General features: G+C 57.3%; 49 protein-coding genes and 3 tRNA genes (1 of these 52 running past the window's edge). 37 read left to right on the top strand and 15 right to left on the bottom strand.

The window, feature by feature from the left end:
- From ACQR3R_RS16710 to ACQR3R_RS16680, 7 genes are all read right to left on the bottom strand, one after another.
- Positions 1-60, bottom strand: the start of a protein-coding gene (locus ACQR3R_RS16710; RefSeq protein WP_428273373.1) for a hypothetical protein. Its footprint begins 216 nt before the window's first position; 60 of the gene's 276 nt are visible here — the first part of the coding sequence; its start codon is at positions 58-60; the stop codon falls past the left edge of the window.
- 205 nt (positions 61-265) lie between these two features.
- On the bottom strand, positions 266-547 hold the full coding sequence (locus ACQR3R_RS16705; protein ID WP_428273372.1) for a hypothetical protein: 282 nt from the start codon (positions 545-547) through the stop codon (positions 266-268).
- Between the two features lie 129 nt (positions 548-676).
- The gene (locus ACQR3R_RS16700; RefSeq protein WP_428273371.1) at positions 677-3,487 is read right to left on the bottom strand and encodes an FAD-linked oxidase C-terminal domain-containing protein; all 2,811 of its coding nucleotides are present in this window, start codon (positions 3,485-3,487) and stop codon (positions 677-679) included.
- On the bottom strand, positions 3,484-4,155 hold the full coding sequence (locus tag ACQR3R_RS16695) for an LUD domain-containing protein (protein ID WP_428273370.1): 672 nt from the start codon (positions 4,153-4,155) through the stop codon (positions 3,484-3,486). Before ACQR3R_RS16695 ends, ACQR3R_RS16700 begins: the two co-directional genes overlap by 4 nt.
- Positions 4,155-5,609, bottom strand: a complete 1,455-nt coding sequence (locus tag ACQR3R_RS16690) for a LutB/LldF family L-lactate oxidation iron-sulfur protein (protein WP_428273369.1) — start codon at positions 5,607-5,609, stop codon at positions 4,155-4,157. The genes ACQR3R_RS16695 and ACQR3R_RS16690 overlap by 1 nt, the downstream gene beginning before the upstream one ends.
- On the bottom strand, positions 5,606-6,430 hold the full coding sequence (locus tag ACQR3R_RS16685) for a heterodisulfide reductase-related iron-sulfur binding cluster (protein ID WP_428273368.1): 825 nt from the start codon (positions 6,428-6,430) through the stop codon (positions 5,606-5,608). The genes ACQR3R_RS16690 and ACQR3R_RS16685 overlap by 4 nt, the downstream gene beginning before the upstream one ends.
- 150 nt (positions 6,431-6,580) lie before the next feature.
- Complete coding sequence (locus tag ACQR3R_RS16680) at positions 6,581-8,275, bottom strand: lactate permease LctP family transporter (RefSeq protein WP_428273367.1); 1,695 nt, start codon at positions 8,273-8,275, stop codon at positions 6,581-6,583.
- A 262-nt stretch (positions 8,276-8,537) separates the two neighbouring features.
- Between ACQR3R_RS16680 and ACQR3R_RS16675 the strand changes: the two genes are divergently transcribed.
- The gene (locus ACQR3R_RS16675) at positions 8,538-9,305 is read left to right on the top strand and encodes a GntR family transcriptional regulator (protein WP_428273366.1); all 768 of its coding nucleotides are present in this window, start codon (positions 8,538-8,540) and stop codon (positions 9,303-9,305) included.
- Positions 9,306-9,356: 51 nt separating this feature from the next.
- Here ACQR3R_RS16675 and smpB read toward each other — a convergent pair whose 3' ends face one another.
- Positions 9,357-9,839, bottom strand: coding sequence for an SsrA-binding protein SmpB (gene smpB / locus ACQR3R_RS16670; protein WP_028623113.1), 483 nt, complete (start codon positions 9,837-9,839; stop codon positions 9,357-9,359).
- Between the two features lie 116 nt (positions 9,840-9,955).
- Between smpB and ACQR3R_RS16665 the strand changes: the two genes are divergently transcribed.
- The 3 genes from ACQR3R_RS16665 to ACQR3R_RS16655 are packed head-to-tail and all read left to right on the top strand — an operon-like array spanning position 9,956 to position 12,108.
- Positions 9,956-11,359 carry a sodium-dependent transporter gene (locus ACQR3R_RS16665; RefSeq protein WP_428273365.1) on the top strand — a complete coding sequence of 468 codons (1,404 nt, stop codon included), beginning with the start codon at positions 9,956-9,958 and terminating at the stop codon, positions 11,357-11,359.
- A 7-nt stretch (positions 11,360-11,366) separates the two neighbouring features.
- Complete coding sequence (locus ACQR3R_RS16660; RefSeq protein ID WP_428273364.1) at positions 11,367-11,801, top strand: SRPBCC family protein; 435 nt, start codon at positions 11,367-11,369, stop codon at positions 11,799-11,801.
- 4 nt (positions 11,802-11,805) lie between these two features.
- Positions 11,806-12,108, top strand: a complete 303-nt coding sequence (locus ACQR3R_RS16655) for an RnfH family protein (protein WP_428273363.1) — start codon at positions 11,806-11,808, stop codon at positions 12,106-12,108.
- Between the two features lie 60 nt (positions 12,109-12,168).
- Here ACQR3R_RS16655 and ACQR3R_RS16650 read toward each other — a convergent pair whose 3' ends face one another.
- A complete protein-coding gene (locus tag ACQR3R_RS16650; protein WP_428273362.1) occupies positions 12,169-12,696 on the bottom strand; it encodes an outer membrane protein assembly factor BamE domain-containing protein in 528 nt (175 codons plus the stop codon).
- Positions 12,697-12,793: 97 nt separating this feature from the next.
- Here ACQR3R_RS16650 and fur point away from each other — a divergent pair, with 97 nt between their 5' ends.
- Positions 12,794-13,198 (top strand): ferric iron uptake transcriptional regulator, encoded by a 405-nt coding sequence (gene fur / locus ACQR3R_RS16645; RefSeq protein ID WP_026013299.1) that lies wholly within the window; start codon positions 12,794-12,796, stop codon positions 13,196-13,198.
- Between the two features lie 76 nt (positions 13,199-13,274).
- Here the strand turns inward: fur and recN are convergent, their stop codons facing one another.
- Positions 13,275-14,948: a DNA repair protein RecN gene (gene recN / locus ACQR3R_RS16640; protein WP_428273361.1), complete on the bottom strand. Its 1,674-nt coding sequence runs from the start codon at positions 14,946-14,948 to the stop codon at positions 13,275-13,277.
- 239 nt (positions 14,949-15,187) lie between these two features.
- Between recN and grpE the strand changes: the two genes are divergently transcribed.
- The 8 genes from grpE to ACQR3R_RS16600 all read left to right on the top strand — a co-directional run bounded on the left by grpE (position 15,188) and on the right by ACQR3R_RS16600 (position 25,653).
- On the top strand, positions 15,188-15,754 hold the full coding sequence (gene grpE, locus ACQR3R_RS16635) for a nucleotide exchange factor GrpE (protein ID WP_428273360.1): 567 nt from the start codon (positions 15,188-15,190) through the stop codon (positions 15,752-15,754).
- 102 nt (positions 15,755-15,856) lie between these two features.
- Positions 15,857-17,773: a molecular chaperone DnaK gene (gene dnaK / locus ACQR3R_RS16630; protein ID WP_428273359.1), complete on the top strand. Its 1,917-nt coding sequence runs from the start codon at positions 15,857-15,859 to the stop codon at positions 17,771-17,773.
- Between the two features lie 297 nt (positions 17,774-18,070).
- Positions 18,071-19,195 (top strand): molecular chaperone DnaJ, encoded by a 1,125-nt coding sequence (dnaJ, locus tag ACQR3R_RS16625; protein ID WP_428273358.1) that lies wholly within the window; start codon positions 18,071-18,073, stop codon positions 19,193-19,195.
- 9 nt (positions 19,196-19,204) lie between these two features.
- On the top strand, positions 19,205-20,011 hold the full coding sequence (dapB, locus tag ACQR3R_RS16620; protein ID WP_428273357.1) for a 4-hydroxy-tetrahydrodipicolinate reductase: 807 nt from the start codon (positions 19,205-19,207) through the stop codon (positions 20,009-20,011).
- 259 nt (positions 20,012-20,270) lie between these two features.
- A complete protein-coding gene (gene carA / locus ACQR3R_RS16615; protein ID WP_428273356.1) occupies positions 20,271-21,407 on the top strand; it encodes a glutamine-hydrolyzing carbamoyl-phosphate synthase small subunit in 1,137 nt (378 codons plus the stop codon).
- A 118-nt stretch (positions 21,408-21,525) separates the two neighbouring features.
- Positions 21,526-24,747, top strand: a complete 3,222-nt coding sequence (gene carB, locus ACQR3R_RS16610; protein ID WP_428273355.1) for a carbamoyl-phosphate synthase large subunit — start codon at positions 21,526-21,528, stop codon at positions 24,745-24,747.
- The gene (gene greA / locus ACQR3R_RS16605) at positions 24,744-25,220 is read left to right on the top strand and encodes a transcription elongation factor GreA (RefSeq protein WP_428273354.1); all 477 of its coding nucleotides are present in this window, start codon (positions 24,744-24,746) and stop codon (positions 25,218-25,220) included. Before carB ends, greA begins: the two co-directional genes overlap by 4 nt.
- A gap of 28 nt (positions 25,221-25,248) precedes the next feature.
- Positions 25,249-25,653, top strand: a complete 405-nt coding sequence (locus ACQR3R_RS16600) for a hypothetical protein (RefSeq protein ID WP_428273353.1) — start codon at positions 25,249-25,251, stop codon at positions 25,651-25,653.
- 9 nt (positions 25,654-25,662) lie between these two features.
- Here the strand turns inward: ACQR3R_RS16600 and ACQR3R_RS16595 are convergent, their stop codons facing one another.
- The gene (locus ACQR3R_RS16595) at positions 25,663-25,971 is read right to left on the bottom strand and encodes a YhbY family RNA-binding protein (protein WP_008005472.1); all 309 of its coding nucleotides are present in this window, start codon (positions 25,969-25,971) and stop codon (positions 25,663-25,665) included.
- Between the two features lie 105 nt (positions 25,972-26,076).
- Here ACQR3R_RS16595 and rlmE point away from each other — a divergent pair, with 105 nt between their 5' ends.
- From rlmE to ACQR3R_RS16515, 16 genes are all read left to right on the top strand, one after another.
- Positions 26,077-26,706, top strand: a complete 630-nt coding sequence (rlmE, locus tag ACQR3R_RS16590) for a 23S rRNA (uridine(2552)-2'-O)-methyltransferase RlmE (protein ID WP_428273352.1) — start codon at positions 26,077-26,079, stop codon at positions 26,704-26,706.
- Positions 26,707-26,907: 201 nt separating this feature from the next.
- The gene (gene ftsH, locus ACQR3R_RS16585; RefSeq protein ID WP_428273351.1) at positions 26,908-28,821 is read left to right on the top strand and encodes an ATP-dependent zinc metalloprotease FtsH; all 1,914 of its coding nucleotides are present in this window, start codon (positions 26,908-26,910) and stop codon (positions 28,819-28,821) included.
- An 80-nt stretch (positions 28,822-28,901) separates the two neighbouring features.
- The gene (folP, locus tag ACQR3R_RS16580) at positions 28,902-29,681 is read left to right on the top strand and encodes a dihydropteroate synthase (RefSeq protein WP_428273350.1); all 780 of its coding nucleotides are present in this window, start codon (positions 28,902-28,904) and stop codon (positions 29,679-29,681) included.
- A gap of 16 nt (positions 29,682-29,697) precedes the next feature.
- Positions 29,698-31,035, top strand: coding sequence for a phosphoglucosamine mutase (gene glmM, locus ACQR3R_RS16575; RefSeq protein WP_428273349.1), 1,338 nt, complete (start codon positions 29,698-29,700; stop codon positions 31,033-31,035).
- Between the two features lie 66 nt (positions 31,036-31,101).
- Positions 31,102-31,857, top strand: a complete 756-nt coding sequence (gene tpiA / locus ACQR3R_RS16570) for a triose-phosphate isomerase (RefSeq protein ID WP_428273348.1) — start codon at positions 31,102-31,104, stop codon at positions 31,855-31,857.
- Between the two features lie 4 nt (positions 31,858-31,861).
- Positions 31,862-32,245, top strand: a complete 384-nt coding sequence (secG, locus tag ACQR3R_RS16565) for a preprotein translocase subunit SecG (protein ID WP_017336473.1) — start codon at positions 31,862-31,864, stop codon at positions 32,243-32,245.
- A 22-nt stretch (positions 32,246-32,267) separates the two neighbouring features.
- Positions 32,268-32,353 (top strand) — tRNA-Leu (locus ACQR3R_RS16560).
- A gap of 96 nt (positions 32,354-32,449) precedes the next feature.
- A tRNA-Met gene (locus ACQR3R_RS16555) sits at positions 32,450-32,526 on the top strand.
- A gap of 75 nt (positions 32,527-32,601) precedes the next feature.
- Positions 32,602-33,123 carry a ribosome maturation factor RimP gene (rimP, locus tag ACQR3R_RS16550; RefSeq protein WP_428273347.1) on the top strand — a complete coding sequence of 174 codons (522 nt, stop codon included), beginning with the start codon at positions 32,602-32,604 and terminating at the stop codon, positions 33,121-33,123.
- Between the two features lie 47 nt (positions 33,124-33,170).
- Positions 33,171-34,652, top strand: coding sequence for a transcription termination factor NusA (gene nusA, locus ACQR3R_RS16545; protein WP_008024459.1), 1,482 nt, complete (start codon positions 33,171-33,173; stop codon positions 34,650-34,652).
- A 27-nt stretch (positions 34,653-34,679) separates the two neighbouring features.
- On the top strand, positions 34,680-37,208 hold the full coding sequence (gene infB / locus ACQR3R_RS16540; RefSeq protein ID WP_428273346.1) for a translation initiation factor IF-2: 2,529 nt from the start codon (positions 34,680-34,682) through the stop codon (positions 37,206-37,208).
- 159 nt (positions 37,209-37,367) lie between these two features.
- Entirely contained in the window at positions 37,368-37,769 is a 402-nt protein-coding gene (rbfA, locus tag ACQR3R_RS16535; protein WP_007942872.1) for a 30S ribosome-binding factor RbfA, read from the top strand.
- 3 nt (positions 37,770-37,772) lie between these two features.
- Positions 37,773-38,690 (top strand): tRNA pseudouridine(55) synthase TruB, encoded by a 918-nt coding sequence (gene truB, locus ACQR3R_RS16530; protein WP_428273345.1) that lies wholly within the window; start codon positions 37,773-37,775, stop codon positions 38,688-38,690.
- A 117-nt stretch (positions 38,691-38,807) separates the two neighbouring features.
- The gene (gene rpsO / locus ACQR3R_RS16525; protein ID WP_003197723.1) at positions 38,808-39,077 is read left to right on the top strand and encodes a 30S ribosomal protein S15; all 270 of its coding nucleotides are present in this window, start codon (positions 38,808-38,810) and stop codon (positions 39,075-39,077) included.
- Between the two features lie 195 nt (positions 39,078-39,272).
- Positions 39,273-41,378 (top strand): polyribonucleotide nucleotidyltransferase, encoded by a 2,106-nt coding sequence (gene pnp / locus ACQR3R_RS16520; RefSeq protein ID WP_428273344.1) that lies wholly within the window; start codon positions 39,273-39,275, stop codon positions 41,376-41,378.
- 129 nt (positions 41,379-41,507) lie between these two features.
- Positions 41,508-41,583: transfer RNA gene (locus ACQR3R_RS16515), tRNA-Thr, on the top strand.
- A gap of 5 nt (positions 41,584-41,588) precedes the next feature.
- Here ACQR3R_RS16515 and ACQR3R_RS16510 read toward each other — a convergent pair.
- On the bottom strand, positions 41,589-42,092 hold the full coding sequence (locus ACQR3R_RS16510; protein WP_428273343.1) for a hypothetical protein: 504 nt from the start codon (positions 42,090-42,092) through the stop codon (positions 41,589-41,591).
- Positions 42,093-42,387: 295 nt separating this feature from the next.
- On the opposite strand from ACQR3R_RS16510, the gene ACQR3R_RS16505 reads away from it, so the two are divergent.
- The gene (locus ACQR3R_RS16505; RefSeq protein WP_428273342.1) at positions 42,388-42,693 is read left to right on the top strand and encodes a DUF6388 family protein; all 306 of its coding nucleotides are present in this window, start codon (positions 42,388-42,390) and stop codon (positions 42,691-42,693) included.
- An 83-nt stretch (positions 42,694-42,776) separates the two neighbouring features.
- Here ACQR3R_RS16505 and nadC read toward each other — a convergent pair whose 3' ends face one another.
- Complete coding sequence (nadC, locus tag ACQR3R_RS16500; protein ID WP_428273341.1) at positions 42,777-43,625, bottom strand: carboxylating nicotinate-nucleotide diphosphorylase; 849 nt, start codon at positions 43,623-43,625, stop codon at positions 42,777-42,779.
- Between the two features lie 268 nt (positions 43,626-43,893).
- Here nadC and ACQR3R_RS16495 point away from each other — a divergent pair, with 268 nt between their 5' ends.
- The 4 genes from ACQR3R_RS16495 to ACQR3R_RS16480 all read left to right on the top strand — a co-directional run bounded on the left by ACQR3R_RS16495 (position 43,894) and on the right by ACQR3R_RS16480 (position 49,750).
- Positions 43,894-46,095, top strand: coding sequence for a DUF1631 family protein (locus tag ACQR3R_RS16495; protein ID WP_428273340.1), 2,202 nt, complete (start codon positions 43,894-43,896; stop codon positions 46,093-46,095).
- A 64-nt stretch (positions 46,096-46,159) separates the two neighbouring features.
- Positions 46,160-46,720 carry a 1,6-anhydro-N-acetylmuramyl-L-alanine amidase AmpD gene (gene ampD, locus ACQR3R_RS16490; RefSeq protein WP_428273339.1) on the top strand — a complete coding sequence of 187 codons (561 nt, stop codon included), beginning with the start codon at positions 46,160-46,162 and terminating at the stop codon, positions 46,718-46,720.
- Positions 46,717-47,553 carry a regulatory signaling modulator protein AmpE gene (gene ampE, locus ACQR3R_RS16485; protein ID WP_428273338.1) on the top strand — a complete coding sequence of 279 codons (837 nt, stop codon included), beginning with the start codon at positions 46,717-46,719 and terminating at the stop codon, positions 47,551-47,553. The genes ampD and ampE overlap by 4 nt, the downstream gene beginning before the upstream one ends.
- Before the next feature lie 166 nt (positions 47,554-47,719).
- The gene (locus ACQR3R_RS16480) at positions 47,720-49,750 is read left to right on the top strand and encodes a methyl-accepting chemotaxis protein (RefSeq protein WP_428273337.1); all 2,031 of its coding nucleotides are present in this window, start codon (positions 47,720-47,722) and stop codon (positions 49,748-49,750) included.
- Positions 49,751-49,806: 56 nt separating this feature from the next.
- Here the strand turns inward: ACQR3R_RS16480 and ACQR3R_RS16475 are convergent, their stop codons facing one another.
- Complete coding sequence (locus ACQR3R_RS16475) at positions 49,807-50,583, bottom strand: TatD family hydrolase (protein WP_428273336.1); 777 nt, start codon at positions 50,581-50,583, stop codon at positions 49,807-49,809.
- Between the two features lie 3 nt (positions 50,584-50,586).
- Entirely contained in the window at positions 50,587-51,582 is a 996-nt protein-coding gene (gene cra, locus ACQR3R_RS16470) for a catabolite repressor/activator (protein ID WP_428273335.1), read from the bottom strand.
- Between the two features lie 290 nt (positions 51,583-51,872).
- On the opposite strand from cra, the gene ptsP reads away from it, so the two are divergent.
- Genes ptsP through ACQR3R_RS16455 form a run of 3 tightly spaced genes read left to right on the top strand, consistent with a single transcriptional unit; the run spans position 51,873 to position 57,426 of the window.
- Entirely contained in the window at positions 51,873-54,734 is a 2,862-nt protein-coding gene (gene ptsP, locus ACQR3R_RS16465) for a phosphoenolpyruvate--protein phosphotransferase (protein ID WP_428273334.1), read from the top strand.
- A complete protein-coding gene (gene pfkB / locus ACQR3R_RS16460) occupies positions 54,734-55,675 on the top strand; it encodes a 1-phosphofructokinase (RefSeq protein ID WP_428273333.1) in 942 nt (313 codons plus the stop codon). Before ptsP ends, pfkB begins: the two co-directional genes overlap by 1 nt.
- A gap of 11 nt (positions 55,676-55,686) precedes the next feature.
- Complete coding sequence (locus tag ACQR3R_RS16455) at positions 55,687-57,426, top strand: PTS fructose-like transporter subunit IIB (protein WP_428273332.1); 1,740 nt, start codon at positions 55,687-55,689, stop codon at positions 57,424-57,426.
- Positions 57,427-57,671 lie beyond the last annotated feature (245 nt).

Raw genomic sequence — 57,671 nt, 5'->3', positions numbered from 1 at the left:
TACCGGCGACGTGAGCAGGGCACCAGCGATGAACAATCCAGCAATTGCAGAAAGCTTCATGGGTATCTCCTTGAATGGTTGGTCTCGGTGCTGCCGGACTGTCTGGCTGCGATGCCGAGGTCGTAACGGGCCGCGTTGATAGAGGGCCTGTTCAATCGACCGCGACGGCACTCAGGAATTCGGTTTTTTTTACATTTGGCATAAAAAGGTCGATTTACCCACCTCGAACCCACAGATCCGGCCAAAGGGGCGGTCGGCTGATGGGTTATTTATTACCGTCGCCAGTCGCTTTCTGGATTTCCAGAATGGTTTGCTGGGTTTCTGCCAGGCATTCGTCGATTTTGCCCTGGGCCTTGAGGGTCTGGGCTCTTTGCACACTGGCCGAGACGCGCGAATTGAGATCCGGCGACGATTGGTACTGCGCTTTGGAGTTGTTGATTGTCTGCAAATTCGCTTCGCACAGGCTTTCTGGCTTACCCGCGGCGAACGAAGTGGAGGCCATCATCGAGGCAGCAACGAACAGACCTAACAGTACAGAACGCTTCATGAGTATCTCCAGGAGCTGAGTAATCCAGATGTCGTTGACCGTGACGGCGGGCCATCGAACGGATGAAAGCTCCGATTGTTCGGAGCTTGTTCTGTGGACTGCCTTCTCGCCCAAGGGTTCTGATTTTTTTCAGCAGGCCTTTGCCTGAGTGACCCTGTCCACCAGATAGACCAGCCCGTGGTAGTCAATTCCGCTGTGTTGCGTCAGACCGATCTCACACGTGCGACTGGTAGATATCCCCTCGCTGCATTGCTGCACAGCATTCTTCAATGTCCTTAACGAATGAGCATTCAGCTCTGGGGTAGTAAAACCTTTGTCCCCGGCAAAACCACAACAGTGAATGCCTTCGGGGACGACCACGTTTTTACTGCACTTGCGAGCCAGGTCGATCAGCGCCTGGCTCTCGCCAAGGTGCTGGGTGCTGCACGTAACGTGCACTGCGATGGGCGCTTCTTGCGGCGTGAAGTCGAGGCGATCTATCAAGTGCGTACGGATGAATCGCACCGGGTCGTACAAATCCAGGCGCACATCGCCAAGGTCTTGAACCAGGCGCAAGGTGCACGGGCTGGTGTCGCAGTAAATCGGATCGAGCCCGCCGCGACTGGCGTGCAGCAACGCAGCGATCATTTCCTGACGCTTGTGTTCGGCTTGCTCGGCATAACCTTTGGAGGCGAAGGGTTGGCCGCAGCAGAGGTTGTCCTGATTGTCCGGAAAGACTACTTGGTAACCGGCCTTTTCCAGCAGTCCCCGGGTTTTGTCGTACAGCGACATCTGCTCTTTATCGCCTGCTGCTGGCCCCATGACGCGGGATACACAGGCTGCCAGATACACCACGCGTGGGCGCTCATCCTGCACCGTTGGGCTGAAACGAATGGCTTTTTCCGGCTGCGGCATGGCGTTGGTCCATTGCGGTACCTGGCCTTTGGAAAGCCTGGTTAGCGTCGCCGACAATTTGGCCAGCCGTGGCGCGCCTAATAGCATCCGTGCGCCATTGGCCACGTGCAGGGTAAACCGAGCACCCTGCAGTGCCGTGGCGAAATTGCCTTCCAGCCAATTGGCAGTTTTCGTACGCGTTGCATTGCGGCTGCGTAGCTTTTTCACCAGTTCGCCGGTGTTTATTCCTACAGGACAGCGTTGCGCACACAGTCCGGTGGCCGCGCAGGTGTCTATGCCTTGATATTCGTAAGCCGCTTCGAGCTCGGTGGTATCGACGCCCGCGCGTTTCTTCGCCTGAATGTCGCGCCATATGACGATGCGCTGCCGTGGGCTGAGGGTCAGGCCTTTCGACGGACACACCGGCTCGCAGAATCCGCATTCGATGCACTTATCCACAATCTCGTCGGCGGCCGGCAAAGGTTTCAAGTGTTTGAGGTGTATTTGCGGATCTTCGCTAAGCACCACGTCCGGGTTGAGAATGCCGTTCGGGTCGAGCAGGCGTTTGAGCTGCCACATCAGCTGATAGGCATCGCTGCCCCATTCCAGCTCAACGAAAGGCGCCATGTTGCGGCCGGTGCCGTGCTCGGCTTTCAGCGAGCCGCCGAACTCCACCGCCACTAGTTGCGCAACATCGTCCATGAACGCCTGATAGCGTGCGACTTCTTGCGGATTGTTGAAGCCTTGGGTGAAGACGAAATGCAGATTACCTTCCAGTGCGTGTCCGAAAAGTATCGCTTCGTCGTAGTGATGTTTGTCGAACAGCTCGATCAATCGGTTCACGCCGATCGCCAATTGTTCCACGGGGAAGGTCACGTCTTCGATGATCACCGTGGTCCCGGTTTTACGCACTGCGCCGACTGCAGGGAAGGTGTCCTTGCGGATCGCCCAGAGTCGCGCGTTTTCAACAGGGTCTTCAGTGAAGTCGACCTGCTTTTCCACCGGGAAACCGGTCAATGACGCCATGATCTGCGCCAGTTGTTCTTGCAGCAAAGTGGAGGATGCGGCGCGGGATTCAATCAGCAGCGCGCAGGCATTGTTCGACAGCTGTTGCACGAAAGCAGGCATGCCGGGTTTGTCCTGCACCGAGCGCAGGCTGCGGCGGTCCAGCAGCTCGACGGCCGAAACCGGTTGGCTTTTCAGCACCGTGACAGCGTTGCAGCAGGTTTCGACGTCCGGGAACACAATCAGTGCCGACGCTTTATTCGGATGGTCGATCACCGTGTCGTAGGTCACCGCACTGATAAACCCGAGCGTGCCTTCGGAACCGACCAGCAAGTGGCTCAAGATATCCACAGGCTCGTCGAAATCCACCAGCGCATTGAGTGACAGGCCGGTGGTGTTTTTCAGACGGTATTTGTGGCGAATTCTGGCAGCCAGTTCGGTATTGGCGCGGGTTTCGCGGCCCAGTGTTGCCAGGCGCTCAAGCAGCGGAGCGTGACTGTCACGGAACGCCGTAACACTTGCCGCGTCTTCAGTGTCGAGTCGGCTACCGTCGGCCAGCACCAAGCGAATACCCGCCAGCGTGTGATAGGTGTTTTGCGCAGTACCGCAGCACATGCCGCTGGCGTTATTGGCGACAATGCCACCGATTTTGCAGGCGTTGATCGAGGCCGGGTCAGGGCCGATCTTGCGTCCGAACGGCGCGAGCCAAGCGTTGGCCTGCGCGCCGATGACGCCCGGCTGCAAGCGGATCTGTGTGCCTTCGCCACGAATCTCACGACCGTTCCAATTGTCTCCCAGCACAAGCAATACCGAGTCACTGATGGCCTGACCGGAAAGGCTGGTGCCGGCGGCGCGGAAAGTCACCGGCACCTGATCGCGCTGAGCCAGTTGCAGCAGGGCAACCACTTCGTCTTCAGACTCTACGCGGATCACCAGTTTGGGAATCAGCCGGTAAAAACTGGCGTCGGTGCCGAAGGCTAACGTCGACAGCGGATCGTCGAAGCGTCGCGCTTGTGGGATCAGTTGTTGTGCATCTCGCAGGAAAGCAGCCGGCAGACTCATTGGTCCTCCAGAATCAGAACCACCAGATCTTTCGGACCATGGGCGCCATACGCGAGGACTTGTTCGATGTCAGCGGTTTTAGACGGGCCGGACACCAGCAACGCGTTAGTCGGCATGCCCTTAGCCCATTCAAACTCCTGCTGCACTTGATAAAAGTTGTCGCGAATTTCACTGGCCTTTAGCAAGGCGAAATGAACCGGAGGCACCAGGCTCATCAAGCGTGGTTCTTCGCGCGTTGGCCACAGAATCAGGCTGCCTGTCGCGGCGATTGCGCCCAGTGTGCCGGTCAGGCTGGCCGACGTGTCGTTGAACAACTCGGCTTTCCATTCCTCAACCGGTCGGTCGTAGGACTTGAGTGTCGGCAACTGAGGATTTTTCGACCAGTGCTCGGTAATGCGTTGGCCGTGCGCCGTGGTTGGAGCGATCAGCAGGCTTGGCAACTGTCGATCCCGCAGCAACTGCGCCAGCAAGGCTGGCCAGCCTTCGCCGGACGTCAGATGGATTTCGGTGTGCACCGCTTCCATCAATTTGCGCAGTTGTGTAATGCGTTGCTCGGGGGCATAGGTGTAAGGCGCTGTCACCAACGCTACGTCGAACTCGTCAGGCACTGGCGTGGCGCCTGTCAGACTATTGCGTAATTTGGCGAGGATATTTTGTTTGGCGCTCATCAGCGGTCTCCCTGTTTGGCCAAGTGTTCGCGGGCCATGTCGTGCAGCGAGCGAGCGGCTGGTTTTGGCGCACTGTGGTTTTGCGTCCAAGGGCCGACATTGTTCGGTGCCAGGGCGCGCAATCGCGTGGCAAAGAAAGCAAACAACCGATAGAGCGTCGGCGAGCTGTTGAGTCTGGCCCATGCGTTCCAGATAAAACGTTCTTTGCGCGAGTACTTGCTGCCTTGCCCGCGCATGACTTGATGCGGGCTGTCCGGTGCCTTGACGTTCTCTTCACGCAGGCGACGCAGCAGTGCCGGGATAGGAATTTTTACCGGGCAGACTTCACCGCACGCACCGCATAACGACGACGCACTTGGATGGTCCGGCACCTTCGCGAGGCCGACCATATGCGGGGTGATGATTTTGCCGATAGGCCCAGGATAAACCTCGCCATAGGCGTGGCCGCCGATTCGGGTGTAGACCGGGCAGTGATTCATGCAGGCGCCGCAGCGAATGCAGTTCAGGGTCTGGCGTAGTTCACTGTCGGCGAAGGCTTGGCTGCGACCGTTGTCCAGCAACACCAAATGCACTTCTTGCGGGCCATCCAGCTCATGCTCTTTTCGCGGGCCAGAGATCATGTTCACGTAAGTGGTGATCGGGATGCCGAGCGCCGAGCGCGTCAGCAGCGATAACAGCGGCACCACGTCGCGCAGGTTTTCCACGACTTTTTCGATGCCGGTAACGGCGATATGCACCGGCGGCACCGTGGTGGTCATGCGCCCGTTGCCTTCGTTCTCCACCAGCAGCAGCGTGCCGGTCTCGGCCACGGCGAAGTTGACACCGGAGACGCCGATGTCGGCTTCGAAGAATTTCTGGCGCAAGACTTTGCGCCCGATCTGAATGAGTTGGTCAACGTCCTTGGTGTATTCCACGCCAAGTTTGTCGTGGAACAAGGACGCGACCTGACCGGCATTCTTGTGGATCGCCGGCATAATAATGTGTGAAGGCTTTTCGTGGTCGAGCTGGACGATGTATTCCCCCATGTCCGACTCCAGGCATTCAATGCCTTGAGCCTCGAGGACATGGTTCATTTCCATCTCTTCGCTGACCATCGATTTGCCCTTGATCACTTGCCGCCCCTCGTGAGCGCGGATGATCGAGAGGACGATGCCATTGGCCTCGTCCACCGTTTCCGCCCAGTGCACTGTCACACCGTTGCGGATCAGGTTTTGTTCAAGCTGCTCGAGCAAGTCGGGCAGTTTGGATAAAGCACGGGCGCGGACAGCATTGCCCAGCGCTCGCAAATGTTCTCGCTCATGGGCATCGCTAAAGGACGCTGCCCGTTTGGTCATCAGTGAATCCATCGCAGTGCGAAAGTTATTTCGCAGTTGCTTGTCACCCAATGCCTTGTGAGCCCGGGTGCGGAAATCTTCTTCCACGGTAACCGTAGGAATTATCGCCGAGGTGCTCATTGGGCACCTCCGGTTCGCTGCCAGAGGAAACTGGCCAAGTGTTGACCGCGCAACGCTTCCTGCTGTTTTTCCAGCGAGCCGTTGATGTTCATCAGGCAACCGCAATCGGCACTGAGCACCTTGTGCGCGCCGGACTCTTTCAACGAGCGGGTCTTATCAGCCACCATCGCGCCGGAAATATCTGGCATACGGACGCTGAAAGTCCCACCGAAGCCACAGCATTCGCTTTCATGGCTATGGTCGACTCGCTCCACGTTGCTCAACTGCGACAACAACTCACGGCCGTGCAAATGTGTATTCATCTCTCGGCGCGCAGAGCAAGAGGTGTGCAACGCCACTTTTACCGGCTCGCCGCTGTCGTGCAGTTGTACCTTGCAGACGAACAACAGGAACTCGGCCAATTCGTAAGTCCTGGCGGCGAGCGCCTGAACCTGTTTCAACGTTTGTGGCTCATCCTTGAACAAGTCGGCGTAGTGTTCGCGCAACATGCCCGCGCAAGAACCTGATGGCACCACCACCGGAAAATCACCCGCGAACAGCGCCAGTTGCGAGCGCGCCACGGTCCTGGCCTGCTCGGTGTAACCCGAGGTGTAGGCCGGTTGCCCGCAGCAACTTTGCCCTTGCGGGTATTCGACACGAATGCCTTCGCGCTCCAACAGATGGATCGCGTCCATCCCGGCCTCGGGGTAGAACAAATCCACCACGCAGGTTCCGAACAGGTAAACCCGTTGCGGCTTTTCGCTGGGATATTGCCGAGGCTTGGGCAGTGGCGGGGCGACACGGGTCGCATTCGGCACAGCGTTGTAAAAAAGCTCGCTCATCAGGCGTATCTCCGGGTGGGCCCGGTTATCCGTCCGTTGAGGCTGCTGAATGTAGAGGAGGAAGCTTTCAGCAGCCTTACAGACCGGGTTGTGAATAGCTGACGCCGGATCACGGCCCGACGTCGGTTTTTACTTTTTGTTGCGTCGCACTCAATGCACCAGCATGCCGGTGAACCAGTAGGCCTGAGCCAAGGTGATCAAACCGACGATAGTTGCAAAGAACAGGCTGTGCTTGAGCGTGAAGCGGAACAGGTCCGATTCCTTGCCCACCAGGCCTGTTGCAGCGCAGGCCACGGCGATTGATTGCGGCGAAATCATCTTGCCGGTCACGCCGCCGCTGGTGTTTGCCGCAACCAGCAGTACATCGCTAACACCAATCTGGTGCGCGGTGGTTGCCTGCAGCGAACTGAACAATGCATTGGACGATGTATCGGAACCGGTCAGGAACACGCCCAGCCAACCGAGGAATGGCGAGAAGAACGGGAATGCAGCCCCGGTGCCCGCCAATACCAGCGCCATGGTCGATGACATGCCCGAGTAGTTGGTGACGAAGGCAAACGCCAGCACCATGCCGATGGACAGAATCGGCCAGCGAAGTTCGTAAAGGGTTTCTTTAAAAGTGGTAAGACCAGTTTTGATGTTGATTTTCAACACCAGCATCGAAATCAACGCAGAGAAGAAAATGGCCGTACCGGTCGCGGAAATCGGGTCAAGCTTGAACACTGCAGGAATGGCAGTAGGCACTGTCACGATCGGGGCGACTTTGATCACCATCTGATCAAGGTGCGGGATAGCGAAGTTGAATACCCAGCTGTACATCGAACCGCCGGTTGCGAACATCGCCTTGAACGGTTTCAGGGTCCAGATGGTGACCAGCACGGTGAGAATCAGGAACGGCGACCAGGCCTTGAAGATCTCTAAAAGGCTGTAGGGCGAAGCCACTGATGTACGTTTCTGACCGAAACCGCCGACGCTGGCGGTAATTACTGCGTCTGAAGAGGCCCCAGCGATTTGTGCGCCCGCAGTGCGTTTCGGCTGCCAGACTTTGAGGAACAGTGTCAGGCAAATCAGCGAGGCCAGGGCCGAGGTGATGTCCGGCAGTTCCGGGCCAATGAAGTTCGAGGTGAAGTATTGGGTAACTGCAAAACTCAATCCCGCCACCAACGCGGCTGGCCAGGTTTCGCGAACGCCACGCAGGCCGTCCATCATGAACACCAGCCAGAACGGCACGAATAGCGATAGCAGCGGCAGTTGGCGGCCGGTCATCGCGCCGATCTTGAATGCATCAATACCCGTTACCTGGCCGGCCACAATGATCGGAATACCCAAGGCGCCGAATGCAACCGGTGCGGTGTTGGCGATCAGGCACAGGCCTGCGGCGTACAGCGGATTGAAGCCGAGTCCTACCAGCAGTGCAGCGGTAATTGCTACCGGCGCGCCGAAACCCGCTGCTCCTTCGAGGAAGGCGCCAAAGCAGAAGCCGATCAGCAACACTTGCAAACGCTGGTCGTCAGTGATCGACAGCACCGAGCTGCGGATCACTTCGAACTGGCCACTCTTGACCGTCAGTTTGTAGAGGAAGACTGCCGCCACGATGATCCAGGCAATCGGCCACAGGCCGTAGGCGAAGCCGTATCCGGCGGCGGCAAAGGCCATGTCGACCGGCATCTGAAAGGCGAAAATCGCCACTGCGATCGACAATGCCAGCGTGATGCTGCCGGCCACGTGACCTTTAAGGCGGAACACGGCCAACGCCAGAAAGAAGAACACGATGGGGATTACGGCTGCGAGCGCGGACAGGCCAAGGCTGCCGAGCGGGGTGTAAAGCTGTTGCCAGGTTTGCATATGGGGTGGCCCCTAATTGTTGTTGGTCAGGCACTGATCAGCGTTCTTGGATAATTGGTAATACCAATTTACAATCGCTGTTCGCTAGGGTAAAAGCCTTATGTGGGGTGTGTCAATTTGCCGCCCTAAAACTTTTGTCGAATACGCCGGGCAAAGCCCATCTGAACTGCCTCTTCAAATGTCTTCTGACAGGTGCTGGCGCGCTGCCAATAGGCCAGAATAGAGGCCCCGGCCAGTTGTCGGGATCGTGGAGAATTGAGTTATGGGGTTTGATCAGATTCGTCAGCGCCGTTTGTCTGACGATATTGTCGAGCAGCTTGAGGGGATGATCCTTGAGGGCACGCTGAAGTCCGGCGAGCGGCTGCCTGCCGAACGTGCGCTGGCCGAGCAGTTCGGCGTATCGCGCCCTTCATTGCGTGAAGCCATTCAGAAACTGGCGGCCAAGGGTTTATTGATCAGCCGCCAGGGTGGCGGCAATTATGTGGTGGACTCCTTGGGCTCCACGTTCAGTGATCCGCTGTTGCATCTATTGGAGAGCAACCCCGAGGCACAGCGCGATTTATTGGAGTTTCGTCATACGCTGGAGGCGTCTTGCGCCTATTACGCGGCATTGCGTGCTACGGATGTGGATCGCGAGCGTCTGACGACAGCGTTCAACGAACTGCAGGACTGTTATGCACGTCAGGACGAAGTGAGTCGTGCGGAAGAGGGCGCGGCGGATGCCAAATTTCACTTGGCCATTGCTGAAGCCAGTCATAACGCGGTGTTGCTGCACACCATTCGCGGACTGTTTGATTTGCTCAAGCGTAACGTCGTCACCAACATCGGCGGGATGTACAAGCAGCGCACTGAAACCCGCGACATGCTTATTTCGCAGCATCGGGAGCTGTACGTGGCAATTATCGAGGGCCGGGCGGAGCAGGCACGGGAAGTCTCCAGTCGACACATACTGTATGTGCAAGAGGTGCTGGAGGAGGTGCGTCAGGAGGTGCAGCGCATGGCCCGAGCGGAGCGTCGCAAGGGGATGTAGCCATGATTGTTCCCATGTAAAACATGGGAACAATCATCTCAGGCAGAAAGATTAATCTTCCTTGCCCTTGTTGCGCACCGCACGCTGCAACTCGCGACCGGCGTCGCGTTCGCGTTCGGTATCACGCTTGTCGTATTCCTTCTTGCCTTTGCCCAGTGCGATCTCGCACTTGACCATGTGCTTGCTCCAATACCAGGACAGGCACACGCAGGCATAACCTTTTTGCTGCACGGCAGCGGCCAGCTTTTCCAGCTCGCGCCGGTTGAGCAGCAACTTTCGTGTGCGGGTCGGATCAGCGATGACGTGCGTGCTGGCAGTCATCAGCGGCGTAATGTGGCTGCCAAGCAACCAGGCTTCGCCATCCTTGAGCAGCACATAACTGTCAACCAGCTGTAGCTTGCTTGCCCGCAGACTTTTTACTTCCCAGCCGGCCAGGACCAGACCAGCCTCGAACCGATGTTCGATGAAGTAATCGTGTCGCGCCTTTTTATTTTGCGCGATGGTCCCTGTTGGGTGTTTCTTCTGTTTAGCCATAGGGGCGGCATTATAGGGAGTTGCAAGCAAGTCGGCTACGGTCAAGCTACGTGCTTGAGCAGGTTGATTGAATCCCGGACAATGCGGCCTCTTTTTTACGCTTGGACGTGATGACGATGTCGACCGACAAGGTTTCTGTCCACGGCAGTTGGGCCAGCCGCTGGGTTTTCATCCTGGCCGCGACCGGTTCGGCCGTGGGCTTGGGCAGCATCTGGAAATTCCCGTACATGGTTGGCGTCTACGGTGGTGGCGCTTTCGTTTTGATGTTTCTGGTGTGCATCGCACTGATCGGTGTGCCGGTGATGCTCGCGGAAACACTGATAGGCCGGCGTGCGCGGCAGAGCCCAGCCAATGCCTTGAAGGTGCTGGCGCAGGAGGCGGGGCATTCGGGAAAGTGGTCGTGGGGCGCTTTTGCCGGAATGATTACAGCGTTGCTGATTCTGTCTTTCTATAGCGTGGTTGGCGGCTGGTCGCTGGATTACATCATCGACATGGGGCGCGGCGACTTTCGGGGCGTCACACCTGATCAGGTCGGTGCGTACTTTGGCAACGTCATCGCCGACCCTTGGCGCCTGACACTTTGGCACACGATTTTTATGCTGCTGTCCGCCATCGTCATTGCCAAAGGCGTGGTGGCAGGCCTGGAACGCAGCTTGCGCATCATGATGCCGCTGCTGTTTGTGATGATCCTGGTGCTGCTGGGATACAGCATGACCACGGGCCATTTCATGGAGGGCGTGCATTTCATGTTCGACTTCCACCCTGAAAAAGTACTCGATGGTTTATTGCCGGCGATGGGGCACGCGTTTTTTTCCCTGAGTGTGGGCGTTGGCTCGATCATGATCTACGGTGCGTATATGCCGAAAGATTCATCGCTGTCCGGCACCGTTGTCGGTGTAGCGCTGCTCGATACCTTCGTTTCGCTGGTGGCGGGTCTCGCGTTGTTTCCGATTGTGTTCGCTGCCGGTTTGAACCCGAGTGAAGGTCCGGGCTTGATGTTTGTCAGTCTGCCATTTGCCTTTGGTAACGTAGCGTTCGGCCAGTTGATGGGCGTAGTGTTCTTCGTACTGGTAGCGATTGCTGCATGGAGTTCGGCGATTTCGCTGCTCGAGCCGATGGTTGCTTACCTGGTCGAGCGAACAAAAGTTCGTCGTGCCTGGGTAACTTTCTGGCTGGCATTTACCTGCTGGTTTGTCGGTCTGGGCACCGTGTTCTCATTCAATATATGGAAGGAAGCCAAATTTTTCGTGAACGAAGGCGGCTCGTTTCACCTCTACCAGTGGGGAGCGGCAAGCGGTCTGGATTTCTTTGGCGTTATTGATTTCTTTACCTCGCGAATCATGTTGCCACTCGGTGGTTTATGTTTCGTGGTATTTGCAGGCTGGGTGATGGGCCGTGAGTCGGTGCGCGACGAATTGTCGATCCGCCGGCCAGTATTGTTCGCCCTGTCCTTGTTTTTGATGCGCTATGTGGCGCCCATCGGCATTCTTGTAGTATTTGCCGCCCAGCTATGGAAGTGACGCTGACATGACGACACACATTCAACGTTCCGCCCTGCTGCCGTATCCGGCACAAGCGCTATATGACTTGGTCAATGACGTGGCCCGGTATCCTGAGTTTCTGCCGTGGTGTTCGTCGGCCGAAGTGCTGGAGAGCTCTCCCGAGCATATGCGGGCAAGCGTCGGCGTGGCCAAAGGTGGTCTCAGTCAGCATTTTGTAACGCGTAATACGCTGGTGCCTGGGCAATCCATCGAGATGAACCTGGAAGAAGGCCCGTTCAATCAGTTGCATGGCGTTTGGGTATTCAAGCCGCTGGGCGAAAAAGCCTGCAAGATTAGCCTGGACCTGTCTTTCGATTACGCCGGGCCTATTGTCCGTGCGACGCTGGGCCCGTTGTTCAATCAGGCAGCCAATACGCTGGTCGATGCTTTTTGCCAGCGCGCCAAGCAGATGCAGGGCTGAAGGTGTGATCGAAATCGAAGTGGTCTTCGCCGCAATTGATCGACAGGTATTGCTGTGTGTGACGGTTCCGATGGGGACGACAGTGCGTGATGCTGTGATGAAGTCAGGTATCAATGAGGCATTTCCGGCACTGGATCTGACTGATTGCCCTGTAGGGATTTTCGGTAAAGTGATCGCTGACCCGGACAAGCGACTGGTTCAATCGGGCGAACGCATCGAAATCTACCGGCCTTTAGTGGCTGATCCCAAGGAGGTTCGTCGGTTGCGCGCGGCTAAGGCTGCCGAGGCTAGAGCCAGGAATCAGTAATTTGCGTTACTCCAGACAATAAAAAACCCGGACATGCCGGGTTTTTTATTGCGTCGCAAATTACTGCGGCGTGGTGTCCAGAGGCTGCGGAGTCGGGACTGGAACAGTTTTTACGCTGTCGACGTCCTGCTGGATCTGATCCTGCAACGAGCCGGGCTTGGCCGGTTTTTCTGGTTTCGGCTTCTCGGTGTTTTCGACAGGGGCGGTCACGGTAGTGCCACTGTCCTTGCCGAGAATGGCTTCGTCACGGCTTACACCCGGCCTGAAATCACCGGAAAGGCTGACAAGTTGGTCGTTAGCGTTGAAGATAACGCTAATGCGTTCCTGTTGGCGTTCACCGCCACCCGGTTGCAGGCTATACAGGTAATCCCAGCGATCGGCGTGGAACGTGTCAGTCAGCAGGGGGTTGCCCATGATAAACCGTACTTGTGGACGGGTCATTCCCGGCCGTAACTGGTCTATCATGTCCTGCGTGACGACATTGCCCTGCTGGATGTCGATTTTGTAAACCCCGGGGAATGAACAACCGGCGAGTGCGAGCAGTCCCACAAAGGTGAAACTGGTTAGCAAGAGCTTGGTGTTTTGCATCGGTGGGCGACTTCCACTATCTTGGCTGGGACAACGTAAACGCCGATCATACCCGCATTAAGAGAAGCTGCGAAGCAGCATCGCGAGAAAGCTGACCATGGTTGAAAATAGCGAACTACGAAAAGCCGGCCTCAAAGTGACCCTTCCACGGGTCAAAATTCTGCAAATGCTCGATTCCGCCGAGCAACGCCACATGAGTGCCGAGGATGTTTACAAGGCGCTGATGGAGGCTGGTGAGGACGTCGGTCTGGCCACGGTTTACCGTGTACTGACTCAGTTCGAGGCAGCTGGCCTTGTGGTGCGGCATAACTTCGACGGGGGCCATGCGGTCTTCGAGCTGGACGACGGCAAGCATCACGACCATATGGTCAACGTCGAAACCAGTGAAGTGATCGAATTCTTCGACGAAGAAATCGAGCGCCTGCAGAAAGCAATCGTCGAGAAGTATGGCTTCGAGATGGTTGATCACAATCTTGTGCTGTACGTACGCAAGAAAAAGTAAGCATGTCGCGCGGGCTTATTGGTCCGCGAAACGAGCGAAGGCGACCCCAGGGTCGCCTTCGTGCTTTCTGCTGTCCTTAGATTTTTGCGGTAACGACCATTTTTTTCGCGTGAGCCAGGGATTCCTTGGTCAGGTCGATGCCTCCCAGCATCCGCGCCACTTCTTCTACTCGGTCATTTTTGCTCAGTTTGGAAACGGCTGTGCGTGTTGCATCTTCGCCGCGCACCTTGTGCACAAATAAATGCTGATGCCCCTGCGCCGCCACTTGCGGTAAGTGGGTCACCGTCAAAACCTGCCCGCGCTCCCCTAATCTGCGAAGTAACTGGCCGACGATCTCTGCGGTGGGGCCACCGATGCCCACGTCCACCTCGTCGAACACCAGCGTCGGTACACGCGAGGTCTGCGCTGTGATTACTTGAATCGCCAGGCTGATTCGCGACAACTCGCCGCCGGACGCGACTTTTGCCAGGGCTTTGAGCGGCTGACCGGGGTTAGCGCTTACCAGCAGCTCCACGTGTTCGAGCCCGTTGGGCAGCAACTCATCGCTGCTATTAGGGCGCAGTTCAATGGTAAAGCGGCCGCCAGGCATGCCCAATCGCTGGATTTCCTGCTCTACCGCGCTGGCCAGGCTACTGGCGGCTTGATGTCGAAGGTCACTCAGGTCTCTGGCTTTCTCCTGGTAATGACGTGCATAGGACGCCAATTCGTCGCTCAGGCGCTCGATAGATTCGTCGTTGGCATTCAGGGTTTCGATTTCATCCAGCAGCCGTTGCTGCATCTCTGCGACTTCGGTTGGCTGGATGCGGTGCTTGCGGGCCATGGTGTAGATCGCATCCAGGCGTTCTTCCAGGTACTGGAGGCGCGCAGGGTCGGCGTCGAAATTGTCGAGGAAACGGTTCAGTTCGCCGACTGCTTCTTCAACCTGAATCTGAGCGCTGGTCAGCAGGCTGCTGGCTTCGCCCAGCGCGCCGATAGAATTATTTACGCTGGACAGGCGATTGAGGCTGGCCGTGAGCGCATTCAGGACATTGCCGGAATCACTTTCGCTGCACTGCTCTACAACTTGCCGGCAAATGCCCAGCAAGGTTTCGGCGTTGGTAAGGTTCTTGTGTTCCTGTTCGAGTTGTTCCAGCTCGTTTTCGCCAAGGCCGAGGTTTTCAAGCTCTTCGAGTTGATAGCTGAGCAATTGGTGGCGGGCGCGTTGTTCGTCGCCGGAGTTGGAGAGGCGTTCCAGTTCCTGGCGGGTCTGGCGCCAACGTTGAGCCGCCAGATGCACCTGGCGGGCAAGGTCCGTCGCGCCAGCATATTCGTCGAGCAGTCGGCGATGGGTGTCGGTTTTCAGCAAGGATTGGTGTTCATGCTGGCTGTGGATATCGATCAGCAATTCGCCCAGGGCCTTCAGGTCGCCGAGCGGGCAGGGTGTGCCATTGATGTAGCCGCGAGAGCGGCCTTCGGCTGTTATTACCCGCCGCAAAATGCACGGGCCGTCGCTTTCGAGGTCGCGCTCTGCCAGCCATGCGCTGGCTTCCGGAATATCGACCAGGTCAAAAGTTGCGAGAATATCGGCTTTGTCTGCGCCAGGGCGAACCACGCCGCTGTCGGCGCGATCGCCAAGCGTAAGGCCCAGGGCGTCGAGCATGATCGACTTGCCAGCGCCGGTTTCCCCTGTGATCACGCTCATCCCGCGATCGAGTTCGAGATCGAGATGTTCAACGATGGCGTAGTTGTGTACGGACAGGTGCACCAGCATAAAGGCCGCTCCCAGGCTTTAGGTCTGGTTATTTATACAGTGTTTTGTTTTGTGCTGACAATGCCTCTGGTTAGCTCGATTTGCTTGATCCGACGAAATCCTTAGTGCGTGATGGAATGACAATGCTGCGCTTTTTGTAGGGTTAATCATTACAAACCCCTTGAAGCTGTATTTTGCGGCCCCATATAGCTGGGCAGAAGCGCGAGTTGAGCTCGCGGACGATATGAAAGGAGAATTCTATGGCTGACGAACAGACAGTGGATACGCAAAATCAAGACGCCAACCAGGGCCAAGCGGCTTCGGGTGAAGATCTGGCGGCTCGTGTACAAGTGCTCGAAGAGCAACTGGCAAGCGCACAAGATCAAGCGTTGCGAGTTGCTGCAGACCTGCAGAACGTTCGCCGTCGGGCAGAGCAGGATGTAGAGAAGGCTCACAAGTTTGCGCTGGAGAAGTTTGCCGGCGACTTGCTGCCGATCGTTGACAGCCTGGAGCGTGGTCTGGAGTTGTCCAATCCGGACGACGAAAGCATCCGCCCAATGCGCGAAGGCATCGAGCTGACGTTGAAAATGTTTCACGACACGCTGAAGCGTTATCAGCTGGAAGCGATCGACCCGCATGGCGAACCATTCAACGCCGTTCATCATCAGGCGATGGCCATGCAAGAAAGTGCCGATGTCGAGCCTAACAGCGTGCTCAAGGTGTTTCAGAAGGGCTACCAGCTCAATGGTCGTCTGCTGCGCCCGGCTATGGTCGTGGTCAGCAAGGCTCCGGCGCCGGTTTCGCCTTCGATTGATGAGCAGGCTTGAAATTAGCCGCAAGGCCCCCATTTAGAAGTCAAGCGTTTAAGTGCTACCGCAGTTAGCCACCACTGCTGCGGCAACCAAATCCAAAGTTTCGGGAGAGTTAACATGGGCAAAATTATCGGTATCGACCTGGGGACTACCAACTCCTGCGTCTCCGTGCTTGAAAACGGCGTAGCCAAAGTAATTGAAAACGCTGAAGGCGCGCGTACCACGCCGTCTATCATCGCGTACGCCAACGATGGCGAAATTCTCGTTGGCCAGTCGGCTAAACGTCAGGCTGTGACCAATCCGCATAACACCCTGTACGCGGTGAAGCGTCTGATCGGTCGTAAGTTCGACGAAGAAGTCGTACAGAAAGACATCAAGATGGTGCCTTACAAAATCGCCAAGGCTGACAATGGTGATGCGTGGGTAGAAGTGAACGGCCAGAAAATGTCGCCGCCACAAATCTCGGCTGAAATTCTGAAGAAGATGAAGAAGACCGCCGAAGACTACCTCGGCGAGCCAGTCACTGAAGCGGTGATCACCGTTCCGGCCTACTTCAACGACAGCCAGCGCCAGGCAACCAAAGACGCCGGCCGTATCGCGGGTCTGGACGTAAAACGTATCATCAACGAACCAACCGCAGCTGCGCTGGCTTACGGTATGGACAAGGCGAAGGGCGATCACACCGTGATCGTTTACGACTTGGGCGGCGGTACTTTCGACGTTTCCGTGATCGAAATCGCTGAAGTCGATGGCGAGCACCAGTTCGAAGTATTGGCCACCAACGGTGACACGTTCCTGGGCGGTGAAGACTTTGACATTCGTCTGATCGACTACCTCGTCGACGAATTCAAGAAAGAAAGCGGCATGAACCTCAAAGGTGACCCGCTGGCCATGCAGCGTCTGAAAGAAGCCGCTGAAAAAGCCAAGATCGAGCTGTCTTCGAGCCTGCAGACCGACGTTAACCTGCCGTACATCACTGCAGATGCGACCGGTCCTAAGCACTTGAACGTGAAAATTTCTCGCGCCAAGCTCGAAGCACTGGTTGAAGACCTGGTTCAGCGCACCATCGAGCCTTGCCGCATCGCTCTGAAAGACTCGGGTATCGACGTTGGTGCAATCAACGACGTGATCCTGGTTGGCGGTCAGACCCGTATGCCACTGGTTCAGAAACTGGTGACCGAGTTCTTCGGTAAAGAAGCACGTAAAGACGTGAACCCGGACGAAGCCGTTGCCATGGGTGCTGCTATCCAGGGCGCAGTATTGGCCGGTGATGTGAAGGACGTTCTGCTGCTCGACGTCAGCCCGCTGACCCTGGGTATTGAAACCATGGGCGGCGTGATGACTGCGCTGATCGAGAAAAACACCACGATTCCTACCAAGAAATCGCAAGTGTTCTCGACTGCCGACGACAACCAGGGCGCTGTGACCATTCACGTGCTGCAAGGTGAGCGTAAGCAAGCGGCCCAGAACAAGTCCTTGGGCAAGTTCGATCTGGCCGAGATTCCACCAGCACCACGTGGCGTGCCACAAATTGAAGTGACCTTCGACATCGACGCCAACGGCATTCTGCACGTAGGCGCCAAAGACAAGGCCACTGGCAAGACTCAGTCGATCGTGATCAAGGCCAACTCCGGTCTGTCCGAGGAAGAAATTCAGCAGATGATTCGCGATGCTGAAACCAACGCTGACGAAGACCGCAAGTTTGAAGAGCTGGCATCTGCTCGTAACCAGGGCGATGCACTGGTTCACTCGACTCGCAAAATGGTCGCAGACGCTGGCGACAAAGTGACTGAAGAAGAGAAAGCTGCGATCGAAGCTGCTGTAGTAGCCCTGGAAGCTGCCGTAAAAGGCGACGACAAGGCCGCTATCGAAGCCAAGGTTGAAGAGCTGTCGAAAGTCTCTGCTCCAGTGGCGCAGAAGATGTACGCCGAACAGGCCCAGCCTGCTGAAGGCGCGGCACCGCACGACGAAAAAGCTGAAAAAGCCGACGACGTCGTTGATGCCGAGTTCGAAGAAGTAAAAGACCACAAGTAAGTTGTTGGTCGCCCGGTTGACTGCCTTCAGGCGGTGACTGGTAGGATGTCGCCGCGCGGGAGCTTGCTCCCGCGTTGGCGTGTCTGGGACAAGCGAATTTATACAGCATGCGACAACGTTCGGATGCTGGTGGTATGGCCGGGAATGCTCCTGCTTTTCGCGCCGAAAGTACCTCATTGAATCAAAGACCAGGATCGTTGAATTGACGTGAGTTGGGTCCGGGCCTGTATTGGGGCTCAACGAGTTTTGCAAGGCTCAGGAGAGGTTTGCCGAACGTCCTTAAGAGTGCAAAGACTTATGGCAAAGCGTGACTATTACGTAGTATTGGGTGTTGAACGTACCTCAAGCGAAGCAGACCTGAAGAAGGCCTACCGTCGCCTGGCGATGAAGCATCACCCGGACCGTAATCCCGATGACAAGGCGTCGGAAGAGATGTTCAAGGAGGCCAACGAGGCCTACGAAGTACTGTCCGATTCCAGCAAGCGTGCAGCGTATGATCAATACGGTCATGCCGGCGTAGACCCAAGTATGGGCGGCGGCGGTGCCGGGTTTGGCGGTCAGAACTTCTCCGATATCTTTGGCGATGTCTTCAGTGATTTCTTCGGCGGTGGTCGCGGTGGTGCCCGTGGCGGTGCGCAGCGTGGTAGCGACCTTCGTTACACGCTGGAGCTGAATCTGGAAGAAGCTGTTCGCGGCACGACCGTGAATATCCGCGTTCCGACGCTGGTCAACTGCAAACCGTGCGACGGTTCCGGAGCCAAGAAAGGTTCATCACCGATTACTTGCCCAACGTGCGGCGGCATCGGTCAGGTTCGCATGCAGCAAGGCTTCTTCTCGGTGCAGCAGACCTGCCCGCGGTGCCATGGCCAAGGCAAGATCATTTCCGACCCTTGCGATTCATGCCACGGCGAAGGCCGCGTTGAAGAGTACAAAACCCTTTCGGTCAAAGTGCCGGCCGGTGTCGATACCGGTGATCGCATTCGTCTGTCGGGCGAAGGTGAGGCGGGGGCGCAAGGTGGGCCAACGGGTGATCTGTACGTGGTGATCAATGTGCGCGAGCACGCGATCTTCCAGCGTGATGGCAAGCACCTGTTCTGCGAAGTGCCTATCAGTTTTGTAGATGCCGCGTTGGGTGGTGAGCTGGAGATTCCGACCCTTGATGGTCGGGTCAAGCTGAAAATCCCCGAGGGAACTCAGACCGGCAAGCAGTTCCGTGTTCGCGGCAAGGGCGTAGCGCCGGTTCGTGGCGGTGGTGCGGGCGACTTGATGTGCCGTGTTGCGGTTGAAACCCCGGTCAACCTGGGTCGTCGTCAGCGTGAATTGCTGGAAGAGTTCCGCAGCTCGCTGGCGGATGACAACAGTCATTCGCCTAAAACTACCGGTTGGTTCGAAGGCGTGAAGCGCTTCTTCGGCGATTTGTAAGGAGTGAGCATGCGACGTATAGCTGTGATGGGTGCTGCGGGCCGCATGGGGAAAATCCTGGTTGAAGCGGTGCAGCAACGCGCGCCGCTCACCGGCCTGACCGCCGCCATTGTTCGCCCTGGCAGTACGCTGATAGGTGTCGATGCCGGGGAGCTGGCATCGCTTGGGCGCATTGGCGTGCCGCTTTCAGGTCACGTCGAGGCGGTGGCTGAAGAGTTCGATGTGCTGATCGACTTCACGCTCCCGGAAGTCATGCTGAAGAGCCTGGCGTTCTGCCGTAAGGCAGGCAAGGCGATGGTGATCGGCACGACGGGCCTGGACGCGGCACAGAAGCAATTGCTGGCCGAGGCCGGCAAAGACATACCGATCGTGTTCGCGGCCAATTTCAGTGTCGGCGTTAACTTGTCACTGAAACTGCTCGATATGGCCGCTCGTGTGCTGGGTGACGATGCTGATATCGAAATTATCGAAGCTCATCATCGGCACAAGATCGATGCTCCTTCAGGTACGGCTTTGCGTATGGGTGAAGTCATTGCCGGTGCGCTGGGACGTGATCTGCAGCAGGTTGCAGTTTACGGTCGTGAAGGGCACACCGGTGTACGTGAGCGTGAAACGATCGGCTTTGCCACTGTTCGCGGTGGTGATGTAGTCGGTGATCACACCGTTCTGTTTGCGTGCGAGGGCGAGCGTCTGGAAATTACACACAAAGCTTCCAGTCGCATGACATTCGCCAAGGGCGCCGTTCGTGCTGCGCTGTGGCTTGACGGTCGTAAGCCTGGCCTTTACGACATGCAAGACGTGCTCGACCTGCGTTAAGATGTTCTCGAAACAGGGCTCAAGCGCTGCCTTTGAGCCCTGTTTTACTCCGTCAAGCGACGCCCTGTCGCATTCTCCGGCCTTTAAGGCTCATTGGCGGTAGACCAAAAAAGCCTTTTTCTGTAAGCTACAGCTTTAGTGTGTCCACTAAAAGCGCGCAGAATTATTCGGTGAAGAAGCGGGGTGACGTGTCCATACGTCACTCCGCTTTTTTACAACCTGCGATCGCCCTTTCAGGCTTTATTTACGGGAGGTCTTCTTGACTAAGCCAGCCATACTCGCCCTTGCTGATGGCAGCATTTTTCGCGGCGAAGCCATTGGAGCCGACGGTCAAACCGTTGGTGAGGTGGTGTTTAACACCGCCATGACCGGCTATCAGGAAATCCTTACCGATCCTTCCTACGCCCAACAGATCGTCACCCTGACTTACCCGCACATTGGCAACACCGGCACCACGCCTGAAGACGCCGAGTCTGACCGTGTCTGGTCCGCAGGCTTGGTCATTCGTGACCTGCCGTTGGTTGCGAGCAACTGGCGTAACACAATGTCCCTGTCCGATTACCTGAAAGCCAACAACGTTGTGGCGATCGCCGGTATCGACACTCGTCGCCTGACCCGCATCCTGCGTGAGAAAGGCTCACAGAACGGCTGCATCATGGCCGGTGACAACATTTCGGAAGAAGCTGCCATTGCCGCCGCTCAGGGTTTTCCTGGTCTTAAAGGCATGGACCTGGCGAAAGTCGTCAGCACCAAAGAGAAGTACGAGTGGCGCTCGACTGTCTGGGATTTGAAAACCGACAGCCATGCCACCATCGAAGCTTCGGATCTGCCGTACCACGTTGTCGCTTTTGACTACGGCATCAAACACAACATCCTGCGCATGCTGGTCGAGCGCGGTTGCCGCGTGACCGTGGTGCCGGCTCAGACGCCAGCCTGCGATGTGCTGGCGATGAAGCCGGACGGCGTGTTCCTGTCCAACGGTCCTGGTGATCCGGAACCTTGCGACTACGCGGTTCAGGCGATCAAGGAAGTGCTGGAAACCGAGATCCCGGTTTTTGGTATCTGCCTCGGTCACCAACTGCTGGCGCTGGCCTCCGGTGCCAAGACCCTGAAAATGGGCCACGGCCACCACGGCGCGAACCACCCGGTCCAGGATCTGGACACCGGCGTTGTGATGATCACCAGCCAGAACCACGGTTTTGCGGTAGACGAAGCAACCCTGCCAGGCAACGTCCGGGCGATCCACAAATCGCTGTTCGACGGCACTCTGCAAGGGATCGAGCGTACCGATAAAAGCGCTTTCAGCTTCCAGGGTCACCCGGAAGCCAGCCCTGGCCCGAACGACGTAGCGCCTCTGTTTGATCGCTTCATCAACGAAATGGCCAAGCGACGCTAATCGCTCGCCTTGATGTTGCATAGCTTGAAGGTGGTCCCGGCACCGGCGGCCCCCTCAAGGCTTCACAGATTGAACTAGACGGCTTGCCGACTGACCTGCGGATTTGAGTGACAAACCCATGCCAAAACGTACAGACATAAAAAGCATCCTGATTCTCGGCGCTGGCCCGATCGTTATCGGCCAGGCTTGTGAATTCGACTACTCCGGCGCCCAGGCCTGCAAAGCCCTGCGCGAGGAAGGTTACCGCGTCATCCTGGTGAACTCGAACCCAGCGACCATCATGACCGACCCGGACATGGCTGACGCCACCTACATCGAGCCGATCAAATGGCAGACCGTTGCCAAGATCATCGAGAAAGAGCGTCCGGACGCGCTGCTGCCGACCATGGGCGGCCAGACTGCTCTGAACTGCGCACTGGATCTGGAGCGGGAAGGCGTTCTGGAGAAGTTCGGCGTAGAGATGATCGGCGCCAACGCTGACACCATCGACAAGGCTGAAGATCGCTCGCGCTTCGACAAGGCGATGAAGTCGATTGGTCTCGATTGCCCTCGTTCGGGTATCGCCCACAGCATGGATGAGGCCAACGCGGTCCTCGAGAAGCTCGGCTTCCCATGCATCATCCGCCCGTCCTTCACCATGGGCGGCACCGGTGGCGGTATCGCTTACAACCGCGAAGAGTTCGAAGAAATCTGCGCCCGTGGTCTGGACCTTTCGCCGACCAAAGAGCTGCTGATCGATGAATCCCTGATCGGTTGGAAAGAGTATGAGATGGAGGTTGTCCGCGATAAGAAGGACAACTGCATCATCGTTTGCTCCATCGAAAACTTTGACCCAATGGGCGTGCACACCGGTGACTCGATCACTGTTGCTCCAGCGCAGACCCTGACGGACAAGGAATACCAGATCATGCGTAACGCCTCCCTGGCGGTATTGCGTGAGATCGGCGTGGAAACCGGCGGCTCCAACGTCCAGTTCGGCATCTGCCCGGACACTGGCCGTATGGTCGTCATCGAGATGAATCCGCGGGTATCCCGTTCTTCAGCTCTGGCCTCGAAAGCCACTGGTTTCCCGATTGCGCGTATCGCGGCCAAACTGGCGATCGGCTACACCCTGGATGAATTGCAGAACGAAATCACCGGCGGCGCTACGCCTGCATCCTTCGAGCCGTCCATCGACTACGTCGTGACCAAGCTGCCACGTTTCGCCTTCGAGAAATTCCCGAAAGCCGATGCACGCCTGACCACACAAATGAAGTCGGTTGGTGAAGTCATGGCCATCGGCCGGACTTTCCAGGAATCCCTGCAAAAAGCCCTTCGCGGCCTGGAAGTCGGCGTTTGCGGCCTGGACGAGAAGCTCGACCTGAGCAACCCGGAAAGCATGAGCGTGCTCAAGCGCGAGCTGACCGTGCCGGGTGCCGAGCGTATCTGGTACGTGGCTGATGCTTTCCGCGCCGGCATGACCGTCGAAGATATTTTCGGCATGAACATGATCGACCCGTGGTTCCTGGTGCAGATCGAAGATCTGATCAAGGAAGAAGAGAAGGTCAAGACCCTCGGTCTGTCCTCTATCGACCGCGACCTGATGTTCCGCCTCAAGCGCAAAGGCTTCTCCGACATGCGCCTGGCCAAGCTGCTGGGTGTGACCGAGAAGAACCTGCGCACGCATCGCCACAAGCTGGATATATTCCCGGTCTACAAGCGCGTTGATACCTGTGCGGCCGAGTTCGCCACCGACACCGCGTACATGTACTCCACCTACGAGGAAGAGTGTGAAGCCGCGCCGTCGGGCCGCGACAAGATCATGATCCTGGGTGGCGGTCCAAACCGTATCGGCCAAGGCATCGAGTTCGATTATTGCTGCGTACACGCCGCTCTCGCCCTGCGCGAAGACGGGTACGAGACCATCATGGTCAACTGCAACCCGGAAACTGTTTCCACTGACTACGACACTTCCGACCGTCTGTACTTCGAGCCGGTAACGCTGGAAGACGTGCTGGAAATCTGCCGCGTCGAGAAGCCAAAAGGCGTGATCGTCCAGTACGGCGGCCAAACACCGTTGAAACTGGCTCGTGCACTCGAAGCCGCTGGCGTGCCGATCATCGGCACCAGCCCTGACGCCATCGACCGTGCCGAAGACCGTGAGCGCTTCCAGCAAATGGTTGAGCGCCTGAACCTGCGTCAGCCGCCAAACGCTACTGTGCGCAGCGAAGACGAAGCGATCCGCGCAGCCAGCAAGATCGGTTACCCGCTGGTGGTTCGTCCGTCCTACGTGCTGGGCGGCCGCGCAATGGAAATCGTGTACGAAGAAGACGAGCTCAAACGCTACCTGCGTGACGCGGTGAAAGTGTCCAACGACAGCCCGGTGCTGCTTGACCACTTCCTCAACTGCGCCATCGAAATGGATGTGGACGCAGTGTGCGACGGCACCGACGTGGTGATCGGCGCCATCATGCAGCACATCGAGCAGGCGGGCGTTCACTCCGGTGACTCGGCTTGTTCCCTGCCGCCGTACTCGCTGCCTGGCCACATCCAGGACGAGATGCGCGAACAGGTCAAGAAAATGGCTCTCGAATTGGGCGTTGTCGGCCTGATGAACGTTCAGTTGGCGCTGCAAGGCGAAGACATCTACGTCATCGAAGTCAACCCTCGTGCTTCCCGTACCGTGCCGTTCGTGTCGAAGTGCATCGGTGTTTCCCTGGCCATGATCGCGGCTCGCGTGATGGCCGGTAAAACGCTGAAAGAGATCGGCTTCACCAAGGAAATCATTCCGAATTTCTACAGCGTGAAAGAGGCGGTGTTCCCATTCGCCAAATTCCCTGGTGTGGATCCGATCCTTGGCCCAGAGATGAAGTCCACGGGTGAAGTGATGGGTGTTGGCGACACCTTCGGCGAAGCGTTCGCCAAAGCCCAGATGGGTGCCAGCGAAGTGCTGCCGACCGGCGGTACCGCGTTCATCAGCGTGCGTGACGACGACAAGCCACTGGTTGCAGGCGTGGCGCGTGATCTGATCAACTTGGGCTTCGAAGTGGTTGCCACCGCCGGGACTGCCAAGCTGATCGAAGCCGCAGGCTTGAAAGTGCGCCGTGTGAATAAAGTGACCGAAGGTCGTCCGCACGTAGTCGACATGATCAAGAATGACGAAGTCACCCTGATCATCAACACTACCGAAGGTCGTCAGTCGATCGCTGATTCGTACTCCATTCGTCGTAATGCCTTGCAGCACAAGATCTACTGCACCACCACCATTGCTGCTGGCGAAGCTATCTGTGAAGCGCTGAAGTTCGGTCCCGAGAAGACCGTGCGCCGCTTGCAGGATCTACACGCAGGATTGAAGGCATGATCAAATACCCAATGACCGTCAAGGGCGCCAAAGCCCTTGAAGAAGAACACGCTCATCTGACCAAGGTCGTCCGTCCGAAGCTCAGCCAGGATATCGGTACTGCCCGTGAGTTGGGTGACTTGAAGGAAAACGCTGAGTACCACGCTGCTCGTGAGCAGCAAGGTATGGTCGAGGCGCGGATCCGTGATATCGAGGGCCGCATGCAGAACGCGGTGGTCATCGATGTCACGACTATCCCGCACACCGGCAAAGTGATTTTCGGCACCACGGTTGAAATCGCTAACGTCGAAACCGACGAAAGCGTGACTTATCACATCGTGGGTGAGGATGAAGCCGACTTTAAACTCGGCAAGATCTCTGTCGGCTCGCCGCTTGCTCGTGCCTTGATTGCCAAGGAAGAGGGTGACGTTGTCGCCGTCAAAACGCCTGGTGGCGTGATCGAGTATGAGATTGTCGAAGTTCGCCATATCTGAAAGAAGGCGCCCGCTTCGTGCGGGCGCCATGCTTTGGCAGCTGACTCAAATGTTGTGGGTCGGCGGTCTGTGGCTGTTACACGTCGGATTACTGCCGGTGCTGGAGCAAATAGGCCTGGCGCCGCTGTTGATCGACGAAATTGCAAGCATGTTGAATGCGCTGATGGTGGTTTTCGCCACAGCGTGCGTGATTTTTCAGGCTTTGGTGCTGATTCAGGCTGAGGGCCTTGCCAGTCTATGGCGCGATATACGCGGGCAGCTGCTGCTGATGGCGTTATATGCGTGTGCAATGTTTTTCGTGGTGCGCTTCGGCTGGCCGCAAGCGTTACGTTGGCAGGTGTTCAGTTATCTTGTTCTGGGCTTCTGCGGATTGGTGTTGGTGTTGCAGCCAGTGCCGGGATGGAGTGGCAGGGTGCGCGAAGCACACCCTTGACCCTTGCCATCACTTGAAGCGATGGACGTTCGACAGCTGCTTGTTGACGCTGAAGTTCTTGCGGTAAATCAGTGCCATCTTGCCGATGACCTGAACCAGGTCCGCTTTGCCGACCTTGCACAGTTCTGCAATGTTCGCCAAGCGCGACTCGCGATCGAGGATGTTGAGCTTGATTTTAATCAGCTCGTGATCCGCCAGCGCGCGTTCAAGTTCGGCTAACACACCTTCAGTCAAACCGTTGTCAGCCACAGTCAAAACTGGTTTCAGATGGTGGCCAATGGATTTGTACTGTTTCTTCTGCTCTTGAGTGAGCGGCATAATCTGACCCCTGCGTCTGATCTTGTAAAAAGCGGCGGCCAGTTTACCCGAGCGAGTCCGGGACCGCCCAGTTAATCACGACTCGTTTTATTTTAGAGGTGGCCCGTGGCCCGTTCCAAGACAAGCCTTAAGTGGCTGCAAAGACATGTCAATGATCCCTATGTGAAGCAGGCGCAGAAGGATGGTTACCGCTCGCGTGCGAGTTACAAGCTTCTGGAGGTCCAGGAGAAGTACAAGCTGATCCGTCCGGGTATGAGCGTTGTCGACCTGGGTGCGGCGCCCGGCGGCTGGTCGCAGGTCACTAGTCGGCTGATCGGTGGTCAAGGGCGTCTGATCGCCTCGGACATCCTGGAAATGGACAGCATTCCGGACGTGACTTTCATTCAGGGTGACTTCACCCAGGACGAAGTACTCGCTCAGATCCTTGAAGCCGTGGGTAATTCGCAGGTGGACCTTGTGATTTCCGATATGGCCCCCAATATGAGTGGTACGCCTGAGGTAGATATGCCGAAAGCGATGTTTCTATGTGAGCTGGCGCTTGATCTGGCGACTCGGATACTCAAGCCGGGTGGTAATTTCGTGATCAAGGTGTTTCAGGGCGAAGGGTTTGATGCTTACGTGAAGGACGCTCGTCAGAAGTTCGACAAGGTCCAGATGATCAAGCCGGACTCTTCCCGTGGCAGTTCTCGCGAGCAATACATGCTGGCTTGGGGTTTCCGCGGCCGCAGTGAGTAAATGGAGTTTTTTTGCGGGGCGATAGGTTTTTAGTATTTCGCCCGGTGAGCATTAGCGAATATTGTGTAGAAAGTGTTTCACAAAGGGTTACAGACGGCGCCTGCCAGAGCCGTATGTAATGTAGTAAGTTAGGCCGGTGAATATCATGCGAAGCACGCGCCATTAGCGGAGCTTGCTTCAGAGGGTAGTTAATTGAACGATATGGCAAAGAATCTTATCCTGTGGTTGATCATCGCGGCTGTCCTGGTGACGGTGATGAACAACTTCTCCAGCCCTAACGAGCCGCAGACCCTCAACTATTCCGACTTCATCCAGCAGGTCAAGGATGGCAAGGTCGAGCGCGTAGCAGTTGACGGCTACGTGATTACCGGTAAGCGCAACGATGGCGACAGCTTCAAGACCATTCGTCCTGCTATCCAGGACAATGGTCTGATCGGCGACCTGGTGGATAACCACGTGGTAGTCGAAGGCAAACAGCCTGAACAGCAAAGTATCTGGACCCAGCTCTTGGTCGCGAGCTTCCCGATCCTGGTAATCATCGCCGTTTTCATGTTTTTCATGCGGCAGATGCAGGGTGGTGCGGGCGGCAAGGGTGGCCCAATGAGCTTTGGCAAGAGCAAGGCTCGACTGCTTTCTGAAGATCAGGTGAAAACCACCTTGGCCGACGTTGCAGGTTGCGACGAAGCCAAGGAAGAAGTGGGTGAGCTGGTCGAGTTCCTGCGCGATCCGGGTAAATTCCAGCGTCTTGGCGGTCGTATTCCTCGCGGCGTATTGATGGTCGGTCCTCCAGGTACTGGTAAAACGTTGCTGGCCAAGGCAATTGCTGGTGAAGCGAAAGTTCCGTTCTTCACAATCTCTGGGTCTGACTTCGTAGAAATGTTCGTGGGCGTCGGTGCAAGCCGTGTTCGTGACATGTTCGAGCAAGCCAAGAAACATGCGCCATGCATCATTTTCATCGATGAAATCGACGCCGTTGGTCGCCACCGTGGCGCCGGCATGGGCGGCGGTCACGACGAACGTGAGCAGACTCTCAACCAGTTGCTGGTTGAGATGGACGGCTTTGAGATGAATGACGGCATCATCGTCATCGCTGCAACTAACCGTCCAGATGTGTTGGACCCTGCGTTGTTGCGTCCAGGCCGTTTTGACCGTCAGGTTGTGGTTGGCTTGCCGGACATTCGTGGTCGCGAGCAGATTCTCAAGGTTCACATGCGCAAAGTGCCAATGGGTGACGATGTCGCTCCGGCCGTGATCGCTCGTGGTACGCCTGGGTTCTCCGGCGCTGACTTGGCGAACCTGGTCAACGAGGCTTCGTTGTTCGCTGCCCGTACCGGCAAGCGTGTCGTCGAAATGAAAGAATTCGAGCTGGCAAAAGACAAGATCATGATGGGCGCCGAGCGCAAATCGATGGTCATGTCTGAGAAAGAAAAACAGAACACCGCTTACCACGAAGCAGGTCACGCTATCGTTGGTCGCGTTGTTCCGGAGCATGATCCGGTCTACAAAGTCTCTATCATCCCGCGCGGTCGTGCGCTGGGTGTGACTATGTTCCTGCCGGAAGAGGATCGGTACAGTCTGTCCAAGCGTGCGTTGATCAGTCAGATCTGTTCACTTTACGGTGGTCGGATCGCAGAAGAGATGACCTTGGGCTTCGACGGCGTAACCACGGGTGCGTCCAACGACATCATGCGTGCGAGCCAGATTGCGCGGAACATGGTGACCAAGTGGGGCTTGTCGGAAAAACTCGGGCCGTTGATGTATGCCGAAGACGAGGGTGAAGTGTTCCTGGGTCGCGGTGGTGGTGGTCAAAGTGCAAGTTTCTCCGGCGAGACTGCCAAGCTGATCGACTCGGAAGTGCGCAGTATCATTGATCAGTGCTACGGCACGGCCAAGCAGATCCTCACCGATAACCGTGACAAGCTTGATGCCATGGCCGATGCCTTGATGAAGTACGAGACGATCGATGCTGATCAAATCGACGACATCATGGCGGGTCGCGCTCCTCGAGAGCCGCGTGACTGGTCGGGTGGTGGTGCCGGTTCCTCCGGAACACCTCCAGTGGTGCAGGATCCGCGTCCGGAAACACCGATCGGCGGTCCGGCTGCTGACGTTTAAGGTTTGAGATGACTTCTGTTACCTCCCTGACCCGGTTGCCTTGCGGCAACCGGGTTCTTGATTTGGCCCATGCGCATATCATGGGCATTCTCAATGTCACCCCCGATTCATTTTCCGATGGCGGCCGTTATAGCCAGCTCGATGCTGCGCTGCGCCATGCTGAGGCAATGGTTGCGGCGGGTGCGACACTGATTGATGTCGGTGGTGAGTCCACCCGGCCTGGCGCCAGGGCGGTTTCGGCGCTTGAAGAGCTTGAGCGTGTTGCGCCGATTGTCGAGCGCATTCATCGCGAGCTGGATGTGATTATCTCTGTGGATACTTCCACTCCTGCAGTGATGCGCGAAACGGCGAGGCTTGGGGCTGGACTGATCAACGACGTGCGCGCGCTGAGGCGTGAAGGTGCGCTGGAGGCGGCTGCGCAAACGGGCCTGCCTGTCTGTCTGATGCACATGCTAGGTGAGCCTGGTGATATGCAGGACGATCCGCAGTATCAGAACGTGACCGAAGAAGTAGGCGCGTTCCTCGCTGATCGCATGGCCAGGTGCGCGGAAGTCGGAATTACAGCGGAGCGGGTCATTCTTGATCCGGGTTTCGGCTTCGCTAAAACCCTGCAGCACAATCTAAGCTTGTTCAAACATATGGAAGCCCTACATGCGTTTGGGCGACCGCTTTTGGTCGGGGTTTCGCGCAAGAGCATGATCGGCCAGGCCTTGAATCGTCCGGTTGGAGAGCGTTTATACGGTGGGCTTGCTTTAGCCGCGCTGGCGTGTGCCAAGGGCGCTCGTATATTGCGTGTACATGACGTGGCCGAAACAGTGGACGTGGTCCGGATGATTGCCGCAGTGGAATCAGCCGAATAAGAATGATGGAGCACTTATGACTAAAAAATACTTTGGTACCGACGGGATTCGTGGTCGTGTCGGTGAGTACCCGATTACGCCTGATTTCATGCTCAAACTCGGTTGGGCGGCAGGCATGGCGTTCCGCAGAATGGGCGCTTGCAAGGTGCTGGTGGGCAAAGATACGCGGATCTCCGGCTACATGTTTGAGTCGGCACTCGAGGCTGGGCTCACATCGGCAGGCGCTGATGTGATGCTCCTGGGCCCGATGCCCACGCCAGCCATCGCCTATCTGACGCGTACGTTTCATGCTGAGGCAGGCATCGTGATCAGTGCCTCGCACAATCCTCACGATGACAACGGCATCAAGTTCTTCTCTGGTAAGGGCACCAAGCTCCCGGACGAAGTCGAACATATGATCGAAGAATTGCTCGACACCCCGATGACTGTCGTCGAGTCGAGCAAGATCGGTAAGGTGTCGCGAATCAATGACGCTTCGGGTCGGTATATTGAATTCTGCAAAAGCAGCGTTCCGACGGGTACCAGCTTCGCAGGCCTGAAGATCGTGATCGATTGCGCTCACGGTGCAACCTATAAAGTTGCGCCTAGCGTGTTTCGTGAATTGGGCGCCGATGTGGTCGTTCTGTCTGCTCAGCCGAACGGCCTGAACATCAACGATAATTGCGGCTCGACCCATATGGGGCCGCTGCAAGCAGCTGTGTTGGCTGAGCATGCCGATCTGGGCATCGCGTTTGATGGCGATGGCGACCGGGTTCTCATGGTTGATCACACCGGGGCCATTGTTGACGGCGACGAACTGCTTTACATCATTGCGCGTGATTTGCACGAGCGCCACAAGTTGCATGGCGGTGTCGTCGGGACGTTGATGAGTAACCTGGGGCTGGAGTTGGCCTTGGCAGATTTGTCGATTCCTTTCGTGCGTGCCAATGTCGGTGACCGTTATGTGATCGCTGAGCTCTTGGAGCGCAATTGGCTCGTGGGGGGTGAAAACTCGGGGCATGTCGTCTGCTTCAATCACACCACTACGGGGGATGCGATCATTGCTGCGTTGCAAGTGCTTATGGCGTTGAAGACGCGTTCGGAAGGACTTGCTCAGGCCCGTCAGTCGCTTCGCAAGTGCCCTCAGGTGTTGATCAATGTGCGATTTGGTGGTGGTGCAAGCCCGCTCGATCATCCGTCCGTTAAAGAGGCTAGTGAGCGTGTTACCCAGGCAATGGCGGGTCGTGGGCGTGTGCTGCTGCGCAAGTCCGGTACGGAGCCTTTGGTGCGGGTAATGGTTGAAGGCGAAGACGAAACGCAGGTTCGTGGTTACGCTGAAGAGTTGGCGAAACTGGTAAGTGAAGTTTCTGCCTGATTTCGGCTTGCCAGCCATGATTGTGTTGGGTAACATCTGCGCCCACTTTGACCGACGAGGTACAGCATGCGTCGCCCTATGGTAGCTGGTAACTGGAAGATGCACGGTACCCGCGCCAGCGTCGCTGAGCTGATCAACGGCCTTCGTCATTTGGCCTTGCCGAGCGGTGTTGATGTTGCGGTATTCCCGCCTTGCTTGCATATCAATCAAGTGATTGATGGTTTGAAAGGAAAGTCGATTTCGGTCGGCGCGCAGAATTCTGCGGTGGAATCCATGCAAGGTGCGTTGACGGGCGAGATTGCGCCGAGTCAATTGGTGGATGCAGGTTGTTCCCTGGTGCTTGTCGGTCATTCCGAACGCCGCCTGATAATGGGTGAGCAGGACGGTACGTTGAATCGCAAGTTCGCAGCGGCACAGGCATGTGGCTTGATTCCGGTGTTGTGTGTCGGGGAAACCCTCGAGCAGCGCGAAGCCGGGAAAACTCTTGAAGTTGTCGGGCGTCAGCTGGGCAGCATTATTGAGGAGCTGGGTGTCGGTGCATTTGCAAAAGCAGTAATTGCTTACGAGCCGGTCTGGGCCATTGGCACCGGGCTGACTGCTTCGCCGCAACAAGCGCAGGATGTGCATGCAGCCATTCGCGCTCAGTTGGCGGCAGAGAATTCTGAGGTCGCACGAGGTGTGCGGCTTCTATACGGCGGCAGCGTGAAGGCGGCCAATGCGGTCGAACTGTTCGGCATGCCGGATATCGATGGGGGGCTCATTGGTGGGGCTTCCCTGAATGCAGATGAGTTCGGTGCGATCTGTCGCGCCGCGGGAAACTGAAAAAATGCTGGAAACAGTCGTAGTCGTTTTTCATCTGCTGGGTGCATTGGGCGTAGTTGCTCTGGTATTGCTGCAGCAGGGTAAAGGTGCGGATGCTGGTGCGTCTTTCGGTGCAGGTGCTTCAAATACTGTATTCGGAAGCCAAGGTTCCTCTACCTTTCTTAGTAAGTTTACTGCTATACTTGCCGCCGGTTTCTTCATAACTAGCTTAGGGTTAGGTTACTTTGCTAAAGAGAAAGCTCATCAGCTGACTCAAGTAGGTTTGCCAAATCCAGCAGTGTTGGAAGTACCAAAGCAACAACCGGCTTCTGATGATGTCCCGGTGCTTCAAGAGCAAAAGTCGGCTACTCCAGCGACTGACGTGCCTCCAGCTCAAGAGCAAAAGTAAGAAGGGTTTCAAACGTAGTATTGCCGAGGTGGTGGAATTGGTAGACACGCAACCTTGAGGTGGTTGTGCCCATAGGGTGTAGGGGTTCGAGTCCCCTTCTCGGTACCAATTATCAGGAGAGCCCGCTGTTGCGGGCTTTCTTGTAGGTGGAAGGTTACATTGACCCTGTAAGGGATCGGTCGTATACTTCCGCCCCAGCTTTGTCGCGGGGTGGAGCAGTCTGGTAGCTCGTCGGGCTCATAACCCGAAGGTCGTCGGTTCAAATCCGGCCCCCGCAACCAGTTTTAAGAGCCCCTTTTCAGGGGCTTTTTGTTAGCTGGACACTTTCTACGCCGCTATTCGAAGGCGTTTCAAGGATGGGCGTTTCGCCCATTTTTTTATTTTGCATAGCATGCACATACATGCACGAGGGGGTTCAGGTGTCGAGCAAGCTAGAAGAGTTGCAGGCCTTGTTGGCCCCGGTGGTCGTGGCCCTAGGCTATGAATGCTGGGGTATTGAGTTTTCGGCTCAAGGTCGACACTCAATGTTGCGCGTTTATATTGATAAAGAGGGCGGTGTGCTGGTGGACGATTGCGCCATTGTCAGCCGTCAGATCAGCGGTGTTCTGGATGTTGAAGACCCTATCGCCGTTGAATATACCCTTGAAGTTTCCTCGCCTGGCATGGAACGCCCACTGTTCACTATTGAGCAGTTTGCAAAATTTGCCGATGCACAAGTGAAGATCAAGCTGCGCTCGCCTTTCGAAGGTCGACGCAACTTTCAGGGCCTTCTGCGCGGTGTAGAAGAGCAGGACGTCGTGGTGCAGGTTGAAGACCATGAGTTTTTGCTGCCGATCGATTTGATCGACAAGGCCAACATTATCCCCAGTTTTGACTGAGACGCGGATCCCGCGGATCCAATGGCTTGCGAAAGGCGAGGCGTACGATGAGCAAAGAAGTACTGCTGGTTGTTGAGTCGGTATCCAATGAAAAGGGCGTACCGGCAAACGTAATTTTTGAAGCGCTGGAGCTGGCTTTGGCCACTGCTACCAAAAAGCGTTTTGAGGACGAAGTCGATCTGCGTGTGGAAATCAATCGCCACACTGGTGCTTACGAGACATTCCGTCGTTGGACGGTTGTCGAAGAAGCAGACCTAGACGATCCGGCCATCGAAACCTGGCCGAGCAAGGTTGCTGAGACGCACCCTGGCGCTCAGGTCGGTGACGTAGTCGAAGAAAAAATCGAGTCCATCGAGTTCGGTCGTATCGCTGCACAGACTGCCAAGCAAGTCATCGTGCAGAAGGTTCGCGAAGCAGAGCGCGCTCAGGTTGTCGACGCTTATCGCGAGCGGCTGGGGGAAATTATCTCCGGCACCGTGAAAAAAGTGACCCGCGACAATGTGATCGTCGATCTGGGCAACAACGCTGAAGCGCTGTTGGCTCGTGAAGACATCATCTCCCGCGAAACTTTCCGGGTCGGCGTACGTCTGCGTGCGTTGCTCAAGGAAATCCGCACCGAGAACCGCGGCCCGCAGTTGATCCTGTCGCGTACAGCGCCGGAAATGCTGATCGAGTTGTTCCGCATCGAAGTGCCGGAAATCGCTGAAGGCCTGATCGAAGTCATGGCGGCATCCCGTGATCCGGGTTCGCGCGCCAAGATCGCTGTCCGCTCCAAGGACAAGCGCATTGACCCGCAAGGTGCTTGCATCGGTATGCGCGGTTCGCGCGTCCAGGCAGTATCGGGCGAGTTGGGCGGTGAGCGTGTGGACATCGTCCTGTGGGACGACAACCCGGCTCAGTTCGTGATCAATGCAATGTCGCCAGCTGAAGTGGCGGCAATTATCGTCGACGAAGATGCCCATGCCATGGACATCGCCGTTGGCGCAGACAATCTGGCTCAGGCCATCGGTCGTGGTGGTCAGAACGTGCGTCTGGCTAGCCAGTTGACTGGCTGGACCCTGAACGTGATGACCGAATCGGACATCCAGGCTAAGCAGCAAGCAGAAACCGGCGACATCCTGCGCAACTTCATCGACGAGCTGGAAGTCGACGAAGACCTGGCACAGGTGCTGGTAGATGAAGGCTTCACCAGCCTGGAAGAGATTGCCTACGTACCGTTGGAAGAAATGCTCAACATCGACGGCTTTGACGAAGAAACCGTCAACGAGCTTCGTGCTCGTGCCAAGGATCGTTTGTTGACCAAAGCCATCGCTACTGAGGAAAAGCTGGCAGACGCCCATCCGGCCGAAGACCTGCTCTCGCTTGAGGGTATGGACAAGGATTTGGCGATGGAACTGGCGGTGCGCGGCGTAATTACCCGCGAAGACCTGGCCGAGCAGTCTATTGACGACCTGCTCGACATCGACGGCATTGACGATGATCGTGCCGGCAAGTTGATCATGGCCGCCCGAGCCCACTGGTTCGAGTAATTAGGCGCGGCCTGAGGAGAGAAGTGCATGACGCAAGTCACGGTGAAACAACTGGCCGATGAGGTCAAAACACCGGTAGAGCGCCTGTTGCAGCAGATGCGTGAGGCAGGTCTGCCGCACACCGCCGCCGATGAAGGTGTGAGCGATAGTGAGAAGCAGTCTTTGCTGACTCACTTGAAGAGCAGCCACAAGGCGAAAGTGGAAGAACCGCGCAAGATTACATTGCAGCGCAAAACCACCAGCACCCTGCGTGTTGCTGGCAGCAAAAGCATCAGCGTTGAAGTACGCAAAAAGAAAGTTTTCGTACAGCGCAGCCCGGAAGAAATCGAAGCCGAGCGCAAACGCGAACTGGAAGAACGTCGTGCAGTAGAAAATGCTGCACGTCAGAAGGCTGAAGAAGAAGCCAAGCGTCGCGCCGAAGAAGAAGCGCGTCGCCAGCCTGCTGCTGCGCAAAACGCTACTAACGACGCTGTCGCAGCTCCTGCTGCGGTTGCCGAGCCAGTGCGTGAAAGCGCTCCGGTAGTGGCGGCTGCACCAGCGCCTTCTGCCGATGTTCGCAACAAGCAGAACGAACAGCGCCGCCCGGACAAACCACGCGCCGACGATAACAATCGTCGCGGCAGTGGCGATGGTGAGCGCAAAAACGCTCCGCATCGTGCTTCGGTCAAAGAGAAAGCGCCTGCGCCACGTGTTGCGCCACGTACTACCGACGAAGAAAGCGATGGCTTCCGTCGTGGTGGTCGCGGTAAGGCCAAGCTGAAAAAACGCAACGCTCACGGTTTCCAGAGCCCAACCGGCCCTGTCGTGCGTGATGTGCAGATTGGCGAGACCATCACTGTTGGCGATCTCGCCAATCAGATGTCGGTCAAGGCTGCTGAAATCATCAAGTTCATGTTCAAACTGGGTACTCCAGCGACCATCAACCAGGTTCTGGATCAGGAAACTGCCCAACTGGTTGCTGAAGAGCTGGGCCACAAAGTGACCCTGGTCAGCGACACAGCCTTGGAAGATTCCCTGGCTGAGTCCCTGAAGTTTGAAGGTGAGACGTTCTCCCGTGCACCAGTCGTGACCGTCATGGGCCACGTTGACCACGGTAAGACCTCGCTGCTCGACTACATCCGTCGTGCCAAGGTAGCTGCTGGCGAAGCTGGCGGTATTACTCAGCACATCGGTGCGTACCACGTTGAAACTGACCGCGGCATGGTCACTTTCCTCGACACCCCGGGTCACGCTGCGTTTACCGCAATGCGTGCTCGTGGTGCCAAGGCGACTGACATCGTGATCCTGGTCGTTGCAGCGGACGACGGCGTAATGCCGCAGACCATTGAAGCTGTCCAGCACGCCAAGGCTGCCGGTGTTCCACTGGTTGTAGCTGTAAACAAAGTCGACAAGCCGGGCGCTGATCTCGATCGCATCCGCAGCGAACTGTCGGTTCACGGCGTGACGTCGGAAGAGTGGGGCGGCGACACCCCGTTCGTATCGGTTTCGGCGAAAGTCGGTACTGGTGTGGACGAGTTGCTCGAAGCTGTTCTGCTGCAGGCTGAAGTTCTCGAACTGAAAGCGACTCCATCGGCTCCAGGTCGTGGTGTCGTGGTTGAATCGCGTCTCGACAAAGGTCGTGGCCCGGTTGCTACCGTTCTGGTTCAAGACGGTACCCTGCGCCAAGGCGACATGGTCCTGGTCGGTTCGAACTACGGCCGTGTACGTGCCATGCTCGACGAGAACGGCAAGCCAATCAAAGAAGCCGGTCCTTCCATCCCTGTCGAGATTCTCGGCCTGGACGGTACTCCGGATGCTGGCGATGAGATGAGCGTGCTGTCGGACGAGAAGAAAGCCCGTGAAGTGGCTCTGTTCCGTCAAGGCAAGTTCCGCGAAGTCAAGCTGGCCCGTGCTCACGCCGGCAAGCTGGAAAACATCTTCGAAAACATGGGCCAAGCAGAGAAGAAGACGCTCAACATCGTCCTCAAATCTGATGTCCGTGGTTCGTTGGAAGCGTTGAACGGTGCCTTGAACGGCCTCGGTAACGACGAAGTGCAAGTGCGTGTTGTCGGTGGCGGTGTCGGTGGTATCACCGAATCCGACGCCAACCTGGCACTGGCCTCCAACGCTGTACTGTTCGGCTTCAACGTGCGTGCCGATGCTGGCGCTCGCAAGATCGTCGAGCAGGAAGGTCTGGATATGCGTTACTACAACGTGATCTACGACATCATCGAAGACGTCAAGAAAGCACTTACCGGTATGCTGGGCAGTGATGTTCGCGAGAACATCCTGGGTATCGCTGAAGTTCGTGACGTATTCCGTTCGCCGAAATTTGGTGCGATCGCCGGTTGCATGGTTCTTGAAGGTGTTGTGCACCGCAACCGTCCAATCCGTGTACTGCGTGAAGACATCGTTATCTTCGAAGGCGAGCTGGAATCTCTGCGCCGCTTCAAGGATGACGCTTCCGAAGTACGTGCCGGCATGGAATGCGGTATCGGCGTCAAGAGCTACAACGACGTTAAAGTCGGCGACAAAATCGAAGTCTTCGAGAAGGTTCAGGTTGCTCGCAGCCTCTAACTCGCGCACTTCAAGGGCCACGATGAGCCGCTGCATGCAAATGCGCGGCACAGCGTCAGGACTCTAAACGCAACGCCCGGTCTGGCTTCTGTCAGGCCGGGCGTTTGCCGCTTTCAGACCCCACGGGTTTCACCGTAGGGCAGTAACAGGTAACAAGACATGGCAAAAGAATATAGCCGTACCCAACGTATTGGCGATCAGATGCAGCGTGAGCTGGCGCAACTGATTCGTCGTGAAGTCAAAGACCCGCGCGTCGGCCTGGTTACCATTACCGCTGTTGAAGTCAGCCGTGACGTCGGTCACGCCAAGATTTTCATCACGGTGATGGGGCAGGACAACGCCGAAGACATTGCACAAAGCATCAAGGTGCTGAACTCCGCTGCAGGCTTTCTGCGCATGCAGCTGGCTCGTGAAATGAAGTTGCGCAGCGTTCCGCAGTTGCATTTCCACTATGACGAAAGCGTCGTGCGTGGCGCGCACCTGTCGGCCCTGATCGAGCGTGCGGTGGCTGAAGATAATCAGCACCCGGTAGCGGCTGAACCCGAAGACGCCAAGGAGTAATCGGTGGCTCAGGTCAAACGTATCCGTCGCAATGTCAGCGGCATTATCCTGCTCGACAAGCCGTTGGGGTTCACCTCAAACGCCGCGTTGCAGAAGGTTCGCTGGTTGCTGAACGCCGAGAAGGCAGGCCACACCGGCAGTCTCGATCCGCTAGCCACTGGCGTTTTGCCATTGTGCTTCGGCGAGGCAACCAAGTTTTCGCAATACCTACTCGATTCCGACAAGGCTTATGAAACCCTGGCGCAACTCGGCAAAACCACCACCACGGCCGATGCTGAAGGTGAGGTTTTGCAGGAGCGCCCGGTGACCGTTGGTCGCGTCGATGTCGAAGCCGCGCTGCCGAAATTTCGTGGGCAAATCAGCCAGATACCGCCGATGTACTCGGCGCTCAAGCGTGATGGCCAGCCGCTGTACAAGTTGGCCCGTGCAGGTGAAGTAGTGGAGCGCGAACCGCGTTCTGTTACTATTGCGCGCTTGGAATTGCTGGCCTTCGAAGGTGATACTGCGCGGCTCGCGGTGGATTGCAGCAAAGGCACCTATATCCGCACTCTGGTGGAGGATATTGGTGAGCAACTCGGTTGTGGCGCTTACGTTGCTGAACTGCGACGTACCCAGGCCGGACCTTTCACGCTTGCGCAGACGGTCACGCTTGAAGAGCTGGAAGCAGTACATGCCGAAGGCGGTAATGAGGCGGTCGACCGCTTCCTGATGCCATCCGACAGCGGCTTGCTGGATTGGCCGCTGTTGCAGTTTTCAGAGCACAGCTCGTTTTACTGGCTTAACGGCCAACCGGTGCGAGCCCCGGATGCTCCGAAGTTCGGCATGGTGCGGGTACAAGATCACAACGGTCGCTTCATCGGAATCGGTGAAGTGAGCGAAGACGGGCGCATCGCGCCACGTCGACTGATTCGGTCAGAATGACCGAACGAGGGTGGCTGTTAACAGGCACGGTCACTACTCATTTTTAGATACAGGGATTTGTCCCTGGCCTGTTGAAGCTGTTTTTCTGAAACAGTTTCCTGATAAAAGGATTGCCTCATGGCTCTCGACGTTCAAGAAAAAGCTCAAATCGTAGCTGACTACCAGCAAGCTGTTGGTGACACTGGTTCGCCAGAAGTGCAAGTTGCACTGCTGACCCACAACATCAACAAACTGCAAGGTCACTTCAAGGCCAACGGTAAAGATCACCACTCCCGTCGTGGTCTGATCCGCATGGTAAACCAGCGTCGTAAGCTGCTGGACTACCTGAAAGGCAAGGACGTGAGCCGTTACAGCGCTCTGATCGCTCGCCTGGGTCTGCGTCGCTAATAAGCGATTGCGCTAGAGGTTGGTTGTCTGTCGTGTGTCAGTGGTTTACCGCTGGCGCAGGGCAGGCTCCCAGCCTCAAGTTTTATCTGGATACATGCTTTTACCCTGGACAGGCGTTGGGCCGATTCCCGACATTGCCCAAGAATTTCGCAAGAAAACCAGTTCCCCAAGAGCCACAAAAGAAGGTAGGACACCGTGAACCCGGTAATCAAAAAATTCCAGTTCGGTCAGTCGACCGTTACCCTCGAGACTGGCCGTATCGCCCGTCAGGCCTCCGGCGCAGTATTGGTCACCGTTGACGACGACGTCAGCGTATTGGTGACCGTAGTCGGTGCCAAGCAAGCCGATCCAGGCAAGGGCTTCTTCCCTCTGTCCGTTCACTACCAGGAAAAAACTTACGCTGCCGGTAAGATCCCTGGCGGTTTCTTCAAGCGTGAAGGCCGTCCTTCCGAGAAAGAAACCCTGACTTCCCGACTGATCGATCGTCCGATCCGTCCGCTGTTCCCAGAAGGCTTCATGAACGAAGTGCAGGTTGTCTGCACCGTTCTGTCCACCAGCAAGAAAACCGATCCGGACGTCGCTGCGATGATCGGTACCTCGGCTGCCCTGGCAATCTCCGGTATTCCTTTCGATGGCCCTATCGGCGCCGCCCGCGTTGCTTTCCACGAAAGCACCGGCTACCTGCTGAACCCGACTTACGAGCAACTGAAAGCTTCGAGCCTGGACATGGTCGTTGCCGGTACCTCGGAAGCCGTTCTGATGGTTGAATCGGAAGCCAAAGAGCTGACCGAAGACCAGATGCTGGGCGCTGTACTGTTTGCTCACGACGAGTTCCAGGTTGTGATCAACGCTGTTAAAGAACTGGCCGCTGAAGCTGCCAAGCCAACCTGGACCTGGGCTCCTCAGCCTGAAGCCACCGCACTGCTCGGCGCTATCCGCTCCGAGTTCGGCGCTGCGATCTCCGATGCTTACACCATCACCATCAAGGCCGACCGTTACGCTCGCCTGGGTGAGCTGAAGGATCAGGTTGTTGCCAAGCTGTCCGGTGAAGAAGGCCAGCCTTCTTCCAGCGAAGTCAAAGCAGCATTCGGCGAAATCGAGTACCGCACCGTTCGCGAAAACATCGTCAACGGCAAGCCACGTATCGACGGTCGCGACACCAAGACCGTGCGTCCTTTGAACATCGAAGTCGGTGTTCTGCCTAAGACCCACGGCTCGGCACTGTTCACCCGTGGTGAAACCCAGGCGCTGGTTGTTGCAACACTGGGCACCGCCCGTGACGCACAGCTGCTGGACACCCTGGAAGGCGAGAAAAAAGACCCGTTCATGCTGCACTACAACTTCCCTCCGTTCTCGGTAGGTGAGTGTGGTCGCATGGGTGGCGCTGGTCGTCGCGAAATCGGCCACGGTCGTCTGGCTCGTCGTTCGGTTCAGGCCATGCTGCCTGCTGCTGACGTGTTCCCGTACACCATTCGTGTTGTGTCGGAAATCACCGAGTCCAACGGTTCGAGCTCCATGGCTTCGGTCTGCGGCGCTTCCCTGGCACTGATGGATGCTGGCGTTCCGATGAAGGCGCCGGTTGCCGGTATTGCCATGGGTCTGGTTAAAGAAGGCGAGAAATTCGCCGTCCTGACCGACATCCTGGGTGACGAAGATCACCTCGGCGACATGGACTTCAAAGTAGCCGGTACCGCCAAAGGTGTTACCGCGCTGCAGATGGACATCAAGATCAAAGGCATCACCGAAGAAATCATGGAGATCGCTCTGGGCCAAGCCCTGGAAGCGCGCCTGAATATCTTGGGTCAGATGAACCAGATCATTGGCCAGTCGCGTACCGAATTGTCGGAAAACGCTCCGACCATGATCGCGATGAAAATCGACACCGACAAAATCCGTGATGTTATCGGTAAAGGCGGCGCGACCATTCGTGCGATCTGTGAAGAGACCAAGGCTTCGATCGACATCGAAGACGACGGCTCGATCAAGATCTTCGGCGAAACCAAGGAAGCTGCTGAAGCTGCACGTCAGCGCGTTCTGGGCATCACCGCTGAAGCTGAGATCGGCAAGATCTACATCGGTAAGGTTGAACGCATCGTCGACTTCGGCGCATTCGTCAACATCCTGCCGGGCAAGGACGGTCTGGTTCACATCTCGATGCTGAGCGACGCTCGCGTTGAGAAAGTGACCGACATCCTGAAAGAAGGTCAGGAAGTGGAAGTATTGGTACTGGACGTGGATAACCGCGGTCGTATCAAGCTGTCCATCAAAGACGTAGCAGCTGCCAAGGCTTCGGGCGTTTAATTACCCCGCAGTTTTAGCGCAATAAAAATGCCCCGCCGTGAAAACGGCGGGGTATTTTTTTGTCTGCTGCAAATCCTGAGCGGCCCTCAAGTTGCCGACGTTCCATACCGATGCTACGTTTAGCCCATCGCCCGTGTAGCTCAGTTGGTAGAGCAGCGCACTCGTAACGCGAAGGTCGCAGGTTCAATTCCTGTCTCGGGCACCACCGCTTTATTTCACCTTGCGGCTTAGGTCCTCAACAGTACGTTTGAGCTGATCCATTGCCCGATCCTGATCGCTGATTTTCTGCTTCAGATTTGAGATCTCGCTGTTATTCGAGCTGGAACTGGAGCCACTGTTGCGCTTGAGGTCATCCATCTGTCGACCAAGAGTGTCCAGTTTGCGTTCCTGGTCCTTGACCTTGTTCTTCAAATCATCAATTTCCTTTCCGCTCGAGCTAGCGCTTGAACCGCTGTTGCGCTTGAGTTCTTCGATTTGGCGCGTTTGGTCGTTGAGGGTGTCACGCATTTTCTTAAGTTCATCGATGCTGATGTCGCCCTGAACCACCACGTTTTTTCCGTATTCGCTATGGATTACGGAGATTCTGTCGTCCTTGGATGGACTGCTGTCGCTCCATTCGATAGCCATAGCGCTTTGCGGCAATGCCACAGCGCCCAGCAGAGCGGCCAATACAGACGCGGACACAACAGAAGATATTTTCGAAAAGCTGCGCATCACTGGGGTTCCTTGTGAACGGCGTAGTTGAATGCTGGGATGGCACATCGCTATGACTTCTAATCCTGATTTATGTTCCTCAGGTCAGTTTTTTGTGTGAGAGATGTAAAGAGGCGTGTAATTCGTGTTCCAAACGTCCTATATTCGGAACTTGCATGAGCAACACCGAGCTGTTTTCAGATGATCCCGAATGGTTCTGAAGGCCAGACAAACCGGGCTTCACGCGGTTTTTTGCGTCAGAGAGATCCTTGATGATCCAGATCCATCTTCCATTCCTAAGATCAGCGAGAACGACATGACCGTTAAAGAATTGACCCAAGCAGCCAGACACGAAGAAGCGCTCAAGAAATACTTGCTGGAATCGCCGCAACTGGCTGAAGAGATCAAGAACTTGCCTGCTGACGATCAGAAAGATCAGATTCAGTGGGCGTTCGAGGATGAGGCGGAATCGCAAGGCTTGCAGCCTTGGGAGCTGACGCTCAAGTACACATCGACCCCTGAAGAGTTCGAGGCTGCGCGCCTGGTCCTGCACAAAGAGGCGGCCGAAGTGTTGGGCGTCGAGTGGGAAGAGTACTGCGAGATGAACAATCTGGTGGTTTAAGGGCAGCTTCAATTATCAAGCGGCAAGCTACAAGTCAAAGCAGAACTGCTTGAAGCTTGAAACTTGCCGCTCGTAGCTGTTCCTTACAGGCTGAGGCGCATCGACAGGTCGACAGCCTTCACATCCTTGGTCATTGCACCAATCGAAATGTAATCCACACCGGTTTCGGCAATGGGCAGCAACGTGCTTTCGTTAATGCCGCCGCTGGCCTCCAGCTTCGCTTTGCCGCCGTTCAGGCGCACAGCTTCGCGCATGTCATCCAGGCTCAATTCATCGAGCATGATGATGTCGGCTCCGGCCGCCAGTGCTTCCTTTAGTTCATCCAGATTTTCCACTTCGATCTCCACCGGTTTACCGGGGGCAATCTTGTGTGCGGCCGTAATGGCTTCAGGGATGCCACCGCAGGCCGCAATATGGTTTTCCTTGATCAGGAAGGCGTCATACAAGCCGATTCTATGGTTGTGGCATCCACCGCACATTACGGCGTACTTCTGCGCAAGACGCAGCCCTGGCAGTGTTTTGCGAGTGTCCAGCAACTTCACCTGTGTTTGTGCGACGAAATCTGCCAGGTACTGCGATCGAGTGGCCACACCGGATAACAGTTGCAGGAAATTCAGCGCGCAGCGTTCGCCGCTCAACAGCGAGCGTGCCGGGCCTTCAAGGTGGAAGAGCGCTTGATTGGGTTTTACCCGCTCGCCGTCACGCACTTGCCAGTGCACTGCAACCCTTGGGTCCAGTTGACGGAAAACCGCATCGACCCACGCGGTGCCGGCAATGACAGCCGCATCGCGAGTGATGATGGTGGCTTTGGCCAGGCGTTCGGCGGGGATCAACTGCGCAGTGATGTCGCCGCTGCCGATGTCTTCGAGCAACGCACGGCGTACGTTGGCTTCGATTTCGGCAGTCAAATCGGCGAGACGTAGATTCGGCATAACGGACTCCACAAACAAAGTATCCCGATTATAGGGCTATGGCTGCGGGCAACCCAAGGCATCAGAGCTTGTTCCGATGCTCTAATGCCTGCATTTGGTCGATTGCTTTGAGTTGTCGCTGCTAATAAGCGGTCACATGAAAGTGTCTATTTTATTGAGGGCGCAGAGTTTTGTAGCGTCACGGACACCTTTTACAAGATAATTCGACTTGTATTTGACGTCACGACTTTGACGTTCTCATTCGGGGTTTGTCACTGCAGGAGGCTGAATGCACAACGAGGGGATTGTAGTGCCTTTGCACAAGGCTGCTACCGATCAGGCGTACTCGCCGCTCGCCCGCCTGCCCGTGGTGTTGCTTCAGGTGCGCGACCTGGCCGCCCAGCGACTGCGGCATGCCTTGCAGGAGTTGTTCGATAATGCGGATGACACGCTGTTCGAGATGTCTGACCGCGCACGCAATGACGCTCAACAGAGCTTATTTTTTGAGGCCATGCGCGACCTGCGACTGAAGCGCAAAAATATCGAACGTATTTTTTTCGAGCAATATCTCGAGGCCTTTGTCGGACTCACGCACTTGGACCTCAGCCAAGTTGTGTCGCCACACGCGTGTGCTCCTGATGATTCCACGACTCAACCCAGCGACGAGCTGGAGCGTGACGTCGCGGTTCAGGCGATGGTGGCCCGGGTGCAGAACCGTGACGGGTTTGCGCTTGACCAATTGACAGCCCGGTTTGGCGACTCGTTGGGTAGGGCGCTGACGATCCGGCAAAACCCATTGGGACCGGCAATGCTCTGCGAGTACTTCTTGCAGGCCGCACGCATTTTAGGGGTGGAGATCAGGGTCAAGCTGATCCTGCTGAAGTTATTTGAGCGCTACGTGCTCAGCGATGCCGATCAACTCTACAACGAAGCCAATCAGCTACTGAGCGCCACGGGGGTTCTGCCCGATCTCAAGGCAGCGCCAGCGCGGCGCGCGTCTGATCGTGCGGCAGCCTGCGTTCGTGAAGAGTCCGCCCACAGCCATGACCTCACGGGCAGCCTGCATCTCGATGACGGCGTTCAGGAAGTCTTCGCCGCGTTGCAAAAGCTACTGTTTCATGTGCGCGGCAGTGTCGCGCCGACGCTGGAAGCCAGTGCCAAGGCGCAGCCGCTATCCACTCGCGACTTGCTGCGCATGCTCTCGCATTTGCAGCAGTACGTGCCGACGCCAACCGCCCAAGATGACTTCGACCTGCGAAATCACCTCGAACAACTGTTGACCCTGATCAGCGTGAAAAGCGGCAAATCACGTGTGGTCGATGTGGCTGACGAGGATGTGATCAACCTGATCGCCATGCTCTTCGAGTGCATTCTCGATGACCGCAATTTGCCGGGCTCGCTAAAAGTCTTGATCGCTCGATTGCAGATCCCGATGTTGAAAGTAGCGGTGCTCGATAAAAGTTTTTTCAGCCGTTGCAATCACCCGGCCCGGCGCTTGCTCAACGAAATCGCTGCTGCCGCGATGGGCTGGGGCGCCTGCGACGACCATGAGCGTGACAGCTTGTACTTGCGTATCGAACAAGTAGTGCAACGCTTGTTAAACGATTTTATTGATGACCTGGCGATCTTTTCCGAATTGCTGGCGGATTTTCTTGCGTTTACCACTGACGAGCGCCGCCGTAGTGAGTTGCTTGAGCAACGCACCCGTGACGCCGAAGAGGGCCGCGCCAGAACCGAGCTGGCGCGTGAGCGTGTAACGCAAGCGCTTAATCAAGCATTGTTGGGCGAGGCGTTGCCACAAGCGGTGCTGACGTTTGTGCAGGAAGCCTGGAGCCAGGTATTGCTGCTGACCTGCCTCAAGCACGGTGATCAGTCTGCTGAATGGCACGCGGACGTGCGGACCATGGTGCAATTGGTCTGGAGCGTGCAGCGGCACGCAGAACCCGAGGCGCATCTGCAATTGTTGGCGCTGGTGCCTGGGTTGCTCAAGTCCCTGCGCGACGGATTAAGCAGCGCTGCGTTCGACCCGTTCGCCACCGGTGAGTTTTTCAGTGAGCTGGAGGCGTTGCATGTCCAGCTGTTCCAGCGCCCTGATTCTGGCCAGATAACGGCATCGCCGGTGATGGTGCAGGTACTGGAGGACATCACCCTGCGCAATGCAGACGAAGGACCGTTTGAAAAAGCCTCGTTGCAGTTACCTGCCGACGATGTGTATTTACTTCAGGTCGATCAGCTGCGCCCAGGCTGTTGGGTCGAGTTTCAGGAGGACGAAGAAAACGCCTTGCGCTGCAAGTTGACGGCCGTGATCGAGGCCACCGGCAAGTATATTTTCGTCAACCGGACCGGGATGAAAGTTCTGGAGCGCGGCCGAACCGAGCTTGCGCTGGAGTTTCGCCATGGCGTGGTGCGTGCGCTGGACGATACGTTACTGTTCGACCGGGCGCTGGAGTCAGTGATCGGCAACTTGCGGCGCATCAATCGCGGCAAGTAATCGCTTCACGGGGGGCTATCGCGGCATACTGGGCGCCAACGCAGTCGTCGCAGAAGGAACCGTTATGCAGTTGGACCCCGCCAGCGGTTGGTGTCAGGGCGTGAAGGTATGTCCTTCGCCCAACTTCAATGCGCGCCCCACAGGCGAAATTTCCCTGCTGGTGATTCACAACATCAGCCTGCCACCTGCACAGTTCGCTACCGGCAAAGTGCAGGCGTTTTTCCAAAATCGTCTGGATGTCACGGAGCACCCCTACTTTGAGGGGATTGCCGACCTGCGCGTGTCGGCTCATTTTTTGATCGAACGTGATGGCGTCGTCACGCAATTTGTCTCCTGTCTTGAGCGCGCCTGGCATGCTGGCGTTTCATGTTTCGATGGCCGGGAAACCTGTAATGATTTTTCCGTGGGCATCGAGCTGGAAGGCACCGATGATCAACCGTTCACCGATGCTCAATACAAAGCGTTGACGGCGCTGACCCGGCAACTGCAGAGCACGTTCAAAGCCATCACCCCACAGCGCATCTGCGGGCATAGCGATATAGCACCTGGACGCAAAACCGATCCGGGGCCTGCCTTCGATTGGGCTCGCTATCGCGCCGCGCTGGCCAAAGAGGAACAACAATGAGTTTTCTGGTGTTGCTGCTGGCGGTCTGGATCGAGAAATTCTCGGCCCTGCGTCATAAGATTCAACGCGATGGCGGCTGGTTGCGTGAATTGGCCAAACTGGAGACAAGCCCACGAATGGCAAACAGGCCATGGCTGATTCTGGCTGTGCTGGTGCTGCTGCCTGTCGCGTTGTTGGCGCTGCTATTGGTCGTTTTGGAGCCGGTGGCTTACGGCTTGCTGGCGTTGCCGGTGCACCTGCTGGTGGTGATCTACAGTCTGGGGCGTGGCGATCTGCTGGCGGAACTGGGGCCGTTTCGCGATGCCTGGCGTCGCGAAGACCTGCAAGCCGCGGCGCATGTTGCCGAGCGTGATCTGGGTATTTGCGCAGACAGTGGCGATCAATTGCTGGAGCGGGTTCAGGCTCACCTGCTGTGGGAGGCGTATCACAGCTTTTTTGCGGTGATTTTCTGGTACTTCCTGCTGGGTCCGGTCGCGGCCCTGAGTTATCGCCTTCTGGCGCTGGCAGAAGAGCACAGCCAGAACCCGACGGTGGTCGAGCGTGCTGGCCAGTTGCGCCATGCTTTCGATTGGGTCCCCGTGCGGTTGCTGGCAGCCAGTTTTGCATTGGTCGGTAACTTTGTTGCGGTCAGCCGTGTGATGTTGCACGAACTGCTGAACTGGAATATCAGTGCCGCGCAGTTGATCGAAAAGGTCGGGCTGGTGGCCGGTGAAATTCCGGCGCCGGTTGTCGGGCCCGATGGCATCAATAGCCTGGATCGCCTCTGGGAACTGCTGCTTCGCGCCGCGTTGCTTTGGTACGCAGGTTTTGCCCTGTGGACCGTCCTGCCCTGATTCCTGCTGTGTATGACGAGGGGGATTGCCCCCTCTGATCCTCGTTAACCTTAAGTTACAAAACCTTTCGCAGAATTAAGCTATACAGAGTTAGCGCCGAATAGTGGCTATCTGCTGTCTCCGTGCGCCTGCCAATAAAAATAAGAAATCAAAGGGAGACTTCACAGTGAAGAGCTTGCTCTATCCCGCCGTCGCGCTAATGAATCGCCTGAGCTTCGGCATGAAGTTCAGTCTGATCAGTGTGCTGTTCCTGATACCGATGCTGGTCACCAACTTCTATCTGGTGCGCGATGCCTACCGAGAATTTCAGGGCACACGCATCGAGCTGCAAAGTCTCGACTTGCTGGGCAGCAGCCTGACACTACGTCGTGACCTGGAGACCTTGAATAACCTGGTGCAGATCAATGTGACCCTTGGCCAGTCGGGCAAGGCCGGTAACATCGAATCACGCATCAGTGGGTTGGAGCAGGGCGTAATGGCCCGGCTGCAAGGGTTGATGCCGATGAGTACTGATCCAGAACACATCGCAGTCTTTGCAAGCAAACGCGATGAAATGATCAACGCCTTCAAGGTCCAGCAAGCGGAAACCTCCCTGCAGAGCAAAAGCGCAATGATCGGCAAACTGCTCGGCAGCGCGCAGATGCTCAGCCAGATCATCACCAGCCAGGCGGGCCTTAGTCGCGATACCCAGAGCGATATGCGCCAACTCAGCGAACTCGTTACGCACGTTACGCCAGCCGTTACCCAACTGCTTGGCGAGGGGCGGGCCATGGGTGCTTTTTCGTTGGGGCAGGGCTTTCTCAACTCCGCTACCAGCACTCGTTTCGATGAGTTATTGGCGCAGATTGAAAAGCTCCAGGGTGAATACGGGTTGAAATTGCAAGACGCGCTAGGCTCCAGCAAAGCGGCACACGATACGCTGGCGGCTCAGGCCGACAGCAGCAAGGCGTCGCTGAAAAAGGCCAGTGAGCTGTTCGAGGAAAACGTGGTGATGGCCGACACGCTCGATGCGCCATGGCAGGGTTTTTACGACCAGGTCAGCGGCCTGATGGATCAGACTTACCAGCTTAACGAAGCCACGCTGAAGTTTCTCGGCGCGCAGTTGCAACAGCGGCTGGAGCAGAATCGCACCCACATGGTGCTGCAAGCCGTGGCGCTGTCAGTGGTGTTCGTGTTGATTTTTTATCTGTATGGCGGCTTCTATGCCTCCACCCGCACCACGCTTAAACGGCTTGGCGAGATGATGGATAAAGTGGCGGCGGGTGACATGACCGTCACCTTCAAGGCGCACAGCCGCGATGAATTGGGCGAGTTGGGCGAGGTGTTCAATGGCACCGTGAAGAAAATCCACGACCTGATCGAGCGTGTCGGGCTGACCGTCGGTGAAGTCGAGCGTCAGGCTACCCAGGTTGAGAACGTTTCGGCCCAGAGCAATCAGGCAGTCGCGGGGCAGCGCACGCAGATCGAACAGGTCGCCACCGCAATGAACCAGATGTCGGCAACTTCACTTGAGGTCGCGCGCAGTGCGGCGGCGGCGGTCAGCAGCGCTCACAGCGTCAACGATGAAACCATCAGCGGTCGCGGTTTGGTGGAGTCGCAGCAGGGCAGCATTGCGGCGCTTGCCAACGAGATTGATCAGTCGGTGCTGGTGATCAATCAATTGGCCACGGACAGCCAGGCAATCAGCCGCGTGCTGGAGGTGATCAAAAGCATTGCCGAACAAACCAATTTGCTGGCCCTGAACGCCGCCATCGAAGCCGCTCGGGCCGGTGAGCAAGGACGCGGTTTTGCGGTCGTGGCAGATGAGGTGCGGACGCTGGCCAAGCGCACGCAGCAATCAACCGAAGAAATCGAACAAATGATCAGCAAGTTGCACGGCGGTGTCGGTGCGGCGGTGAAAGCCATGGGCACCAGTCACCAGATGGCGAGCGGCACCGTTGGGCAATCGGAAAAGGTCCAGCAGGCACTGGAAAATATCCTCGGCGCGGTGGGCATGATCGTCGATCAGAACCAGCAAATTGCCGCTGCCGTGGAGCAGCAAACTGCGGTGGCCCATGACATTGATCAGAACATCGTCGAGATTAACCGTGCAGGCGAGCGCACCGCGCATGGCGCGCACCAGACCGAAGATGCCAGCCGGGCGTTGTCGGCTCAGGTCGTAGAGCTGAAACAACTGATCAGCGCGTTCCGGGTATGAGCAACACGCCTGCAGGCGATTCATCGTTGCAGGCGAGTTCGCTGTTTACACATTGACTACCAGTTGAACAAGGCACAGGCATTGGCGGTGCTTTCAGCCGCCAGTTGTTCGGGGCTGATCGCCATGATCCCGGCCAGCGCCGTGCAGATATCCGGCAAGTGAGCCGGGCTGTTGCGTTGCCCCGGGAACATCGCGGGCGCCATGTCCGGGGAGTCGGTTTCCAGCACCACCGAACCCAGCGGCAATTGGGCAAGCACGCGATGCATGCGCAATGCCTGCGGCCAGGTAGCAGCGCCACCCAGGCCGAGTTTGAAACCAAGCTTGATGTATTCGCGGGCCTCTTCCTTGCTGCCGGCGAAAGCGTGAATGATGCCGCTGCGTTTCAATTTGAACCGTTTGAGCGTGGCAATCACTGCCGCATGGCTACGACGCACGTGGATCAGGGCCGGCAGATTGAAGTCGGCCGCCAGTTGCAACTGGGCGTCGAACAGTGACTGCTGACGATCACGGTCGAGTGTCTCTATGAAATAATCCAGCCCGATCTCGCCCACGGCACACAACTGTCGATGCCCCGCCAGCCGCGATAGCCAGTCGCCGAGTTCACTCAAGTCCTGTGGCCGATGTTGATCCAGGTAAACCGGATGCAAACCGAACGCTGCGTGCAAGTCTGGATCGCTTTGCACCAGGTCCCAAACCCGTTGCCAATTGCCCCGGTAAACGCCCAGCACCACCATGCGCCGAACGCCCAGTGCGCGGCTTTCTGCCAGCAGCGCCGGGCGATCTGCATCGAAGTCGGGGAAATCAAGATGAGTGTGGCTGTCGATCAGCTCCACGATTCAATCCTGGCGAATACGCTGCTTGAACGTCCGCGCGATGGCTTGTACGCCGGGCCGGTAATCAGATTGCTCGATGGCGGCCAACGCCAATTCCAGCGCTTTATCGGCAATCAGTTGATGTTGCTGGGCCATGGCGTTGACGGGCAGCGGCAGGAAGTCGAGCAATTGCGTGTCGCCAAATGTGCCGAGGCGCAGTGGCCGGGATTTCAGCGGGAAGTCGTGCAGTGCATCGAAAACGCCCTGCAGCAACACGTAAGAGGTAGTGACCAGTGCATCTGGCAAATGCCCCAGACGCTGCAGCATTTCTTCCATTAATTGCTTGCCGCACTCGCGGCTGAACGATTCGCCATGTTCGATCAGCACTTCGCCTTTGAACCCGGCCAGCGCCTCTTTGAAACCTGCCGCCCGCTCCTGGCTGATGCTGAGCTCCGGACGTGCACCGATCAGGGCGATTTGCTTGGGCAACGGGTTCAGCAGGCTGCGGGTCAGTTGCAGGCTGGCTTCGCGGTCGTCGCTGATCACCGAGCAGAAATGCTCGGGCTCCATCACCCGGTCGATGGCGATGATCGGAATGCCCTTGGCCTGCAGTTGCCGATAACTGTCATCACCGGCCGGCAGGCAACTGGCAACGATCAATGCATCGCAGCGTCGGGCGCGGAACAGCTGCAGCAATTGTCGCTCGCTGTCGGGCGCGTCGTCGGAGCTGGCGATCAGCAACTGGTAGCCGCGAGCACGGGCGCCCTGTTCCAGCAGCTTGGCGATTCGTGCGTAACTGGGGTTTTCCAGGTCCGGCAGAATGAACCCGAGCGTGCGGGTGTGGCGGCTGCGCAATCCCGCCGCTTGCGGGTTAGGCGTAAAGCCGTGTTGTTCGACCACGGCACGCACGCGCTCGACGGTTGCGCTGCTGATGCGTTGCTGTTCGGCCTTACCGTTAATGACATAACTGGCGGTGGTAACGGACACACCGGCCAACTGTGCGATATCACTGAGTTTCAACTCGGGATTTCCTTGTTTTTTCGAGCTTGCCCCGACATTTTCGTCAATCCTACCCGATTACGACACACGACCATTGCCTTCGCACATCCGACAAGTTGGACTTCAACGTTTGGAGATTATCGAGTAACGTGCCAAACATTCTAGATTAAACGTTTCAGCAGGCGTATTTTCTAGCTTATAAGTGCTTTTGGCCGGTTCTGCCGTGAAACCGCCAAAAGTGATGATTAAGCGCCTAAGCTGACTCATTCAAAACAATACCTGGTGCCTCTTGGCGCCAAAAAGGAGAAAGCATGCTCGAGCTCACCATAGAGCAGATTTCCATGGGCCAGTCGGCTGTGGATAAATCGGCAGCCTTGCAGTTGCTCGCCCGGCATCTGGTTGCCGATGGCCTGGTGGCCGACGGTTACCTCGCCGGGTTGCAGGCGCGTGAAGCCCAGGGCTCGACCTTTCTCGGCCAAGGTATCGCCATTCCCCACGGTACGCCCGACACCCGCGATCAGGTGTTTTCCACCGGTGTGCGCCTGATGCAATTTCCAGATGGAGTGGACTGGGGCGACGGCCAGATCGTGTACCTGGCGATTGGTATTGCGGCCAAGTCGGATGAACACCTGCGTTTGCTGCAACTGCTGACCCGCGCGCTCGGCGAGACCGATCTGGGCCAGGCTTTGCGTCGCGCAAGTTCCGCCGAGGCGTTGCTGAAGTTGCTGCAGGGCGCCCCGCAGGAATTGGCACTGGATGCGCAAATGATCGGCCTCGGCGTTTCTGCCGATGATTTCGAAGAACTGGTGTGGCGCGGCGCACGTTTACTGCGTCAGGCTGATTGCGTGAGCAACGGTTTTGCGGCGGTATTGCAGCAGGTCGAGGCGCTGCCGCTGGGTGATGGCTTGTGGTGGTTGCACAGCGAACAAACGGTTAAACGCCCGGGGCTGGCGTTTGTCACACCGGACAAACCGATGCGCTATCTCGGCCAGCCGCTCAGTGGCCTGTTCTGCCTGGCCAGCCTTGGCGAAGCGCATCAGGCGCTGCTCGAACGTCTTTGCGCGCTGCTCATCGAAGGACGCGGCCATGAACTGGGCCGCGCAACCAGCAGCCGCAAAGTCCTCGAAGTACTGGGTGGTGAACTGCCGCCAGACTGGCCGAGCGCGCGCATAGCCCTGGCCAATGCCCATGGTTTGCATGCGCGCCCGGCGAAGATCCTCGCGCAACTGGCAAAAAGTTTTGACGGCGAAATTCGCGTACGTATCGTCGATGGCCAGGACAGCGCCGTGTCGGTGAAGAGTTTGAGCAAGCTGCTAAGTCTAGGCGCCCGCCGCGGCCAAGTGCTTGAGTTTGTCGCAGAGCCGGGCATCGCTGCTGACGCATTGCCGGCCTTGTTGGCGGCTATTGAAGAAGGCCTCGGTGAAGAAGTCGAGCCGTTGCCAGCCGTCAGTCAACAGCGCGCCATAGTCGCCGATGTCGCCCAGGTGCTGATCGCGCCCGCGTCCGGCAGCCTGGTGCAAGCCATCGCCGCCGCACCGGGAATCGCCATCGGCCCTGCGCATGTTCACGTGCTGCAAACCATCGATTACCCGTTGCGTGGTGAGTCCGCGGCCATCGAGCGCGAGCGCCTCAAGCAAGCGCTGGCCGATGTGCGGCGTGATATCCAGGGCTTGATTGAACGCAGTACATCCAAAGCCATTCGCGAAATTTTCATCACCCACCAGGAAATGCTCGACGACCCGGAGCTGTCCGATGAAGTCGACACTCGCCTTAAGCAAGGTGAGAGCGCCGAAGCGGCGTGGATGAATGTGATCGAAGCGGCGGCTAAACAACAGGCATCGCTGCAGGATGCGTTGCTCGCCGAACGTGCGGCGGACTTGCGCGACATCGGTCGCCGAGTGTTGGCGCAATTGAGCGGCATCGAGACGTCCGACGAACCTGATCAACCGTACATCCTGGTCATGGATGAAGTGGGACCGTCCGACGTCGCACGTCTCGATCCGACGCGCGTGGCTGGCATTCTCACCGCTCGCGGCGGCGCCACCGCGCACAGCGCAATCGTCGCCCGAGCGCTTGGAATTCCGGCGTTGGTCGGTGCCGGTGCCGCAGTATTGCTGCTGGCGCCAGGCACGCCGTTGCTGATCGATGGCCAACGCGGTCGGCTGCACGTGGACGCGGATGCGGCGACCTTGCAGCGCGCCACCGAGGAACGCGACAGCCGCGATCAACGCCTCAAAGCCGCTGCCGAACAACGCCATCAGCCCGCACTGACCCGCGATGGGCATGCGGTGGAAGTGTTCGCCAATATCGGCGAGAGCGCAGGCGTCGTCAGTGCCGTGGAGCAGGGCGCCGAAGGCATTGGCTTGCTGCGCACTGAACTGATTTTCATGGCGCATTCGCAAGCACCCGATGAGGCCACTCAGGAAGCCGAATACCGTCGGGTACTTGATGGCCTCGCCGGACGCCCATTAGTGGTCCGCACGCTTGATGTCGGTGGCGACAAACCATTGCCGTATTGGCCGATCGCCAAAGAGGAAAATCCCTTTCTTGGGGTACGCGGTATTCGTCTGACGCTGCAACGACCGGCGATCATGGAAGCGCAATTGCGTGCCTTGCTGCGTGCGGCCGACAACCGTCCGTTGCGCATCATGTTCCCAATGGTCGGCAGTGTTGATGAGTGGCGCCAGGCGCGGGACATGACCGAACGTTTGCGTCTGGAAATCCCGGTGGCGGATCTGCAACTTGGGATCATGATCGAGGTCCCTTCTGCTGCGTTGCTGGCGCCGGTACTGGCCAAAGAAGTCGACTTTTTCAGCGTCGGCACCAACGACCTGACTCAATACACCTTGGCGATCGACCGCGGCCATCCCACGTTGTCAGCCCAGGCTGACGGCTTGCACCCGGCGGTGCTGCAATTGATCGACATCACCGTGCGCGCGGCGCACGCCAACGGTAAATGGGTGGGCGTGTGCGGCGAATTGGCTGCCGATCCGCTGGCCGTTCCGGTGCTGGTGGGGCTGGGTGTCGATGAGTTGAGCGTGTCGGGCCGCAGCATTGCCGAGGTCAAGGCACGCATCCGCGAACTCAGCCTGACCCAAGTACAAACCCTTGCTCAACAGGCGTTGGCCGTGGGCAGCGCCGATGAAGTGCGCGCATTAGTGGAGGCCCTGTAATGGCCCGGATTCTTACCCTGACCCTCAACCCGGCGCTGGATTTGACTGTTCAGTTGCCGCGTCTGGATGCCGGTCAGGTCAATCGCAGCGACGCGATGCACACTCACGCCGCCGGCAAAGGGGTGAACGTGGCGCAGGTGTTGGCAGACCTCGGCCATCAACTGACTGTCAGCGGGTTCCTGGGTGAAGACAATCTTCAGGCGTTCGAAACGCTGTTCGCCAAACGCGGCTTTGTCGACGCGTTTATCCGCGTTGCCGGTGAGACTCGCAGCAACATCAAACTGGCGGAAAGCGACGGTCGTATTACCGACGTCAATGGTCCGGGGCCAGTGGTCAGTGCCGCCGCGCAACAAGCACTGCTTGATCGGCTGGACCAGATCGCACCGGGTCACGACGTCGTCGTCGTTGCCGGTAGCCTGCCGCAAGGCATCAGTGCGCAGTGGTTACAGGCGCTGATTGTGCGTTTGAAAAATCTTGGTTTGAAAGTCGCTCTCGACACCAGCGGCGATGCTTTGCGAACCGCACTCAAGGCTGGCCCATGGCTGATCAAACCGAACACCGAAGAGTTGGCGCAGGTGCTGGGTCGCGAAGTGTCTTCGGTCAAGGCGCAAGCCGAGGTCGCGAGCCATTTGCATACACAAGGCGTGGAGCACGTGGTGATTTCTCACGGCGCCGAGGGCGTGAACTGGTTCAGTGTCGGTACGGCACTGCACGCCACGCCGCCCAAGGTCAACGTCGCAAGTACGGTGGGTGCGGGCGACTCGTTGCTGGCGGGCATGCTCCACGGTTTGTTGAACGCCGATACGCCCGAACAGACCTTGCGCACAGCCACCGCGATTGCGGCGATGGCGGTTACACAGATCGGTTTCGGTATTGACGATGTAACGCAACTGGCGCGGCTTGAACAGGACGTGCGCATGCGCGTCCTGACAGAACAATAAGAGGGTTTGTAATGAATTTAGCCATTGTTACTGCCTGCCCGAACGGCATGGTCACCAGTGTTCTGTGCGCTCGTTTGCTTGCCGCCGCGGCTCAGCGTCAAGGCTTCAGTACCAGCGTTGAAGTGACCGATCTGGCGCACCCGGAACGTCAGTTGTCAGCCGCCACGATTGAGGCGGCAGAGTGGGTATTACTGGTCACCAGCGCACCGGTGGACATGTCGCGATTTGTCGGCAAGCGTGTGTTCCAAAGCACTCCGGCGCAAGCGCTGCAAGACGTTGAAGCGGTGTTGCGTCGAGGCGCAGCAGAGGCTCATGTTTACGTTGCACCGCCAGCGGCCGTCGAGCCTGTGGCGCCAGCACCCAATGCGCCGCGTCTGGTCGCAATCACCGCTTGCCCCACCGGCGTGGCCCACACGTTCATGGCCGCTGAAGCTTTGCAACAGGCCGCCAAACGCCTGGGCTACGATCTGCAAGTCGAAACCCAAGGCTCGGTTGGCGCGCGCAATCCATTGAGCGCGGCGGCGATTGCCGATGCGGATGTGGTGCTGCTGGCCTGCGATATCGAAGTCGCGACCGAGCGTTTCGCCGGCAAGAAAATCTACCGCTGTGGCACCGGAATTGCGTTGAAGCACGCCGAATCCACGTTGAAAAAAGCCCTGGCCGAAGGCAAGCAGGAAAGCGCTGCGACGGGGGCCAAAGGTCCGGCTAAACAAGAGAAGACCGGCGTCTATAAACACCTGCTGACGGGCGTGTCGTTCATGTTGCCGATGGTGGTGGCGGGCGGTCTGATGATCGCGCTGTCGTTTGTATTCGGCATTACCGCGTTCAAGGAGCCCGGTACGTTGGCCGCGGCGCTGATGCAGATCGGCGGCGAAACCGCGTTCAAGTTGATGGTGCCGCTGCTCGCGGGTTACATCGCGTATTCGATTGCTGACCGTCCGGGCCTGGCGCCGGGGATGATCGGCGGCCTGCTGGCGAGCACGTTGGGCGCAGGTTTTATCGGCGGGATCATTGCCGGTTTCATCGCCGGTTACGCCGCGCAGGCAATCAATCGTTATGCACGCCTGCCGCAAAGTCTTGAAGCCCTGAAACCTATCCTGATCATTCCGTTGCTGGCGAGCCTGTTCACCGGTTTGGTGATGATCTATGTGGTCGGCAAACCGGTCGCCGGGATGCTCGAAGGCCTTACACACTTCCTCGACAGCATGGGCACCACCAATGCCATCCTGCTGGGAGTGTTGCTCGGCGGCATGATGTGTGTCGACCTGGGCGGGCCGATCAACAAAGCGGCTTACGCATTTTCGGTGGGGCTGCTGGCTTCGCAAAGTTACGCCCCAATGGCGGCAACCATGGCGGCCGGTATGGTGCCGCCGATTGGTCTGGGCATTGCGACGTTTATTGCACGGCGCAAATTTGCCCAGACCGAGCGCGAGGCCGGTAAAGCGGCGCTGGTATTGGGCTTGTGTTTTATCTCTGAAGGCGCGATTCCGTTCGCTGCCAAAGACCCTTTGCGGGTGATTCCGGCGAGCATCGCAGGTGGCGCGTTGACCGGTGCGTTGTCGATGTATTTCGGCTGCAAACTGATGGCGCCGCACGGCGGATTGTTTGTGCTGGCGATTCCGAATGCGATCAACCATACGCTGCTGTACCTGCTGGCGATTGTGGCCGGCAGCCTGCTGACGGCGGTTGCCTATGCAGTGCTCAAGCGACCAGAGGTGGTTGAGCTGGCGCTGGAGCCCGCCAAGGCCTGAATCGACCCGTCGCAGGAGGCTGCCTTGCCCGTGATGGCGATGTCGATGTCGAGGACGCCATCGCCGGCAAGCCGGGCACCTACAGATCTGGGCCAGCGGGCGAAATCACTGGCCTGACGCAAACCCGTAGGAAACTGGCTTGCCAGTGATGGCGATGGCGATGGCGATGTCGAGGACGCCATCGCCGGCAAGCCGGGCTCCTACAGATCTGGGCCAGCGCCCGAAATCACGGCCTCCCGCAAACC

The sequence above is a fragment of the Gordonia sp. IEGM753 genome, from assembly GCF_050321825.1.
GTDB lineage: Bacteria > Pseudomonadota > Gammaproteobacteria > Pseudomonadales > Pseudomonadaceae > Aquipseudomonas.
This window is presented reverse-complemented; position numbering and strand designations above follow the sequence as displayed.

What these genes read in the sequence shown, in the direction of transcription:
- ACQR3R_RS16705 (WP_428273372.1), bottom strand. Translation starts at nt 547, where the DNA reads ATGAAGCGTTCTGTACTGTTAGGTCTGTTCGTTGCTGCCTCGATGATG.
- ACQR3R_RS16700 (WP_428273371.1), bottom strand. Translation starts at nt 3,487, where the DNA reads ATGAGTCTGCCGGCTGCTTTCCTGCGAGATGCACAACAACTGATCCCA.
- ACQR3R_RS16695 (WP_428273370.1), bottom strand. Translation starts at nt 4,155, where the DNA reads ATGAGCGCCAAACAAAATATCCTCGCCAAATTACGCAATAGTCTGACA.
- ACQR3R_RS16690 (WP_428273369.1), bottom strand. Translation starts at nt 5,609, where the DNA reads ATGAGCACCTCGGCGATAATTCCTACGGTTACCGTGGAAGAAGATTTC.
- ACQR3R_RS16685 (WP_428273368.1), bottom strand. Translation starts at nt 6,430, where the DNA reads ATGAGCGAGCTTTTTTACAACGCTGTGCCGAATGCGACCCGTGTCGCC.
- ACQR3R_RS16680 (WP_428273367.1), bottom strand. Translation starts at nt 8,275, where the DNA reads ATGCAAACCTGGCAACAGCTTTACACCCCGCTCGGCAGCCTTGGCCTG.
- ACQR3R_RS16675 (WP_428273366.1), top strand. Translation starts at nt 8,538, where the DNA reads ATGGGGTTTGATCAGATTCGTCAGCGCCGTTTGTCTGACGATATTGTC.
- smpB (WP_028623113.1), bottom strand. Translation starts at nt 9,839, where the DNA reads ATGGCTAAACAGAAGAAACACCCAACAGGGACCATCGCGCAAAATAAA.
- ACQR3R_RS16665 (WP_428273365.1), top strand. Translation starts at nt 9,956, where the DNA reads ATGTCGACCGACAAGGTTTCTGTCCACGGCAGTTGGGCCAGCCGCTGG.
- ACQR3R_RS16660 (WP_428273364.1), top strand. Translation starts at nt 11,367, where the DNA reads ATGACGACACACATTCAACGTTCCGCCCTGCTGCCGTATCCGGCACAA.
- ACQR3R_RS16650 (WP_428273362.1), bottom strand. Translation starts at nt 12,696, where the DNA reads ATGCAAAACACCAAGCTCTTGCTAACCAGTTTCACCTTTGTGGGACTG.
- fur (WP_026013299.1), top strand. Translation starts at nt 12,794, where the DNA reads ATGGTTGAAAATAGCGAACTACGAAAAGCCGGCCTCAAAGTGACCCTT.
- recN (WP_428273361.1), bottom strand. Translation starts at nt 14,948, where the DNA reads ATGCTGGTGCACCTGTCCGTACACAACTACGCCATCGTTGAACATCTC.
- grpE (WP_428273360.1), top strand. Translation starts at nt 15,188, where the DNA reads ATGGCTGACGAACAGACAGTGGATACGCAAAATCAAGACGCCAACCAG.
- dnaK (WP_428273359.1), top strand. Translation starts at nt 15,857, where the DNA reads ATGGGCAAAATTATCGGTATCGACCTGGGGACTACCAACTCCTGCGTC.
- dnaJ (WP_428273358.1), top strand. Translation starts at nt 18,071, where the DNA reads ATGGCAAAGCGTGACTATTACGTAGTATTGGGTGTTGAACGTACCTCA.
- dapB (WP_428273357.1), top strand. Translation starts at nt 19,205, where the DNA reads ATGCGACGTATAGCTGTGATGGGTGCTGCGGGCCGCATGGGGAAAATC.
- carB (WP_428273355.1), top strand. Translation starts at nt 21,526, where the DNA reads ATGCCAAAACGTACAGACATAAAAAGCATCCTGATTCTCGGCGCTGGC.
- greA (WP_428273354.1), top strand. Translation starts at nt 24,744, where the DNA reads ATGATCAAATACCCAATGACCGTCAAGGGCGCCAAAGCCCTTGAAGAA.
- ACQR3R_RS16600 (WP_428273353.1), top strand. Translation starts at nt 25,249, where the DNA reads ATGCTTTGGCAGCTGACTCAAATGTTGTGGGTCGGCGGTCTGTGGCTG.
- ACQR3R_RS16595 (WP_008005472.1), bottom strand. Translation starts at nt 25,971, where the DNA reads ATGCCGCTCACTCAAGAGCAGAAGAAACAGTACAAATCCATTGGCCAC.
- ftsH (WP_428273351.1), top strand. Translation starts at nt 26,908, where the DNA reads ATGGCAAAGAATCTTATCCTGTGGTTGATCATCGCGGCTGTCCTGGTG.
- folP (WP_428273350.1), top strand. Translation starts at nt 28,902, where the DNA reads ATGGGCATTCTCAATGTCACCCCCGATTCATTTTCCGATGGCGGCCGT.
- glmM (WP_428273349.1), top strand. Translation starts at nt 29,698, where the DNA reads ATGACTAAAAAATACTTTGGTACCGACGGGATTCGTGGTCGTGTCGGT.
- tpiA (WP_428273348.1), top strand. Translation starts at nt 31,102, where the DNA reads ATGCGTCGCCCTATGGTAGCTGGTAACTGGAAGATGCACGGTACCCGC.
- secG (WP_017336473.1), top strand. Translation starts at nt 31,862, where the DNA reads ATGCTGGAAACAGTCGTAGTCGTTTTTCATCTGCTGGGTGCATTGGGC.
- rimP (WP_428273347.1), top strand. Translation starts at nt 32,602, where the DNA reads ATGGGCGTTTCGCCCATTTTTTTATTTTGCATAGCATGCACATACATG.
- nusA (WP_008024459.1), top strand. Translation starts at nt 33,171, where the DNA reads ATGAGCAAAGAAGTACTGCTGGTTGTTGAGTCGGTATCCAATGAAAAG.
- infB (WP_428273346.1), top strand. Translation starts at nt 34,680, where the DNA reads ATGACGCAAGTCACGGTGAAACAACTGGCCGATGAGGTCAAAACACCG.
- rbfA (WP_007942872.1), top strand. Translation starts at nt 37,368, where the DNA reads ATGGCAAAAGAATATAGCCGTACCCAACGTATTGGCGATCAGATGCAG.
- rpsO (WP_003197723.1), top strand. Translation starts at nt 38,808, where the DNA reads ATGGCTCTCGACGTTCAAGAAAAAGCTCAAATCGTAGCTGACTACCAG.
- ACQR3R_RS16510 (WP_428273343.1), bottom strand. Translation starts at nt 42,092, where the DNA reads ATGCGCAGCTTTTCGAAAATATCTTCTGTTGTGTCCGCGTCTGTATTG.
- ACQR3R_RS16505 (WP_428273342.1), top strand. Translation starts at nt 42,388, where the DNA reads ATGACCGTTAAAGAATTGACCCAAGCAGCCAGACACGAAGAAGCGCTC.
- nadC (WP_428273341.1), bottom strand. Translation starts at nt 43,625, where the DNA reads ATGCCGAATCTACGTCTCGCCGATTTGACTGCCGAAATCGAAGCCAAC.
- ACQR3R_RS16495 (WP_428273340.1), top strand. Translation starts at nt 43,894, where the DNA reads ATGCACAACGAGGGGATTGTAGTGCCTTTGCACAAGGCTGCTACCGAT.
- ampD (WP_428273339.1), top strand. Translation starts at nt 46,160, where the DNA reads ATGCAGTTGGACCCCGCCAGCGGTTGGTGTCAGGGCGTGAAGGTATGT.
- ampE (WP_428273338.1), top strand. Translation starts at nt 46,717, where the DNA reads ATGAGTTTTCTGGTGTTGCTGCTGGCGGTCTGGATCGAGAAATTCTCG.
- ptsP (WP_428273334.1), top strand. Translation starts at nt 51,873, where the DNA reads ATGCTCGAGCTCACCATAGAGCAGATTTCCATGGGCCAGTCGGCTGTG.
- pfkB (WP_428273333.1), top strand. Translation starts at nt 54,734, where the DNA reads ATGGCCCGGATTCTTACCCTGACCCTCAACCCGGCGCTGGATTTGACT.
- ACQR3R_RS16455 (WP_428273332.1), top strand. Translation starts at nt 55,687, where the DNA reads ATGAATTTAGCCATTGTTACTGCCTGCCCGAACGGCATGGTCACCAGT.